The organism is Acinetobacter sp. YT-02 (genome assembly GCF_002412355.1).
In the GTDB taxonomy this organism is placed as follows: Bacteria; Pseudomonadota; Gammaproteobacteria; order Pseudomonadales; family Moraxellaceae; genus Acinetobacter; species Acinetobacter towneri.
In genome coordinates, this window is record NZ_NOZT01000004.1 from 1 (window position 1) to 57,671 (window position 57,671).

Annotated in this window: 59 protein-coding genes and 1 pseudogene (1 of these 60 running past the window's edge); 18 read left to right on the forward strand and 42 right to left on the reverse strand. The window is 41.1% G+C overall.

Translation table 11 applies throughout. The annotated features are described in order from the left end of the window. Positions 1 to 71 precede the first annotated feature (71 nt). A pseudogene (locus CF596_RS02755) lies at positions 72 to 386 on the reverse strand (transposase); the annotation flags it as partial. Between the two features lie 409 nt (positions 387 to 795). On the opposite strand from CF596_RS02755, the gene CF596_RS02765 reads away from it, so the two are divergent. From CF596_RS02765 to CF596_RS02805, 9 genes are all read left to right on the forward strand, one after another. Further along, positions 796 to 1,686, forward strand: coding sequence for an ELM1/GtrOC1 family putative glycosyltransferase (locus CF596_RS02765; protein WP_096901150.1), 891 nt, complete (start codon positions 796 to 798; stop codon positions 1,684 to 1,686). Between the two features lie 13 nt (positions 1,687 to 1,699). Beyond that, a complete protein-coding gene (locus CF596_RS02770) occupies positions 1,700 to 2,509 on the forward strand; it encodes a polysaccharide deacetylase family protein (protein WP_096901151.1) in 810 nt (269 codons plus the stop codon). A 3-nt stretch (positions 2,510 to 2,512) separates the two neighbouring features. Continuing rightward, a complete protein-coding gene (locus CF596_RS02775; RefSeq protein WP_143228672.1) occupies positions 2,513 to 3,502 on the forward strand; it encodes a glycosyltransferase in 990 nt (329 codons plus the stop codon). Beyond that, on the forward strand, positions 3,492 to 4,517 hold the full coding sequence (locus CF596_RS02780) for an ELM1/GtrOC1 family putative glycosyltransferase (RefSeq protein ID WP_096901153.1): 1,026 nt from the start codon (positions 3,492 to 3,494) through the stop codon (positions 4,515 to 4,517). Before CF596_RS02775 ends, CF596_RS02780 begins: the two co-directional genes overlap by 11 nt. A gap of 90 nt (positions 4,518 to 4,607) precedes the next feature. After that, positions 4,608 to 5,675, forward strand: a complete 1,068-nt coding sequence (gene rfbB / locus CF596_RS02785) for a dTDP-glucose 4,6-dehydratase (RefSeq protein WP_096901154.1) — start codon at positions 4,608 to 4,610, stop codon at positions 5,673 to 5,675. 2 nt (positions 5,676 to 5,677) lie between these two features. After that, positions 5,678 to 6,571, forward strand: a complete 894-nt coding sequence (gene rfbD / locus CF596_RS02790; protein WP_096901155.1) for a dTDP-4-dehydrorhamnose reductase — start codon at positions 5,678 to 5,680, stop codon at positions 6,569 to 6,571. After that, positions 6,568 to 7,452 carry a glucose-1-phosphate thymidylyltransferase RfbA gene (rfbA, locus tag CF596_RS02795; RefSeq protein WP_096901156.1) on the forward strand — a complete coding sequence of 295 codons (885 nt, stop codon included), beginning with the start codon at positions 6,568 to 6,570 and terminating at the stop codon, positions 7,450 to 7,452. The genes rfbD and rfbA overlap by 4 nt, the downstream gene beginning before the upstream one ends. Then, a complete protein-coding gene (gene rfbC / locus CF596_RS02800) occupies positions 7,449 to 7,997 on the forward strand; it encodes a dTDP-4-dehydrorhamnose 3,5-epimerase (RefSeq protein ID WP_096901157.1) in 549 nt (182 codons plus the stop codon). The genes rfbA and rfbC overlap by 4 nt, the downstream gene beginning before the upstream one ends. 113 nt (positions 7,998 to 8,110) lie before the next feature. Next, a complete protein-coding gene (locus CF596_RS02805) occupies positions 8,111 to 9,262 on the forward strand; it encodes an IS4-like element ISAbe18 family transposase (RefSeq protein ID WP_096901158.1) in 1,152 nt (383 codons plus the stop codon). A 59-nt stretch (positions 9,263 to 9,321) separates the two neighbouring features. Here CF596_RS02805 and pyrF read toward each other — a convergent pair whose 3' ends face one another. From pyrF to CF596_RS02945, 28 genes are all read right to left on the reverse strand, one after another. Further along, complete coding sequence (pyrF, locus tag CF596_RS02810; protein ID WP_096901159.1) at positions 9,322 to 10,002, reverse strand: orotidine-5'-phosphate decarboxylase; 681 nt, start codon at positions 10,000 to 10,002, stop codon at positions 9,322 to 9,324. Between the two features lie 181 nt (positions 10,003 to 10,183). Next, a complete protein-coding gene (locus CF596_RS02815; RefSeq protein ID WP_004976771.1) occupies positions 10,184 to 10,549 on the reverse strand; it encodes a lipopolysaccharide assembly protein LapA domain-containing protein in 366 nt (121 codons plus the stop codon). A 17-nt stretch (positions 10,550 to 10,566) separates the two neighbouring features. Next, positions 10,567 to 10,872, reverse strand: a complete 306-nt coding sequence (locus CF596_RS02820; RefSeq protein ID WP_004976773.1) for an integration host factor subunit beta — start codon at positions 10,870 to 10,872, stop codon at positions 10,567 to 10,569. Positions 10,873 to 11,031: 159 nt separating this feature from the next. After that, positions 11,032 to 12,708: a 30S ribosomal protein S1 gene (rpsA, locus tag CF596_RS02825; protein ID WP_004976774.1), complete on the reverse strand. Its 1,677-nt coding sequence runs from the start codon at positions 12,706 to 12,708 to the stop codon at positions 11,032 to 11,034. A gap of 119 nt (positions 12,709 to 12,827) precedes the next feature. After that, positions 12,828 to 13,520 (reverse strand): (d)CMP kinase, encoded by a 693-nt coding sequence (cmk, locus tag CF596_RS02830; RefSeq protein ID WP_096901160.1) that lies wholly within the window; start codon positions 13,518 to 13,520, stop codon positions 12,828 to 12,830. Between the two features lie 16 nt (positions 13,521 to 13,536). Next, positions 13,537 to 13,968 carry an SRPBCC family protein gene (locus tag CF596_RS02835; RefSeq protein WP_096901161.1) on the reverse strand — a complete coding sequence of 144 codons (432 nt, stop codon included), beginning with the start codon at positions 13,966 to 13,968 and terminating at the stop codon, positions 13,537 to 13,539. Positions 13,969 to 14,069: 101 nt separating this feature from the next. After that, positions 14,070 to 14,561: a tRNA adenosine(34) deaminase TadA gene (gene tadA, locus CF596_RS02840; RefSeq protein ID WP_096901162.1), complete on the reverse strand. Its 492-nt coding sequence runs from the start codon at positions 14,559 to 14,561 to the stop codon at positions 14,070 to 14,072. 27 nt (positions 14,562 to 14,588) lie between these two features. Beyond that, positions 14,589 to 15,710 (reverse strand): enoyl-CoA hydratase/isomerase family protein, encoded by a 1,122-nt coding sequence (locus CF596_RS02845; protein ID WP_096901163.1) that lies wholly within the window; start codon positions 15,708 to 15,710, stop codon positions 14,589 to 14,591. After that, positions 15,707 to 16,420, reverse strand: coding sequence for a uracil-DNA glycosylase (gene ung, locus CF596_RS02850; protein WP_096901164.1), 714 nt, complete (start codon positions 16,418 to 16,420; stop codon positions 15,707 to 15,709). Before ung ends, CF596_RS02845 begins: the two co-directional genes overlap by 4 nt. 37 nt (positions 16,421 to 16,457) lie before the next feature. Then, entirely contained in the window at positions 16,458 to 17,054 is a 597-nt protein-coding gene (locus CF596_RS02855) for a 6-carboxytetrahydropterin synthase (protein ID WP_096901165.1), read from the reverse strand. A 175-nt stretch (positions 17,055 to 17,229) separates the two neighbouring features. Next, a complete protein-coding gene (gene gspK, locus CF596_RS02860; protein ID WP_096901166.1) occupies positions 17,230 to 18,213 on the reverse strand; it encodes a type II secretion system minor pseudopilin GspK in 984 nt (327 codons plus the stop codon). A gap of 12 nt (positions 18,214 to 18,225) precedes the next feature. Next, positions 18,226 to 18,849: a type II secretion system minor pseudopilin GspJ gene (gene gspJ / locus CF596_RS02865; protein WP_004976791.1), complete on the reverse strand. Its 624-nt coding sequence runs from the start codon at positions 18,847 to 18,849 to the stop codon at positions 18,226 to 18,228. After that, complete coding sequence (gspI, locus tag CF596_RS02870) at positions 18,846 to 19,226, reverse strand: type II secretion system minor pseudopilin GspI (protein WP_004976793.1); 381 nt, start codon at positions 19,224 to 19,226, stop codon at positions 18,846 to 18,848. The genes gspJ and gspI overlap by 4 nt, the downstream gene beginning before the upstream one ends. Continuing rightward, entirely contained in the window at positions 19,216 to 19,767 is a 552-nt protein-coding gene (locus tag CF596_RS02875; RefSeq protein ID WP_096901167.1) for a prepilin-type N-terminal cleavage/methylation domain-containing protein, read from the reverse strand. The genes gspI and CF596_RS02875 overlap by 11 nt, the downstream gene beginning before the upstream one ends. 6 nt (positions 19,768 to 19,773) lie before the next feature. Beyond that, positions 19,774 to 20,388 (reverse strand): TetR/AcrR family transcriptional regulator, encoded by a 615-nt coding sequence (locus CF596_RS02880; protein WP_096901168.1) that lies wholly within the window; start codon positions 20,386 to 20,388, stop codon positions 19,774 to 19,776. Positions 20,389 to 20,483: 95 nt separating this feature from the next. Continuing rightward, positions 20,484 to 21,257: a TatD family hydrolase gene (locus CF596_RS02885; RefSeq protein ID WP_004976800.1), complete on the reverse strand. Its 774-nt coding sequence runs from the start codon at positions 21,255 to 21,257 to the stop codon at positions 20,484 to 20,486. Between the two features lie 24 nt (positions 21,258 to 21,281). After that, on the reverse strand, positions 21,282 to 21,623 hold the full coding sequence (locus tag CF596_RS02890; protein WP_026438361.1) for a PilZ domain-containing protein: 342 nt from the start codon (positions 21,621 to 21,623) through the stop codon (positions 21,282 to 21,284). A gap of 10 nt (positions 21,624 to 21,633) precedes the next feature. Then, a complete protein-coding gene (locus CF596_RS02895; protein ID WP_096901169.1) occupies positions 21,634 to 22,623 on the reverse strand; it encodes a DNA polymerase III subunit delta' C-terminal domain-containing protein in 990 nt (329 codons plus the stop codon). Between the two features lie 14 nt (positions 22,624 to 22,637). After that, a complete protein-coding gene (kdsB, locus tag CF596_RS02900; RefSeq protein WP_004976805.1) occupies positions 22,638 to 23,399 on the reverse strand; it encodes a 3-deoxy-manno-octulosonate cytidylyltransferase in 762 nt (253 codons plus the stop codon). 11 nt (positions 23,400 to 23,410) lie between these two features. Then, positions 23,411 to 24,424 carry a tetraacyldisaccharide 4'-kinase gene (lpxK, locus tag CF596_RS02905; protein ID WP_096901170.1) on the reverse strand — a complete coding sequence of 338 codons (1,014 nt, stop codon included), beginning with the start codon at positions 24,422 to 24,424 and terminating at the stop codon, positions 23,411 to 23,413. Between the two features lie 3 nt (positions 24,425 to 24,427). Next, positions 24,428 to 26,155: a lipid A export permease/ATP-binding protein MsbA gene (gene msbA, locus CF596_RS02910; RefSeq protein WP_096901171.1), complete on the reverse strand. Its 1,728-nt coding sequence runs from the start codon at positions 26,153 to 26,155 to the stop codon at positions 24,428 to 24,430. Further along, a complete protein-coding gene (locus CF596_RS02915) occupies positions 26,155 to 26,577 on the reverse strand; it encodes a biopolymer transporter ExbD (RefSeq protein WP_096901172.1) in 423 nt (140 codons plus the stop codon). Before CF596_RS02915 ends, msbA begins: the two co-directional genes overlap by 1 nt. Positions 26,578 to 26,586: 9 nt before the next feature. Further along, positions 26,587 to 27,234, reverse strand: coding sequence for a MotA/TolQ/ExbB proton channel family protein (locus CF596_RS02920; RefSeq protein ID WP_096901173.1), 648 nt, complete (start codon positions 27,232 to 27,234; stop codon positions 26,587 to 26,589). A gap of 31 nt (positions 27,235 to 27,265) precedes the next feature. After that, complete coding sequence (locus CF596_RS02925; protein WP_096901174.1) at positions 27,266 to 28,153, reverse strand: ParB/RepB/Spo0J family partition protein; 888 nt, start codon at positions 28,151 to 28,153, stop codon at positions 27,266 to 27,268. Then, on the reverse strand, positions 28,150 to 28,932 hold the full coding sequence (locus tag CF596_RS02930) for a ParA family protein (protein WP_096901175.1): 783 nt from the start codon (positions 28,930 to 28,932) through the stop codon (positions 28,150 to 28,152). The genes CF596_RS02925 and CF596_RS02930 overlap by 4 nt, the downstream gene beginning before the upstream one ends. A 22-nt stretch (positions 28,933 to 28,954) precedes the next feature. Then, positions 28,955 to 29,587 carry a 16S rRNA (guanine(527)-N(7))-methyltransferase RsmG gene (gene rsmG, locus CF596_RS02935; protein WP_096901176.1) on the reverse strand — a complete coding sequence of 211 codons (633 nt, stop codon included), beginning with the start codon at positions 29,585 to 29,587 and terminating at the stop codon, positions 28,955 to 28,957. A gap of 84 nt (positions 29,588 to 29,671) precedes the next feature. Next, complete coding sequence (gene murU, locus CF596_RS02940; RefSeq protein ID WP_096901177.1) at positions 29,672 to 30,361, reverse strand: N-acetylmuramate alpha-1-phosphate uridylyltransferase MurU; 690 nt, start codon at positions 30,359 to 30,361, stop codon at positions 29,672 to 29,674. Then, positions 30,362 to 31,375 carry a phosphotransferase gene (locus tag CF596_RS02945; protein ID WP_096901178.1) on the reverse strand — a complete coding sequence of 338 codons (1,014 nt, stop codon included), beginning with the start codon at positions 31,373 to 31,375 and terminating at the stop codon, positions 30,362 to 30,364. Positions 31,376 to 31,495: 120 nt separating this feature from the next. Here CF596_RS02945 and CF596_RS02950 point away from each other — a divergent pair, with 120 nt between their 5' ends. Both CF596_RS02950 and CF596_RS02955 read left to right on the forward strand, forming a co-directional pair. After that, on the forward strand, positions 31,496 to 33,949 hold the full coding sequence (locus CF596_RS02950) for an LPS-assembly protein LptD (protein WP_096901179.1): 2,454 nt from the start codon (positions 31,496 to 31,498) through the stop codon (positions 33,947 to 33,949). After that, positions 33,949 to 35,247, forward strand: a complete 1,299-nt coding sequence (locus CF596_RS02955) for a peptidylprolyl isomerase (protein WP_096901180.1) — start codon at positions 33,949 to 33,951, stop codon at positions 35,245 to 35,247. The genes CF596_RS02950 and CF596_RS02955 overlap by 1 nt, the downstream gene beginning before the upstream one ends. Before the next feature lie 166 nt (positions 35,248 to 35,413). Here the strand turns inward: CF596_RS02955 and hfq are convergent, their stop codons facing one another. The 4 genes from hfq to tsaE all read right to left on the reverse strand — a co-directional run bounded on the left by hfq (position 35,414) and on the right by tsaE (position 39,427). Further along, positions 35,414 to 35,932 (reverse strand): RNA chaperone Hfq, encoded by a 519-nt coding sequence (gene hfq / locus CF596_RS02960; RefSeq protein WP_096901181.1) that lies wholly within the window; start codon positions 35,930 to 35,932, stop codon positions 35,414 to 35,416. Positions 35,933 to 36,024: 92 nt separating this feature from the next. Next, the gene (gene miaA / locus CF596_RS02965; RefSeq protein WP_096901182.1) at positions 36,025 to 36,969 is read right to left on the reverse strand and encodes a tRNA (adenosine(37)-N6)-dimethylallyltransferase MiaA; all 945 of its coding nucleotides are present in this window, start codon (positions 36,967 to 36,969) and stop codon (positions 36,025 to 36,027) included. Between the two features lie 6 nt (positions 36,970 to 36,975). Then, on the reverse strand, positions 36,976 to 38,958 hold the full coding sequence (gene mutL / locus CF596_RS02970; protein ID WP_096901183.1) for a DNA mismatch repair endonuclease MutL: 1,983 nt from the start codon (positions 38,956 to 38,958) through the stop codon (positions 36,976 to 36,978). Then, a complete protein-coding gene (gene tsaE, locus CF596_RS02975; RefSeq protein ID WP_096901184.1) occupies positions 38,951 to 39,427 on the reverse strand; it encodes a tRNA (adenosine(37)-N6)-threonylcarbamoyltransferase complex ATPase subunit type 1 TsaE in 477 nt (158 codons plus the stop codon). Before tsaE ends, mutL begins: the two co-directional genes overlap by 8 nt. A 216-nt stretch (positions 39,428 to 39,643) precedes the next feature. Here tsaE and CF596_RS02980 point away from each other — a divergent pair, with 216 nt between their 5' ends. The 3 genes from CF596_RS02980 (at position 39,644) to CF596_RS02990 (ending at position 41,562) form a co-directional block, all read left to right on the forward strand. Next, a complete protein-coding gene (locus CF596_RS02980) occupies positions 39,644 to 40,558 on the forward strand; it encodes a pseudouridine synthase (RefSeq protein ID WP_096901185.1) in 915 nt (304 codons plus the stop codon). Positions 40,559 to 40,668: 110 nt separating this feature from the next. Beyond that, entirely contained in the window at positions 40,669 to 41,025 is a 357-nt protein-coding gene (locus tag CF596_RS02985) for a type II toxin-antitoxin system RelB/DinJ family antitoxin (protein WP_096901186.1), read from the forward strand. A gap of 93 nt (positions 41,026 to 41,118) precedes the next feature. Further along, a complete protein-coding gene (locus tag CF596_RS02990; protein ID WP_096901187.1) occupies positions 41,119 to 41,562 on the forward strand; it encodes a GNAT family N-acetyltransferase in 444 nt (147 codons plus the stop codon). 101 nt (positions 41,563 to 41,663) lie between these two features. Here CF596_RS02990 and CF596_RS02995 read toward each other — a convergent pair whose 3' ends face one another. After that, positions 41,664 to 42,386: a 16S rRNA pseudouridine(516) synthase gene (locus tag CF596_RS02995; RefSeq protein WP_096901188.1), complete on the reverse strand. Its 723-nt coding sequence runs from the start codon at positions 42,384 to 42,386 to the stop codon at positions 41,664 to 41,666. A gap of 159 nt (positions 42,387 to 42,545) precedes the next feature. Between CF596_RS02995 and CF596_RS03000 the strand changes: the two genes are divergently transcribed. Next, positions 42,546 to 43,001: a DUF441 domain-containing protein gene (locus tag CF596_RS03000; RefSeq protein WP_004976854.1), complete on the forward strand. Its 456-nt coding sequence runs from the start codon at positions 42,546 to 42,548 to the stop codon at positions 42,999 to 43,001. A gap of 85 nt (positions 43,002 to 43,086) precedes the next feature. Here the strand turns inward: CF596_RS03000 and CF596_RS03005 are convergent, their stop codons facing one another. The 5 genes from CF596_RS03005 to CF596_RS03025 all read right to left on the reverse strand — a co-directional run bounded on the left by CF596_RS03005 (position 43,087) and on the right by CF596_RS03025 (position 50,540). Continuing rightward, positions 43,087 to 44,262, reverse strand: a complete 1,176-nt coding sequence (locus CF596_RS03005) for an MFS transporter (protein WP_096901189.1) — start codon at positions 44,260 to 44,262, stop codon at positions 43,087 to 43,089. Positions 44,263 to 44,392: 130 nt separating this feature from the next. After that, positions 44,393 to 45,313 carry a LysR family transcriptional regulator gene (locus CF596_RS03010; RefSeq protein ID WP_004976859.1) on the reverse strand — a complete coding sequence of 307 codons (921 nt, stop codon included), beginning with the start codon at positions 45,311 to 45,313 and terminating at the stop codon, positions 44,393 to 44,395. Positions 45,314 to 45,596: 283 nt separating this feature from the next. Further along, positions 45,597 to 46,580 (reverse strand): ion transporter, encoded by a 984-nt coding sequence (locus CF596_RS03015; protein WP_096901190.1) that lies wholly within the window; start codon positions 46,578 to 46,580, stop codon positions 45,597 to 45,599. A 140-nt stretch (positions 46,581 to 46,720) separates the two neighbouring features. Further along, positions 46,721 to 48,433 carry an AAA family ATPase gene (locus tag CF596_RS03020; protein WP_019837405.1) on the reverse strand — a complete coding sequence of 571 codons (1,713 nt, stop codon included), beginning with the start codon at positions 48,431 to 48,433 and terminating at the stop codon, positions 46,721 to 46,723. Positions 48,434 to 48,536: 103 nt separating this feature from the next. Continuing rightward, a complete protein-coding gene (locus tag CF596_RS03025; RefSeq protein WP_096901191.1) occupies positions 48,537 to 50,540 on the reverse strand; it encodes a hypothetical protein in 2,004 nt (667 codons plus the stop codon). A gap of 454 nt (positions 50,541 to 50,994) precedes the next feature. Between CF596_RS03025 and CF596_RS03030 the strand changes: the two genes are divergently transcribed. Both CF596_RS03030 and CF596_RS03035 read left to right on the forward strand, forming a co-directional pair. After that, positions 50,995 to 52,167 (forward strand): iron-containing alcohol dehydrogenase, encoded by a 1,173-nt coding sequence (locus CF596_RS03030; protein WP_019837403.1) that lies wholly within the window; start codon positions 50,995 to 50,997, stop codon positions 52,165 to 52,167. A 245-nt stretch (positions 52,168 to 52,412) separates the two neighbouring features. Then, positions 52,413 to 53,408 (forward strand): alpha/beta hydrolase, encoded by a 996-nt coding sequence (locus CF596_RS03035; protein WP_004976869.1) that lies wholly within the window; start codon positions 52,413 to 52,415, stop codon positions 53,406 to 53,408. Between the two features lie 57 nt (positions 53,409 to 53,465). Here the strand turns inward: CF596_RS03035 and CF596_RS03040 are convergent, their stop codons facing one another. Further along, positions 53,466 to 54,647, reverse strand: coding sequence for a transcriptional regulator (locus CF596_RS03040; protein ID WP_096901192.1), 1,182 nt, complete (start codon positions 54,645 to 54,647; stop codon positions 53,466 to 53,468). Positions 54,648 to 54,892: 245 nt separating this feature from the next. On the opposite strand from CF596_RS03040, the gene CF596_RS03045 reads away from it, so the two are divergent. Further along, on the forward strand, positions 54,893 to 56,404 hold the full coding sequence (locus CF596_RS03045) for an aldehyde dehydrogenase family protein (protein ID WP_096901193.1): 1,512 nt from the start codon (positions 54,893 to 54,895) through the stop codon (positions 56,402 to 56,404). A 230-nt stretch (positions 56,405 to 56,634) separates the two neighbouring features. Here CF596_RS03045 and CF596_RS03050 read toward each other — a convergent pair whose 3' ends face one another. Beyond that, a complete protein-coding gene (locus CF596_RS03050) occupies positions 56,635 to 57,219 on the reverse strand; it encodes a YceI family protein (protein ID WP_096901194.1) in 585 nt (194 codons plus the stop codon). A 136-nt stretch (positions 57,220 to 57,355) separates the two neighbouring features. After that, positions 57,356 to 57,671 carry the 3' portion of a GNAT family N-acetyltransferase gene (locus CF596_RS03055; RefSeq protein WP_096901195.1) on the reverse strand. The gene runs 170 nt beyond the window's last position, so only the last 316 of its 486 coding nucleotides appear in the window; the start codon falls outside the window, past its right edge; its stop codon occupies positions 57,356 to 57,358.

The following is a 57,671-nucleotide window of genomic DNA, read 5'->3' on the forward strand; positions in this document are numbered from 1 at the left end:
TCTAGATTCACCCGGTGACACGGGTGGTTCCCGCAGGGGGAACAACTTCATTAAGCGACTTCGTGTCGCACCTCTACCCAATTATTGCAAATCGGTAGATTGCCATCATCCAAATAGCGGATTAAAGCTGGCCAACGCTTCAGAGTGTAATTGATGACCTTGGCGGTGGGAGAATTCGATGGCACCGTCAGATGATGTTGGTTGAGCCATTCATATAGTTGTTGCATCACCGGTTGGCTATGCTGTTGTCGGTATTCGCGGCGGTCTTCCGCTGTACCATTGGTCTTTTTCCTGAGTTCTGCTTCTATGGCATACAGTTTCTGAATCAGCACTAATGCCTGTTCAGCGACCTGACTTTTCCCGGTCACATGCAGTTCATGGAATTTACTGTTAGCGGCAATGTAAAAATGACCCCCCAACAGCATTTGAAAATTGACCACCTTGGTTAATATAGTGGTCTTTTTGGACTGCTCAACATGTTAACTTTGGAGCAAGCAGTGACAATCCAAATACTTCATCAACAAGGTCAATCTATTAAGGCAATTTGAACCGTACCGGGTTTGTCGGAGACTCAATATTCTGAGAGACTATTCCGATGAAAAAACCAAACTATACCCCCGAAATTAGAGAAAGAGCGGTTCAATTACTCATTGAATCTGAAAAGGCGGATTCAAGCCCTGTGACAGTTCAATGAAGTTTATATTTCGAGTCATTGAGGATATGTAGCTTTGCTTACTTTAAATGCTTTGATCTAGTAAAATGATGCTATTCGTGCTTTAGATCTGGTGGGTGAATATGCATATTTTATATGTGAGCGATGGTAAGGCAGGTCATCGCTCTCAAGCATTGGGTCTTTTTAAGGCAATGCAAAAGCAAACAAATATTGATCTGACTTTTGAAGAAATTTCAATTGATCATTTACCACTGTTGAGTTTATTGACCGCATATAAAAAACAAAAACATGCTGCAGTATCGCAGCCACCTGATTATATTTTTGGAGTAGGTAGTCATACGCAATTACGTGTTTTATTGATGGGCAAAGTTTTTCCATGTGCGAAAACTGTCATTTTAATGAAACCAAATTTTCCATTATCTTGGTTTGATCATGTGGTTATTCCTGAACATGATGGTGTGCTAGAGCGGGAAAATGTGATTGTTACACAAGGTGCGTTGAATCCCATTGAAAATGAGCAGCGACACATAGCAAACCGTATTTTGATTGCGTTAGGTGGTTCATCTAAACGGCATATTTGGAATGCAGATAAGGTGATGTCTGCGATTCAGCAGATTGTGCAGCAGAACATGCAGTGTGAGATTATTTTGACGAGTTCTAGGCGTACACCTGCTGATTTTTTACCTGCAGTGGCCCAGCAAAGTTTTGCTTCACAATTGCAAATTTTCCCAGTTGAAGAAACGCCGCAGGGTTGGATTTTTGAAGAGATGCAAAAAGCGGAAGCAGTATGGGTGACTGAAGATAGTGTGTCTATGATATACGAGGCACTCACCGCAGGTTGTAAAGTAGGGCTTATTCAGATAGATCGAGTGAAAGAGGATCGAATTACGCGTTCGGTAGAGCATTTGGTTGATCAGAAACTTGTATCGAATGCTAGACAAATTGCTGAATTATATTATACGACTGCTTTTAAAGAAGCAGAGCGTGTGGCAACATATCTTTTAATCAAGTAGCTGTGATTGAATCGTGATTTATATTCTGATTGTTTTATTTATATTGTTGTTCGCATTCAGTTATAAGTACGCATGGTGGAAGCCAGCAGTAGATTGGAATCGACCACGGATATTAATGTATCACATGGTTCGTGAGCATATTGATGGTGCCAAGTTTAATAAATTACGGGTTAAGCCTATTGAGTTTGAAAAGCAAATAGCATGGCTTAAAGCAGAGGGTTTTAACTTTGTAACTATGCAGGAATTGCAGGATAATTGGGGGAATCACCCAGAAAAAACAGTTGCGATTACCTTTGATGATGGCTATTTAGATAACTTGGAAAATGCTTTTCCCATTTTAGAAAAATATCAAAGTAAAGCGACGATTTATGTAGTGGTAGACCGACATGATCGAGATTGGTCAACCTATAAAAAAGCGCACCATAACAGTGGTGAGTTGGCGCGTGAACCAAAGCTGAATGATGAGCAAGTCTGGTTTTTAGCAAATTCTGGTTTGGTGGAAATAGGTTCTCATACGCTAACACATGCCAATTTGGATAAGCTGAATGATGAAGAATGTTTACATGAGTTGGTTGATTCGAAAATTCAGCTAGGGCATTTAACACAACAATCTGTAAATAGTTTTGCCTATCCTTTCGGCATTTATTCTGAGCGCGATGTGCGTTTAGCAGAGCAAGCAGGATATAGCAATGCCGTAACAACACAAGAAGGCATAGATGGAAAAATGCCTGATTTTATGCAGTTGCAACGTATTAAAATCAGCGGAAAAGATTCATTATTTGCTTTTAAATTGCGAATGAAATTGGGGAAGCGGGAAGGTTAGGTGATGAAAGTAACATTGGTCATGGCAGGTGATGAAGAAGGAGGGTTAGAAAAACATGTTGTTGAATTGGCTAACTGTCTAATGAAACATCACCAAGTCACAGTTGTTGCACATGAAAAGTACCGTAGTCGATTAAAAACAGAATTTATCGCAATTGATCTGTCGAAGAGCAGAAGAAATATTATTGTTCTGTTTCAACTTTATAGAGCATTGAAAGCACTTCAATCTGATATTGTACATGTACATGGAAATAAAGCTGCTGCAATGGTGGGTAGTATTTTAAAATTTCTACCGACTAAAAGTGTTGCCACTTTACATAGCCGTAAAAAAAATACCAAAATGTTTAAGGGTTTTGATGCGGTGATTGCAGTGAGTCCCAATGCCGCAGAAACTTTAGAACATCCTAATAAGTACATTATTCTAAATGGAATTGAACCGCCTGAGCTTAATTCCGATATTAATAAAATAACTCCACCTGTCGTTTTGGCTGTAGGAAGATTAGTGCCCGTTAAGGGTTTTGATCTTTTAATTCAAGCATGGCAAGACATACCAAATGCACAGCTTTGGATTGTAGGAGAAGGTTTTGAAAAGCAAAAGTTGGCAACACTTATTAATGAGCTTGCTCTGGAAAAGAGTATAAAGTTACTGGGTTTTCGTAATGATATTACTGATTTGATGCAGCAAGCTTCTCTTTATGTGATGTCATCTCATTATGAAGGATGTCCATATACCATGATAGAGGCTTTGCTTTGTAAAACACCTATGGTATCAACAGCTGTAGGGGCAATGGCTCAAATTTTACCTAAGCAATATCTCTGTGCTGAAAATGATGCAAATGCATTGCATCATCTGATCGCATATGCTTTAGAAAATTTAAAGCAAGTAGAGCGGGATTTCATTCCAGTATTTGCTGATGCAGAAAAAAACCTAGTTTTAGATGGAATGGTCAATAATATTGAAATGGTCTATCGTGAGGTGTTAGATGGAAAATAGTCACCTGATGATTTTAGCTTTAACGGATGGTAAAGCAGGACATGAAACACAAACTAAAGGGATAGTCACCTTACTGAATAACGGCAACCAATATGAAGTGCAGTGGCTTAAGATATACAAAGTCAGTAAATTAACTAAGCATATACTCAAAGCTTTTTTGGCTATTGTAAGCCCGAAATGGGCATTAGGTTTTTATTTGGATACTGTTCAATTACAAGCTTTTCAGTCAGATAATATTCTCCTGGTTTCAGCTGGTGGGGAGACACTTCTGCCAAATGCCTTGCTTAAAAAGTATTTTCAGCAGCAGGGGAAAGCTACCAAGAATGTGATTGCAACCTCATTAAGAGGGATTCCAGCTTGTTATTTTGATGCTGTATTTACTATTGATGATAAATACAAAAATCAAAAACCTTTTATTTATTACCCAATTGCACCAAATAAACAACTTACTTTTCAATTGGAACATAGAGTTCAGCAAGCAAAGCAAAATCTGGATTGTATGGAACAGAAAGTACTGATTATTTTAATTGGTGCAGATACTAAAACATCCAAAATTGGGACTTCTTATGAATGGATTGAGTGGATTAAGTACCTGGCGCGGAACTATCCAAATTGGAAAATTCTGATCAGTACATCCAGGCGTACACCCGAAGATTTTGAGAAGGATCTACAGCAGGCCTTCACTAGAAATCCACAGATAGCTTTAACACTAGTCAATCATGGTCAGCAATGTGATATTGCTGATTATATTTATGCAGCGGACTTAATCATTTGTTCACCTGAATCAACCTCGATGATCAGTGAGGCGTTGGTGAGTGAAAAGAAAGTGTTGATTCCTGTATTCAAATCCAGTGTATTTGATAAGGAACTTGAAAATTATCTAGCTAAGTTTGAGCAAGAGCGATGGCTTAGTAAGGTTTATATAGATAAAATGGCAGACCTAATTGGAGTTGTTGAGAAGATTACACCACAGAAACATAGAATGAATTTGCTCGATCAATTCAAAAATATTTAACTCTCACCATAGAAGTTAACTATTTATGTCGATGTTCTAAAAATTCTTCTTTGATATGATTTGTGTGCTCTAGATTTTTTTGGGGGGAAAATGAGATTTTTAATTACAGGTGGTGCAGGCTTTATTGGATCTGCAGTGATTCGCCATATTATTCAGAATACAGAACATGAAGTCTTAAATGTTGATAAACTAACCTATGCTGGTAATCTAGAATCGTTAAGTTCCATTTCTAATTACTCTCGTTATCAATTCTCCCAAACCGATATTTGTAATCGTGCCGCACTAGATCAATTATTTACAGATTTCCAACCTGATGCAGTGATGCACTTGGCTGCAGAATCCCACGTAGACCGTTCGATTTCTGGGCCTTATGCTTTTATTGAAACCAATATCATCGGCACTTATCAAATGTTGGAAGCAAGCCGCGCTTACTGGTTAGGCTTAAATGAAAAAAAGAAGGCTACATTCCGTTTTCACCATATTTCAACAGATGAGGTCTATGGTGATTTAGAAGGAACAACGGATTTATTTACAGAAAAAACCCCTTATTCTCCTAGTTCACCTTATTCAGCAAGTAAAGCGAGTTCAGACCATCTGGTTCGTGCTTGGAATCGGACCTATGGATTACCGATTTTAGTGACCAACTGTTCCAATAACTATGGTCCTTACCATTTTCCAGAAAAACTCATTCCATTAATGATCTTAAATGCTTTGCAAGGAAAAGCACTTCCAGTCTATGGTAATGGCCAGCAAATTCGTGACTGGTTATTTGTGGAAGATCATGCCCGTGCACTTTATACTGTCGTGACTCAGGGGCAAGTAGGTGAAACCTATAACATTGGTGGTCACAATGAAAAAGCCAATATTGATGTAGTTCTTACCATTTGTTCTTTACTCGAAGAACTGGCTCCTAATAAACCACAAGGTGTTGAACGTTATCGAGACTTAATTACGTATGTAAAAGACCGCCCAGGCCATGATGTACGTTATGCGATTGATGCTTCAAAAATTGAACATGAATTGGGTTGGACACCGAAAGAATCATTTGAAACGGGATTACGTAAAACGGTTGAATGGTACTTAAACAATAATGAATGGGTTGAACACGTTCAAAGTGGTGAATATCAATCCTGGTTAAATAAGCAATACCAAGGATAAGCATGAAGATTTTATTGCTTGGAAAAAATGGTCAGGTTGGGTGGGAACTACAACGTGCTCTAGCTCCTTTGGGTGATGTTATTGCATTAGACCGGCATGGTCTAGCGGGACTGTCCGGTGATATGACCCAGCCACGGGCGATTTATAACACGATCATGACGGTAAAACCTGATGTGGTCGTGAATGCTGCTGCCTATACAGCCGTGGATTTAGCTGAAACAGAGCAGGATCAAGCCGATTTAGTGAATCATCAAACGGTAAAAGCTGCAGCTGAAGCGTGCCAACAAGTCAATGCACTGTTTGTGCATTACTCGACAGACTATGTTTTTGATGGCTTAGGTCAGACTTCATTTCTTGAAACGGATCGCATTGCACCCTTAAATGTTTATGGTCAAACCAAAGTGCAAGGTGAGCAGGCAATTATTGCAAGTGGTTGTGATTACCTAATTTTCAGAACCTCATGGGTCTATGCTGCTCGAGGAAAAAATTTCTTGAAAACTATGCTGAATTTGGCTCAGCAGCGAGAAGAACTCTCTATCATTGATGATCAAGTGGGTGCCCCTACCTCGGCTGAGTTGATTGCGGATATTACGGCACAGGCCATTCCACAAACAGCGGCTGACAGCATGAAAACAGGGGTTTATCACCTTGTAGCAAGTGGTGAAACTTCATGGTTTGGGTATGCCAATTATGTTTTTGAGCAGGCACGAGTCTTTGGATTGGAATTGGCTGTACAAAAGGTCAATCCCATTCCTACCATGGCGTATCCAACTCCAGCCACACGACCACATAATTCACGATTAAACAATCAAAAGTTACAGCAAACCTTCAGATTGAATTTGCCGCATTGGCAAGAAGGTGTAAAACGAATACTAGCGGAGCTATTAAGCAAATGAGTATAAAACGTAAGGGTATTATTTTAGCAGGCGGTTCCGGTACACGCTTACATCCGATTACCAAAGGTGTGTCCAAGCAACTTCTACCAATTTACGATAAGCCAATGATTTACTATCCGCTTTCTGTATTGATGCTGGCGGGTATTCGTGAAGTTTTAATTATTTCAACACCTGAAGACCTTCCAAACTTTGAAAAATTATTGGGCGATGGTTCCCAATTTGGTATTGAATTGAGCTATAAGGTGCAACCTTCTCCTGATGGTTTGGCACAAGCATTCCTGATCGGTGAAGAATTTATTGGTCAAGACAATGTCTGTCTAATTTTGGGTGATAATATTTACTACGGTCAGCACTTCAGTGAGCAACTTGAGACCGCGAATGCACGTGAGCATGGAGCCACAGTCTTTGGCTATCATGTTACAGATCCTGAGCGTTTTGGTGTGGTTGAATTTGACAAAACTGGTAAGGTACTCAGTATTGAAGAAAAACCTGTACAGCCAAAATCTCCTTATGCGGTTACAGGTTTATATTTCTATGACAATCGTGTCGTTGAATTTGCCAAGCAAGTTAAACCTTCAGCTCGTGGCGAACTTGAAATTACCGACATTAATAATGCTTACTTGAAAGATGGTTCACTCAATGTCGAACTACTTGGTCGTGGCTTTGCCTGGCTGGATACAGGTACGCATGAATCTTTGCTTGAAGCAGGGCAGTTTGTTTATACCATTGAAAAACGTCAATCGTTGAAAGTGGCTTGTCTTGAAGAGATTGGTTTTAACCAAGGTTGGATTAGTAAAATTCAATTACTAGACAGTGCTAGTGCTTTAAAGAAAACAGAATACGGTCAATATCTGTATAAAATTGCGGATGAAGCACAATGAAAATTGAACAAACCAAAATTGAAGGCTTGCTGATTATACATCCACAAGTGTTTGGTGATGATCGTGGCTGGTTTATGGAAAGTTTTAATCATCAACGTTTTGTTCAAGCACTTGAAGAGTTAAATTTACCCGTACCAACATTTGTTCAGGATAATCACTCACTGTCGCAAAAGGGAGTGCTACGCGGTTTACACTTCCAAAAAACTCCATATGCTCAGGGCAAATTGGTTCGAGTTGTGCAAGGCCGGGTATGGGATGTGGCTGTGGATATTCGCCCTGAATCTAAAACTTATGGTGAATGGGTCGGTCTAGAACTTAGCGCTGAGAATAAAACCATGTTCTGGATTCCGGAAGGATTTGCCCATGGTTTTATTGCATTAGAGGATAATACCCAGTTCTTGTATAAAACTACTAATTACTATAATAAAGAAAGTGAAGATGCCATTATCTGGAATGATCCCACACTCGCAATTGATTGGCCTTTAAATCAGGTTGATAAAGTGTTGGTGAGTGAGAAAGATCAGCAAGCAAATCAATTCAAATAAAAAGAGGAGCAGTAGCCACTGCTGTCCCATAGTTTGCTTTAAATAAAAAAACCTGAGTCCTAACAGTTAAAATATGAGTGCAAACAAACACTTTAACGACCAGGATTCAGGTTTTGTCACATCAGAATACCGTATTTCATGAGCTAATTAAACCTGTTGTGCGACAGGATTTTGAACAACTTGCTAAAGTACACCATGTTGGACAGAAATTTAGAGCGGCTTCCCGGTGGGATCAGTTTATTGCCATATTGATGTCTCAATTCTCTTGTAGGCAAAGTCTGAGAGATATTCAATCCAATTTGGAGTGCCAACAGGAAAAGCTAAGTCATCTCGGAGCAAAGTCTATTCCCCGAAGCACGCTGGCACGAATCAATGAGCAGCAGCCTGCTACCTTGTATCAACAGCTATTTTACAAGTTGCTTAAATACTATGAACACTCAAAAGTAGCTCATAAATTTCGCTTTAAGAATCCCTTGTATTCCTTGGATGCCAGTCATATTGACCTGTCGCTTTCCTTATGTGAATGGGCCAAAGTTCACGACTCAAAAGCCAGCATGAAACTCAGTATAGGATTGAATCACAGCAATGATATTCCTGAGTTTGTTGCAGTTGAAAATGGCAAAGAAAATGACATGGTACAAGGCCGCAAATTCCAGTTTCCTGCTGGCAGCATTGTAGTTTTTGATAAAGGCTATGTCGATTACCAATGGTATGCAAATCTGACTGCTCAAAACATTGGATTTGTCACACGTTTTAGGCCTAAATCTGTGTATCAGGTGATCCAGCAACATCCAGTGCTTGAATCCAAAGGTATTCTAAAAGATGAAACCATTCAGCTGAATAGCGCACATGCCCTAAAAAGAAAAGCCCCAGTGTTAAGAAGAATTGAATATAGAGATCAGCAAAGTGGCAAGCACTTTAGCTTTCTCAGCAATAACTTTCATTTAGCCGCCTCCACCATTGCGGCGATTTATAAAGATCGTTGGAAAGTTGAGCTGTTCTTTAAGGCGATTAAGCAGAATCTCAAATTAAAAGCGTTTCTAGGCCGCAGCAGGAACGCAATTCAGACACAAATCTGGATTGCGATGATCGCCTATTTATTGGTGAGTTTCGCTCGACATTTAGGAAAAACAGGTTGGACAGTTCAACGTTTACTCAGAATAATTCAAGTGAATTTGTTTGAAAGAAGAACTTTAAAAGCTTTATTTTCACCCGATAAAATACCCATAAAACAAGAGGAAGCTCAAATGAGCTTCCTCTTGTGAAAAATTGTGGGACAGCAATGAGGGCTTATCTCCCTTTTAGAGAGTCAGCGATAGTAAAATTAAAGCGTCGCTAAAATATCTTTCAAAGTCTGACGTGGATTTTCAGATTTTGTAATTGGACGACCAATCACCAAATGCGTAGAACCATCCAGCATAGCTTGTTTGGGAGTCACAATACGTTTTTGATCATCGGCATTTGAGCCCTCAGGACGAATCCCTGGAGTTACTAAGGCAAAATCCTGCCCTAAGATTTCACGCAACATTTTGGCTTCTTGCGCAGAACACACCACACCATCTAAACCACTTTCTTGAGTGAGTTTAGCTAAACGCTGAACTTGCTCAAAAGGCTCAATATCTAAACCTAAATCTTTTAAATCTTCACGCGCCATAGAGGTTAGTACAGTCACTGCAATCAGTTGAGTCTGATAATTCCCTGCTTTTAAACGCTCCACACAGGTTTCCATCATTTTACGACCACCTGAGGCATGCACGTTGACCATCCATACGCCTAAATCTGCTGCAGCACATACAGCCTGAGCCGTTGTATTTGGAATATCGTGAAATTTCAAATCTAGAAAAACCTCAAAACCTTTGTCATGCAAGGCTTTCACGACTGCAGGACCTTCATGGGTAAATAACTCTTTACCAACTTTTACTCGACATAATGCAGGGTCTAATTGTTCTGCAATGGTTAAGGCGTCATATTGGCTTTTAGCATCGAGGGCAACAATGATACTCAAGAGAATTACCTATGGATTTGACAAAGAGTCGCTATTATAAAGTGATTCGTGCCAAGCAGATAGTCAAAAAGACAGCTTATCCCCCATCGCAGCGATAATCAGCCATTCGTCAAAGGCACACATAAAAAACACCCCAAGATAACCTTGAGGTGTTGATGATCAATTCGCTCAACAGAGCAAATTAAAGTGCATTAGAAGAACGATCTTCAGTATGCACATCTAATACCGTTTTTTCATGACGAGTATGCGCAGCAGCTTCAGCAGCAGCCAGTTGAGCTGCATGAATTTGCTCTTTGCGTAGGTATTCAATATCTTTACGTAGTCGCTTAATTTCCCAACTATTTTGGAATACACGGAAAACCTGCACGCCCAACAATAACCCTAGCACCAAACCAAGTGCCAATGTAATCAGTAGCAATAGACCCAAACGCATTGCAGGCACTTGAGTAAATAACAGGTCAACTGAAAGTTCAGTGCCGTTTTGCAAAACCAATGCCAGAGAATATCCAAATAGAATAACTAAAATAGCGACTAGAACGTAACGCATAAACACCCCTAGGAATTTTATTTATTTACAGACTCGTTTACTGCATCACGTAGTGCTTTACCCGGTTTAAAGTGCGGTACAGCTTTAGCCGCAACTTCTACAGACTTACCTGTTTTTGGGTTACGACCTACACGTGGTTCACGGTGATGCAATGCAAAACTACCGAATCCACGAATTTCAATTCGGTTATCTGCCGATAGTGATGCAATCATTTGATCAATCATGATCTTCACAGCTTCTTCCACCAATGGCTCAGCCAAATGTGGATTTTTCAAAGCAATTCGTTCTATCAAGTCAGACTTATTAAGTGCTTCAGTAGTCATCTGCGACCTCTTTAATTATCAAGCTACTTTTACCTAAACTGATAATAACCTGTTTAAATACAAAACGGTAGCGTAATAATTGAATACTACGCTACCGTTTACAGTATTTGTGTAAAAAGTATGTGCTAATTTACATTAACCATACAGTTTACCCGCAACTTAGTTGCCCATTTGAGCTTTGATCAAGTCACCAATTGTCTTAGGACCATTGTCTTGACCGCTAGTTGCAGTTTTCAAGTTAGCAACAGCTTCTTTCTCTTCAGCTTCGTCTTTCGCTTTGATAGACAAGTTGATAGAGCGAGATTTACGGTCTACGTTGATGATTTTCGCTTCAACTTCTTGACCAACTTCCAAGAACTTAGTTGCATCTTCAACGCGATCACGGTTGATTTCAGATGCTTTAAGTGTTGCTTCAACTTCGTCAGCTAACTTAACAGTTGCGCCACGAGCATCAACAGCAGTTACAGTACCTTTAACCAAAGCACCACGTTCGTTAGCAGCTAAGAAATCGTTGAATGGATCGCTGTTCAATTGCTTGATACCAAGGCTGATACGGTTGCCTTCAGCGTCTACAGAAAGGATAACCGCTTCAACAGTGTCACCTTTCTTGTAACGACGAATAGCTTCTTCGCCTTGCTCGTTCCAAGAAATGTCAGACAAGTGAACTAGGCCATCGATACCGCCTGGTAAACCGATGAAGATACCGAAGTCAGTGATTGACTTGATTGTACCTGAAACTTTTTCACCTTTATCGTGGTTCTTAGCAAACTCTTCCCATGGGTTAGCACGAGTTTGTTTGATACCAAGAGAAATACGACGACGCTCTTCGTCCACTTCAAGAACCATAACGTCAACTTCGTCACCAATCTGAACAACTTTAGATGGGTGGATGTTTTTGTTAGTGTGGTCCATTTCTGAAACGTGTACTAAACCTTCAACGCCTTCAGCGATTTCTGCGAAACAGCCGTAGTCAGTTAAGTTTGTTACGCGAGCTTTAACGATAGAACCTTTAGGATAACGGCTCATGATCGCTAACCATGGATCTTCGCCTAATTGCTTAAGACCTAGAGATACGCGGTTACGCTCTTTGTCAAATTTAAGTACTTTAACAGTAACTTCTTGACCCACTTCAACCACTTCTGATGGATGCTTGATACGTTTCCAAGCCATGTCAGTGATGTGAAGAAGACCGTCGATACCGCCAAGGTCAACGAATGCACCGTAGTCAGTAAGGTTCTTAATCGTACCAGTAACAGTTTGACCTTCTTCAAGCTGAGCAAGAAGCGCTTCACGGTCAGCTGAAGATTCAGCTTCCATAACTGCACGACGAGATACAACAACGTTGTTACGTTTAGCATCAAGTTTGATAACTTTGAACTCTAACTCTTTACCTTCAAGGTGAGTTGTGTCACGGATAGGACGAGTGTCTACCAAAGAACCTGGTAAGAACGCACGAACTGGACCGATGTCTACAGTGAAACCGCCTTTAACTTTACCAGAGATAACACCAGTAACGATTTCGCCGTCTTCAAAGATTTTTTCAAGTTTAGTCCAAGTTTCAGCACGTTTCGCTTTTTCACGTGATAAAACAGTTTGGCCCATACCGTTGTCAAGTGCTTCAACAACAACATCAACGGTGTCACCAACTTGAACTTCAAGTTCGCGTTGTTCGTTTAAGAATTCAGCGCGGTCAACAACGCCTTCTGATTTAAGGCCAGTATCAACTGTTACCCAGTCAGAGTCGATGCTTACTACAACGCCTTGGATGACAGCACCCTTTTCAACGTTGAGGTTTAATTCGCTTTCTTCAAAGAGGGCTGCAAAAGATTCGGTCATGATATACCTGATAAAGTCAGCGGTCTTGGATCAGACAAGGCCGGTTTAGTTAAGCGTCTACATAGTCCGTATAGAACTGATCAAGCTATGCGTTCGCTGAATAGGTTTATTTCACGCGGTTAAGCGCGGCAAATAGCAAGCTTCTGATCGACATAAGCTGTCATTAATGCAAATACTTCATCAATGTTCAACTCAGAACTATCAATGATGTAAGCATCTTCTGCAGGCTTGAGCGGAGCAACTGTGCGCTCCATGTCTCGTTTGTCGCGAGCCTGTATATTCGCTAAAATGTCGCTTATTTTAGCATCCAGCCCCATACCCTGCAACTGTTTTACACGTCTTTGTGCACGTGACTCTGCCGAAGCAGTTAAATAAATTTTAGCCTGCGCATTTGGGAAAATACTGGTCGCCATATCGCGTCCATCTGCAACCAAGCCCGGTGCTTGGGCAAAGGCATGCTGACGTGCAAGTAATGCTGTGCGCAATTCAGGTACTGCCGCAACTTTTGAGGCATATTCCCCCACACGTTCGGTACGTATGGTTTGCGTGACATCTTCACCATCAAGTAAGACTTGTGTGCCATCTAGCTGGGTCACAAATTGAATATTGAGCTGTGTTGCAATCGCAACGGATTGACTCAATTTAGTATCAAGTTGATCTAGCAGATCCTGCTTATGTAACGCCAAACCCAACAAACGATACAACGCACCAGAGTCGAGCAAATGAAACTGATAATGTGCTGCCAATTTTGCCGCGAGTGTGCCTTTACCTGAACCGCTAGGGCCATCAATGGTTATAATTTGAACCGTCATGCTGTTTCCGAAATGATTAAGGAGATTTTGTGAGTTTGGATAAACCAATTTTAATTGCAGTTTTCAATTGCGCAAGAATAGCTTTACTCACAAATGGAACACGCGCTTGCAGCTCAATGCGATACGTGACCAAGGTTTTGTGATCCGCCACTTGCTGAAATTCAATGGTACCCAAATGATGTTTGATCAATGGATTTTTAATGATTTTATATTCAATCCGCTGATTCGGTTCAAGCACGGTAATTTGCTCTTGCAAAGGTTTAATTGGCCCAATCCCCATACGACGCACCGAACCTACACCATCTGGACGTTCAGGGTCAGCAGAGTCTTTAATGCGCACCACTTGCATTGGTGCAAATGCAATATTATAAGTTGCATGTTTAGAAAGTAATTCAAATACTTGCGCAACTGGCGCATTAAATTCTTTTTTAATTTGAATAGCGTGCATGGTTTGCCCTGATGATGAATGCTATGTTGTGTTTGATTTAGTTTAACGCAAATCAAGCCTAAAACTCAGAACTGGTTTTGATCATGGAGGTCATTTATCAACTATTGCTGCTTTTGTTGTTTCTTTTGCGCACGGCGCATCTTAAAAAAATCACTCAACTGGGCTGAACATTGCTGCTCTAAACAACCTGATTGATACTCAAAAATATGATTGTAATAGCCTGACTCTAAAAGCTTTCTAGCACTGACCAATGAGCCGGCTTTGGGTTCAGTTGCTCCAAATACCACACGTTTGATTCGCGCATGAATGAGCGCACCCACACACATGGTACAAGGCTCCAGTGTGACATAAAGCGTGGCATCTTCAGGTAAACGATAATTTTGAATATGATCACATGCTGCACGGATTGCCACAATTTCGGCATGTGCGGTTGCGTCGTGTAAGGAAATAGGCGCGTTATAACCCGCGCCAATCACTTGATTTTGACTAACGATGACAGCCCCCACAGGAATTTCCCCCTGTGCTGCAGCCAAAGCAGCCTGCGCATAGGCAAGCTTCATCCAGTCTTCATCACTATAGTTCTGTTCTGACATTTAAATATGAGTAAAAATCAATACGAATTAAATAATCTCGTATTGTTTCAATAACTCATTCCAGCTTTCAATGCTCGTCACAGGTGGATTGTCTGCAAAAATGGTTTTGAGCTGCACTGGCCCATTTTGCTGCCAAGCTGGTGCAAGGTCTTTATCGACCAAACGTGCGCGCACACCTTCGACAAAATCTGCGTGGCGAATTTTCCAGTCTGAAATTTGCGTTTCCAGTTCAAACACTTCATTCCAAGCGTGAACCTTCTTACCCCATTGCCATAGTAACCACGTTAAAGCTGCTGTGGTTGGTGAACCTTTTTGCAAGTTTTCACTGGCTTGACGTAACCAATCGCTACGTGCATCGCTTAGACCAATGATGGATTCATAATCACTTTCAAAACTCACACCACGGCACACGCTTTGAATCACATCCAAAGAATTCTGTAGCGGCCCAGGCCCTACAGGACGGTGCATGCTGTTCAAGGTATCATCAATGGCACGGAAGTCACCTGCAGGGTAATGATTCCAGTCAATATTAATGACTTTTTCTAATACAGAAGCGCGTTGTGCATCACAAATATGGGTTGCCCAACCAATACCATACGCACCTGCAGCAGTCATAATTGAACCCGTTAAACCTGTGAACAAGCCAATCGCACCACGGTCAGCCAAGAAACGAGTTGCCCCTACATCTGGGTATAAACCAATGTTAATTTCTGGCATAGCTAAACGTGAATACGGTGTCACCAAACGGAATGGTGCAGCCATAAATAGACCTAAGCCACCACCCATGACATAACCTTCACCCCACACTAAAACAGGCTTGGCATAGTTATGTAGCAACAAGTCCAACGCATATTCTTGCTCAAAGAATTTATTGGCAGTTGCAACCTCATCATTAATGACAAGCTGACGTAATTTACGCACATCACCGCCTGCACAAAATGCTTTTGGTGTGGTCGAATCTAGCCAAATTGCTTTTACGCTATCATCGGTATGAAAGTCTTCAAATACTGCCAATAATGCAGAAACAATAGATTCATCTAAAGCATGCAAAGATTTTGGGCGATTCAAACGTACAATGCGCCAACCGTTATTTGCTTCTTCGACAATTAAATCCAGATGATATTCTTTAGAAATGGGAGAATGTGTCATGCGTCCAGCTGCCAGTCTATAGGCTCAATGCCATTTTGTTTAAGATAATTATTTGATTTTGAAAATACTTTACATCCAAAAAAACCACCGCGGTTTGCTGCCAATGGGGATGGATGCGCTGCCTTCAAAATCAGATGTTTATTTGGATCTATACGTTGTCCTTTACGTTGTGCATACGCGCCCCACAAAATAAACACAATATGCTCACGTTGTTGATTTAACACATCAATCACATGATCTGTAAAATCTTCCCAACCCTGCTTTTGGTGCGAGGTTGGTTGTCCTGCTTCTACCGTTAACACGCTGTTGAGCAGCAATACCCCTTGCTCTGCCCAATGCGTTAAATCACCGTGTCTTGGAATAGGCACACCTAAATCTGTATGTAACTCATGGAAAATATTACGCAAAGATGGTGGCAATGCAACCCCTCTTTGTACAGAAAAACTAAGTCCATGTGCCTGATTAGGTCCATGATAAGGGTCTTGCCCAATAATCACGACTTTCACCTGATCTAAAGGCGTGGTATTTAGAGCATTAAATATCAGTGAACTTGGTGGATAAATCACCTTATTCTGTTGTTTTTCCTGCAACAAAAAATCGCGTAGCGCATCCATTTGTGGACTCAATAAAAATTCAGCTAGATTGTATTTCCAACTCTCATCTAACTGAACTTTATTTAAGCTCGCATATTGCTGCTCAGTAAAAGACATACCGCTATCAATCCTTGTTGATGTCTAATGATGTGATTTAAAGTTTAACTTGTAACTCGACATTCGGGTTTTGGAATGTCATCCCCTGTTTTAATTTTTCATACATTTGTGGGTCTGACCACTCTGTCTGTACTTGCTCAGAGAAATGAATTTGATCCAGACTCAGCAATCCCATCTGCGCATTTTCAATATCTTCCAAAAAGCTTTGTGCATAGCCAGTATCGGTTTCATGCACAATTACAGAATAGACCTCTACATCACCCTCCCCATTTTGTGTGATGGTCGATGCCAAAACTTGCTGTGCCAAATAAAAGAAAATACGTGAAAACTGCTCTGCCGATGGCGATACTGGTAAAGAAACCCAACGTGCGCTGAACGTTTTGCAGGCTTGAATATATGCAGGATCGTCCTGCTCCCAAAAACAAATGGCATGATCAAAAGCATCAAATAATTCTTTGATTACATCTTTAAGCAAACCAAAGTCATACACCATTTGTCCATGATCGAGTTTTGAAGCTTTCAGTAACAATTCTACTTTATAGCTATGACCATGAATCGAGCGCTTACAGCGGTCTGAAGTGCAATTACGCACAATATGCGCATTTTCAAACTTAAATAACTTTCGAATTAACATGGGTCTTAACGTCATCAAAATATTTGGGGGATATTCTTTTTAAGTATAATGCAAAACGTGAACAATAAGCCAATTTTAGCCCACAGATTGCCAGACAAAAATCGTAATGATCAGTTTCAGCACAGACATGCAATGCATTTACATCTAAATAGCAGCACAAGGTTAATGATGATACTTAAAATGGCGTCAGACTTCGCCCACTAACATTGACAGATTTTTCACTACGCACCAAATCACTGCTAAATTGACGTTTGCGCTCGCCCAATACCACTTCAATTTTGGCTTTAAAATAATGTGATTGTACACCCAATAAACCTGTAAATTCATTGCGTATCGCGCTATCGACAGCTTGAAAGCCATCTAACTCCCACAAAGCGTTTACATTGCTAAAGTGTTCCAAATTGGCATTACGACGATCAAGTAGATTTTGCACTACAACCACATCCAGTTTTTCATCTAAGCTCGCCAAAACCAAAGCAGGTGCGGTATTAATATTGATAGTGGTATCCCGTTTTGGCAAGGCACTCACATAAGGCGCAATTTGCTGATACTTCGTACCTTCAAAACCACGGACTTGTTTTAATTCTTCTGCGCTGTGAAATAAGCTATTGGGCGGTAAATAAGGAATTGCTAAACCTTGGTAATAACTCGACTCTGCACCCATTGCACCACTCGGCTCATCATCTGCATCTTGCCAGTCAATCACGGCTTCACTTAATTGAGCAGGTAGCCCAACACGCTGCAACAGCTTTTCAAAATATTTTTTTGCTTTTTCGTTCACTTGATCTTCGGTTGTCAGCAAACTATTTAAATTAAATTTCCCCGACTCATCTTGCAATACGCCCGATACATAACCATCTTCGACTGGAAATGGCGGCATCGGTTTTGCCCAGTTCTCTTGTAAATGATCAACTTGACCAGCATTTTCAGCATCATCTTGCAGTAATTCTGCAAAAAATACTTCGGCACTTTTGGCATATAACAATGCCTGATTTTGACGCATCAAATAGGCGGTATTTTCACTGGTGTACATTTGCCGCTTGGCAATGGTCGCTGCCAAAATCGTGGCTAAAGCAACCAACATCAAAATCGTAATCAAGGCGATGCCTTGTTGTGATTTGATGATGCTACCTAAGCGCTGAGTCGATTTCGAATACATGCCATTGTGCCTTTAATTGTCTTTCTTCTTTAAAAAATCAGTCTGCAATAAGCTAAATATCCATTCATATTGCACGTCACGCACGGTTAAATTTATTTTTATTCCTTTCGGAAGCAGTCTTAATTGTTCAGTTTGTTGCGAATCGACACTACTTTCAGGCCAACTACTTAATTCATTTGGATTCAATACCATAATCTCAAAGGCTTCAACTTCATCCAACATCACGCTCGACTCAGGCTGATCATTGCCCGTTTGATGCAAATTACGATATTTTAAACGATACAATTTTTTTTCATCGGCACGATATTGATATTCAACACGCTCATGGGGTGAAATACCCTGCTGCAAAGGATCGGTCACCCCTGTTTTACTGAAATTAAAGCGTCCATTTTGTAAAACTAAAGCAGGTTGTTGCTGCCCTTTAACATTGGCTGTTAATGGAACAGCCTGCATCGTGTCACGTAAAATTTGTTGATAGCTTTCTTGCAACTGCTCTAAATTGGCTTCATGCATCGCATTGCGATCTTTGACTTTGGCGAGATAATCAAATACTTTCCAACCCAAAGCAGACAGCACTGCAAAAATTGCAATAGCGACTAGCAACTCAACTAAAGTGAAGCCTTTCTTTGTACTCATGATTGCTGCTCACGGGCATTAAAAAACACCAAAGAAGTCACTCCTGCTTCAACTTGTCCTGTGTCTTGATTATATAAACTGATTTGAAGATCGACACGTTGCACATTCGGACTAATGGTTGGCTGTGTGGACTTGTCAATTTGCCATGTTTCGCCCTGTTGTGTCACTTGCTTTGACTCTGTTCCACTTAACCATTGCCGATTCATTTCCATCAATGCCACTTCATTCAAAGCCACAAATTGTGCTTTGGTTCTTAAAATTGCATTGGCGGTGGATTGGGTATATTGCATCGCCACTTTGGTCATTGCCATAGCTGCTGTTGCAAAAATTGCCAAAGCCACCATAACTTCAAGTAGTGTAAATCCTTTAGCTTTCATGGATTTTTCCTAAATGATCGACCTCTATTTCCGCACCCACAGGACGCTGTTCTAAATAGAACTGAATACGCACAGGTTTGGCTTCACCATTGCCCAGCCAAATCAGTGCAGGCACATTACCTTGCAACAACTCACTGTTGTTAGCATTTGGATAGCTTTGTTCTAAAGATAAAATTTGGATAGAAACTTGTTCAGGTAAAGTTCTTCTTTTAAATTCGCTATAGCTTTGCCATTTTTGATTATTTTGTAGGCTTAATTGTTGTTCTGTGGCATAAGGCTGATATTCCAACACATCATAACGCGCAGCTGAAACATCGGTTGCTTGATGCAAATTGAGTGCAAAAATACGCGCTTGATCATTGGCTTCACGATTCAGCTTACGCAAATCCAATAAAAACACTTCCCGCGCCTGCATAGCTTTACGCTGATCGACACCGCCAATATTCATTAAAACCAGCGATGCCATAATCGCCATAATGACTATCACCACCATCAATTCAATGAGCGTAAAACCGCGAACCGAAGACAGTGGTGTGTTCATAGCGTATTAATTCAATTGCTCGAAAGATTGTGCTTGTTTGGGCATCGCCAACGCTTGATCGATATAGGCCACACGTAAAGTATCCCGCGAACCTAAATAACGCTGATAGAAACTTGAGTTTAAAATGGCTGCCGCACCATGCGTAAGTGCCCAAATTGAAGCCAGATAATCACGCACTTCCATCTGACTATTAATAGATTCCAAATATTGTTCAGTCATACGGATAATGATGCGTAATCGGCTTTTACGAACCTGATATAGTTCACTAAACAACAAGCCAATGCCAACACCCGTTGTAGAAAGGCGTTCTTCAATTTGATGAAAAAGCACAGTACGTTCAGGATGATGTAAGTGATGCAGCATAAAAAATGCTAGATGTTCAGGAAACTGTTTTTCCGCATCTTTAATCATTTCTAGCAACATGCGCTCATTACGAATAATGAGCAACATATATAGTTCATCTTTACTTTGAAAGTGTTTATATAGAGTACCTTTGGCCAAATCCAGTTCTGCTGCCAAAGCATCAAGGGTCATTCCTGCTTCACCATTTTCCAAAAGCAACTGCTCTGCCACTTGGAAAATTAACGTTTCTCTTGCTCGAAACTGAGCCTGACGATCCATCTTCACCCGATAAACTCTCTTTTCACTATTCAATCAATTGAAATTTTTAATATATCACCAGAACATTAAATTTTTGCATCATTCCACCATGCAAATTAATGTCCTTTGAGCAGGTTTTCAAAGTTTTGTGTTGTTATGAAAGCCATTTCCTCTAAGGACTTATCATATACATCACTTAGGGCTTTGGCTACATACGGAACGTATTTTGGCTCATTTGTCTTACCGCGATATGGCACAGGTGCCAAATATGGACTATCAGTTTCAATTAAGACACGGTCTAAAGGTACTTGCTTAGCCACATCACGTAAATCTTGTGCATTTTTAAAGGAAACAATGCCTGAAAACGACACATAATAACCGCAATCTAACACCGCTTTGGCGGTTGCCCAGTCTTCAGTAAAGCAATGTAATACACCATGTGTCGATTTTTCTGCACGGATAATATCTACTGTATCTTGCTTGGCAGCACGGGTATGTACCACCACAGGTTTTTTTACAGCTTGTGACGCATGAATATGCCGTGCAAAACAGGCTTTTTGCTCTGCGACAAAATCGGTACTGTGAAAATAATCTAGACCTGTTTCGCCCAAAGCCCAGACTTTGTCTGCTTGTGCCAAAGCAATCAGTTGCTCGGTGGTGGCACGCGCCATATTTTCAGCATTTTCACAAGGATGCACACCCACGCTATAACCGACATCGGCATGGCGTGCTGCAATTTTTGACAATGCAATATGATCGTCTAAATCGACAGAGATACCCATAATTTTAGACACCCCCGCTAGGCGTGCCTGTGCAATTGCTGCATCTAAGTCACCATCATAAGGGCTTAAATCCAACATCGTTAAATGACAATGTGTATCTACAAACACGATTTTTTCCTAAAAGCAAACAACCTACATAGTGTAACTGTTACGGTTGTCAGACTTAAGCCCCGCAAGGATTCTTTCGGCTTCAGATTTGTAATAAACGCCTTTTTCACCGCTCAGTTGAATGCCAAAGCCCTGCAATTTGATGCCGTTTTGCTTTTGCGAAATCCAGATGACTTTTCCTGTAAGTGGAATTTTTTGTGATTGTTCAGGCAAAGTTGCAAGCACGAAGATTTCTTCACCCATTTTTACAGGTTGTTTTGAGGGTACAAATAAGCCACCGCCCACAACGTATGGCATATAACTTAAATATAGCGTTTCGACATCAGGAATATTGGCCTGAATAATACCGCCCATACGTGGTTGCATCATGTTCCCCTTAAATATTCATCAACTTAATACATAATTGATCAAGCACTAGATTACTTTGCACGTTTTGCTCAAGCATTGGCTTGGCTTGCTGTAATTCTGCATATAAACCAAACAGACTTTCTAAGTCATATTGTTCAGCCAAATGCTGCAAAGCGGTGCTTAAATCCAAATTTTTAATGCTTTGATTTAGCTTGACACAAATTAAATCACACAACAAGTATTCAAACATCTGACTAAAATCAGTAAAGCTCAGCGCCTTGTTCCACTTGGTTGCGATTGCCATCGGCATATTTTTTTGCGTTACCAGTTTAGACCAGTCTTTGAGAAAATCTGTACGCTGTTCTAGCCATTCTGTCTGTGCCAACTGCAAAGCCTGCAACGGCATTTGATTAGACAAATTCATCAACAATTGTTGTTTGTCTGCATCTAAATCGGGCAAATGCTGCTGCAAATATGCCGTAGCCTGTGCAGCATCAATACGGTCTAATGCAAAGTGCTGCAAACGGCTACGAATGGTTGCAGGTAATTTAAGATAATGATCTGCCAGCAAAATAATCACGATGCGATCTCCCGGTTCTTCGAGGGTTTTCAGCAACGCATTGGAAGATGCAATATTTAAGGCTTCAGCAGGTTCAATCACAATCACCCGCCAGCCATCTACCGTTTGCTGGACAAAAGGTAATAAATCACGGATCTTCTCGATCTTAATTTTCGCGTTTTGCTTTTTATTCTCTTCATCGGTGCTGATATAGACATAATTCGGATGTGTATCTGATTTTAACCACTGACAACTGCTACATTCACCACAAGGCTGTGACTGCACATCACGCTGTTGGCATAAAATCCAAGCCACAAATTGCTGTGCAAAGGCTTCTTTACCACAACCCTGTTTGCCAAAAAACAATAAACCATGCCCCATTTTGGGAAATCGCCCTGTCAGGTTTTCCCAAACTTGTTGCTGCCAAGGATATACTTGTCCAATTACATCACATTGCATGGTCGGTGATTCACTTACTCAAAATGGGCAATATCCATTGCATTTAAACGGTCTAAGTCTGCTTGGGTATCTACACCCGGTGGTAAATTGGCTTCTGCAACTGCAATGGCAATACGATGTCCATTTTCCAAGACACGCAATTGCTCTAGGCTTTCCAGCTTTTCCAATGTTCCCATTTCCCAAGTCACATATTCTTGCAGCAATTCCACACGGTACGCATACAAACCTAAATGGCGATACGCATGTGCATGCAATTGTGGTGTCGCTGCTTTCGCACCATCACGGTCATAAGGAATCGTGGCACGGCTAAAATACAAAGCCTGATTGTGTTTAGACATGACCACTTTAACAATGCTGTCGCGAGTAAATTCATCTAGTTGCTGAATCGGCTCACATAGCGTAGACATCGAGCATTCAGGTTGAGCTTCTAACAACTGCGCCACTTGTTGCACCAATTGCGCAGGCAAAAGTGGCTCATCGCCCTGCACATTGACGATAATATCGTTTTTATCCCAACCTTTAATGCGCGCCACTTCACTTAAACGATCTGTACCTGATGGATGGTCTGCCGAAGTCAGCACTACATCTACACCTTCGGCACGGCATAATTCTGCAATACGAGCATCATCGGTCGCCACACACAAGTCATCAAAACCTGCCACTTTTTTTGCCTGATCAACCACACGTAAAATCATGGCACGACCATGAATTTCCAGTAAAGGTTTGCCTGGCAGGCGTGAACTGGCATAACGTGCAGGGATAACAATGTGCTTCATAATTTTCCTTATCATGGTCTTTCAGGCAGGTTTAAACCCAATTGTTTCAATTGTTGATGTAAGGTGACATAGCAGGCCGATGACAATACTGCATCTACAGGTACAACCCAAATTTCGCGCTGAAAATCTGGATATTGCTTTAACAGGGGCAATAACTTGACCGCATCTTTTTCTGTGGTAATCATCGGTTGCGAGTCTTCAAACTGCAAATCGGTAATTTCATAGTCATGATGGTCTGGAAACTCATGACATTGAAATTGGGTCACACCCATCGACTCTAAAGTTTTATAAAACCGCTCAGGAAAGCCAATGCCCACGACAGCATAAAAATTTTGGGTCGGATCAAAAATTAATTCTTGTGCGGGATGCAATAAGTATGGCGCTGCAACGGCCAAATGCATATTTAATTCAGAACTCGGTTGCGCTGCATGTTCAATCACCGTGGCATGCTCTAATCGAGATTTTGGTTCACGCAAATAACCTTCGGGCAATATTTTCTCGTTACCCAAACCACGATTATTATCTAAAACAATCCATTCCAATTGACGGTTTAAAGCCAAATGCTGCAAACCATCATCACTAATAATTAAATCCAATTCATGCTGTGCAAGTAACAATTCAATACTTTTTTGACGATTTGGCCCCACAGCCATCGGTACGCCTGTAGATTGCACAATCAAAGTCGGTTCATCGCCCACTACGTCAACATTAGCGTCAATGCTGACATAGGCTGGAAATGGGCCTTTTCCGCCATAACCACGGCTAATCACGCCAACACAAACATCTAAACTTTGTAGATATTTGACCAAGTGAATCAGCAAAGGGGTTTTGCCGCTGCCACCCACAGTAATATTGCCAATCACCATCACAGGTACGGGCGCGGTATAAGCGGTTTTAATACCTGAACGATATAAGTTTTGATTGAGCAAACTCAAACCACGGTACAATAAAGACAAGGGTCTAAGCACAACCAGCCATTTGGCCTGTTGCTGCCAAGCGTCCTGAATAAATTGTGCCAAAGCCATGAGTTAATGTTCCTCGAAGTTACGTTGATGCAACTGGAAGTACGCGCCTTTTTGCGCTATGAGTTCCTGATGAGTTCCTTGTTCTAAAATACGCCCCTGATCCATCACCACAATACGGTCAGCATTTTCAATGGTAGATAAACGGTGTGCAATGACAATGGTGGTACGGTCTTGCATGGCCGCATCAAATGCACGTTGAATAAAGTATTCAGATTCATTGTCTAAAGCACTGGTGGCTTCATCTAAAATTAAAATTGGTGCGTTTTTCAAGATTGCACGTGCAATGGCAATACGTTGTCGCTGACCACCAGACAAATTCAAGCCTTGCGCACCTAATGCTGTGTCGTAGCCTTGCGGTAAAGCCATAATAAAGTCATGTGCATAAGCCGCTTTGGCTGCAGCAATCACTGCTTCATCACTCGCACCTTCAAGCTGACCATAGGCAATATTTTCACGCACCGTACGGTTAAACAATACCACTTGCTGATTGACCATAGCAATTTGTGAACGCAGGCTATTCAGCTCAATGTCACGAATATCATGCTGATCAAACAAAATTTTCCCTGAAGATACTTCCTGAAAACGTACCAACAGATTGACCAATGAGGTTTTACCCGCACCTGAACGCCCAACTAAAGCCACAGTTTCACCTGCTTTGACATCCAGATTAAAATCATGAATGGCATGATGCCCATCGGAATACACCAAATTCACATTCTTAAATTGCAAATTACCTTTTAAGTCTGGTGTAAGCGTCCCGTGATTATCTTCTTCAGGCATATCGAGCAATTCAAAAACCGAATGCGCTGCTGCCAAACCGCGTTGTAATTTTTCATTAATATCGGTAAGGGCTTTAATTGGTTTGCTCAACATACCTGCGGCAGTAATGTAGGCTACAAACTCGCCTGCTGAAATATCACGTAGAATTTCTGGGCGTAAGGCAATCCAGATAATAATTGCCAAAGCAATGGACATAATGAACTGCACCACAGGGCTGTTCAATTGCTGCACTGCCACCATCTTTAAACCACGACGCAGGTTTTCTAAAGAGTTTTCTTTAAATCGGCTTTGTTCATAGGTCTGACCACCAAAACCTTTGACGACCAAATTACCATTCACCGTTTCTTGCACCACGTGGTTTACATCCCCCATGGTGTCTTGTACTTGAATAGATAAACGACGCATGCGTTTTGCAGCTTTACGAATCAGCAAGCCAATTAATGGGCCAAATACCAAAATACAGAGGGTCAAACGCCAGTTGGTATACAGCAAATAGCCGAGCAAGCCGAGTGTAATCAAACCCTGTTGTACCAATGTACGCAGCGACTCTGTAGATGCAGCGGTCAATTGTTCTACGTTATACATAATTTTGGCGGTAATGTGCCCGCTGGTATTGTCTAAGTAATACTGTGCAGGTAAACGCAGCAATTTAGCAAAGACTTCCTGACGGATATTAAATACCAAATTACGTGAAATCACCGCGGTATAGTAACCGCCAATAAAAGTTCCCAAACCACGGAAAAACATTAACGCAATGACTAATAGCGGAAATAGTGTAGTGAAAGATTGGTCACGCTCTTGAATGGCATTAATAATTTTTTCCAAGAGTTTTGCCACAGATACTTCTGTGGCTGCATTAATGGCGAAACCGATAATCACCAAGATTGCCAAGCCCCAAAATGGGAGCAAATATCTCAGAAGACGGCGATAGACCTGTAAATCCTTCTTCACTAATAACCTCGAGTTGGGACTTTCGTACTGATATTGATGTTGACGAAACCAAGTTGTCCTGCGACATCCATCACTCGAATCACATCTTGATGAGTGGCTTTGGCATCTGCAGCAATGATAAACATTAAATCGTGTCGATCTTGAGAAATTTGTTTAATTGCTGTGCTTAAATCTGCCACTTCCTTAGTCGAAAGTGCCTGACCATTGACAGAATAATGCCCTGAAGAATCTACCACGACTTCAATTTTATGTTCATAAGATTTTGGTGGTACGCCTTGCGCATCTGGCAAAGTTAAATTCATACGGCTAAATTGGTTAAATGTGGTCGAAAGCAACAAAAACACCAAGATGAACAGTAAACAGTCAATCATTGGAGTCAGGTTAATATAAATATCTTCAACTTGCGAGCGTTTGAATTTCATAAACTCACCTTAGCTTACTTTTTTCACATCTTGCACATCCGCATCAAGCTGATTAGGTTGACTCTGATGAAATAATCCTGCGTGAAACAAAGTCGCTTGCTGCTCTAACTCAGCAGTATATTCTTGCACCAAACGCTGAAAATAACGATAGGCAAATAAGGCTGGAATTGCAATTAACATACCTGCAGCAGTGGTAATTAAGGCTTTAGAAATCCCTGGAATCATTAAGGTTGGATTACTTGCACCCACATCAATCACTAAAAATGATTCAATAATCCCAAGCACTGTACCCAATAAACCCAATAATGGCGCAACTGCACTGAGCGTACCCAAGAAGTTGATATTTTTTTCTAAATAACCAATTTCTTGTGAAGCTGTCGCTTCCATTTGTGCACGCGCATAGTGTTCTGATTGTTGTTTGTTACGCGCACCCGCCTCAAAAATACGGCCTAATGTACTGTTTTTTAAGTTGGCACTTTGATTCAGTTGTTGCAACACAGTCGCTAAACTTTGCCCGCGGTTGAGCAACAACGCATTGGGCAAAATACCTGCTCTCTTTAAACGCATAAAACGCTCAATGGTAATTGCAACGGTAAATACCGAGCACAATACCAACGGCAGCATCAGCCAGCCACCTGCTTTTACCAATTCCCACATTCGCTTTTCCCCAATAAAATACGAATTAAAATTAATCGGACAGGCAAATATTTAAAATACCATCCAGCTCTTCCAGAGAGTGATAACTGATGGTCAATTTGCCCTTACCTTGCTTGTTATAATCAATTTTAACATCTGCACTAAAACGCTCAGAAAGACGTTGCGTGAGTTGTTGAATATCAGGCGCTATAGCCGTTTTCGGCTTTTCTTGTTTTGGCGCATTAAAGTCACGTACCAACTGTTCGGTTTGACGTACCGATAAATTCTTTTCAATTACATGCTGCGCGACTTTGAGCTGATCTTTAGCTTTCAAAGTTAAAATAGCACGTGCATGACCCATATCTAGCAAGCCTTGCTGCATCAACTCTTTAACAGGCTCAGCCAAAGTGAGTAAACGCAATAAATTACTGACCGTGGTACGTGCTTTACCTACTGTTTCGGCAATTTCCTGATGACTCAAGCCAAACTCATCGTGAAAGCGTTGTAACGCCATTGCCTGATCAATTGGGTTGAGATCTTGACGCTGAATGTTTTCAATTAATGCCAAAGCAATCGCGACCTGATCGGTCAAATCACGCACAATTGCAGGAATTTCAGTTAAACCTGCCAACTGTGCAGCACGCCAGCGACGCTCACCTGCAATAATTTCATAAGGATGTTGTTCGTCATCTATCGGACGAATCACAATTGGCTGCATTACACCATGTTTTTCAATAGATGCCGCCAATTCCTGTAAATCTTGCTCTTGAATAAAGCGACGCGGTTGATATTCACCACGTTTTAATAAACTGACATCAATTTGTTTTAGCTGACCATGATCTAAAGATTGCACTTCAAGTTGTAATTTTTCTTTCTGGATTGACCCCAATAAGGCATCCAAACCACGACCTTTGGCTAATCCGCGTTTTTTTGTGGTCATGCTTTACTTCCTTTTTTCACTTTGCTTTTTTTCAACATTTCAGCTGCTAAATTCAGGTAGGCAACTGCACCCTTCGAGCTTTTTTCAAAATAAATGACGGGTAAACCGTGTGCAGGTGCTTCTGCCAAGCGTACATTACGCGGAATCACGGTATCGTATAATTTTTTACCAAAATAGTGCGATAATTCTTCAGACACGTCACGGGTTAAGGCATTGCGCGCATCATACATGGTGCGTAATACACCAATAATTTCTAAATCAGGATTGAGTGCTTGTTGAATACGGTCAATGGTTTGCGTCAGGTCAGCCAAACCTTCAAGTGCGTAATATTCACACTGCATTGGAATGATCACACTTTGCACTGCTGCTAAAGCGTTTACTGTAATTAAGCTTAAACTTGGTGCACAGTCGACAATAATATAATCAAAGTCTTTGGCAACTTCTTGCAAGGCATTGCGCAAAATAAACTCGCGCCCTTCTTGCTCAGCAATCACCAATTCAACCCCTGCCAAATCACGATTGGCACCCAAGACTTTATAACCAACTTCTGCCTTGCTAATTGCGGTTTCAATCGGCACTTCGCCCAACAATACATCGGTCACTGAATACAGCAAATCATTTTTTTGAATGCCTGAACCCATGGTGGCATTGCCTTGTGAGTCCATATCGACCAATAAAATGCGCTTTTTCAAAACAGCCAAAGATGCTGCCAAATTTACTGCGGTTGTGGTTTTTCCGACACCACCTTTTTGGTTCGCAATCGCAATAATTTGTGCCATGATCACCCCAGTCCTTTGAAAATTAGATACGTTTTAATAAAAGTAAATGACGTTGTTCGTCTAAGCGCGGAACTTTAAGCTCGATAATTTCACAGCTAAACTGATCTTTCAATGCCTCTACTTCATCGGCAGGAATCAAACCTTTCATAGATGCAATAATACTTTGCTCATGCATAAATGGTTTTGACGCGGCTACAAAGTCAGTTAAAGATGCAAAAGCACGACTGGTAATTACATCAAACTGACCTAACTCGCGGATGCTGTCTTCATTTTCAACACGGGTCTGAACTGCCACGACGTTTTTCAGTTTTAAATCGGCAATAAACTGTTTTAAGAAACGAATCTTTTTACCATTCGAGTCCAATAACACGCAATCGCGCTCAGGCTGACACAAGGCAATAATCATGCCTGGCATACCGCCGCCTGTCCCAATATCCAATAAACGACCTGCAGGTAAATCTTTGAGGATGCTCAGACTATCTAGCAAATGCTTAACTAGCATTTCTTTCGGGTCACGAATTGCAGTGAGGTTGTACGCTTTATTCCATAGCACCAGAGCATCTTGGTATTTGAGTAATAAATTTAAAGCCTCATCACTGAGTTCTAAACCTAAAGCCTGACTACCTTGCTTGAGTTCCTGAAAAAACGAATGCATCACAATTCACATCTCGAAAAAGTTAATGGAAGTATACCGATTTATAGTTACAGTCATAGGGGCGAATGCTTAGTGAATATTCACTTAAGCGTACACCCCCTGCTGAATTTGTTGATCTAAAGCATTTAATCGTTCAGGAGTACCAACATCCACCCAAACACCCTGTAATTTATGTGCTGAAATTTTTTCTTGCTGCATGGCTTGTTTAAGCAATGGTGCAAGCGGACGCTTACCAGATTCTAAACCGACGAACATTTGCGGATGCATCACCGCTACGCCACTATAAGTCAGATTTTCACCCGAGCGTGCTTGCTCAAAAGTATAGGCTTTGTTTGAAGCCAGAGTGAAATCACCTTGAGGATGCTGTACTGGATTTTCCACCAAAACCAAATGTCCCAAGTCGTTTTCAAGCTGCACATTTAATAGTGGCGCAAAATCCATGGTGGTCCAAACATCGCCATTCACCAATATAAAAGGTTCATTGCCCAATAATGGCAACGCATTGATGATGCCACCTGCAGTTTCTAAGCCTTCGCCTTCATGCGACCACAAAATTTTCACACCAAATTGCGAACCATCACCCAAAGCATCTGCAAGTTTTTCACCCAACCATGCCGTATTGATGATAATTTCCTGCACACCCATCTTTTGTAATTTTTCGATGTGCCACACAATTAAAGGCTTACCACCGACTTCCAATAATGGCTTAGGTGTATGCAACGTTAAAGGACGCATACGATTACCCATGCCTGCAGCAAGAATCATGGCTTTCATTTAGGCAACCACCTCATACTGACCATATTTGGCTGTAAATTTTGGCATTACTGTCGTGTGAATAAAGTGCATAAATGGTTGTAATTCTGGATAAGGTTTACTTTCTTCAAGTAAATACCACATCACGCGCGGTAAATCTTTGAGATAACCCGATTTGCCATCACGTTCAAACAGGCGCACAAAAATACCTAAAATTTTGATATGACGCTGAATCGCCATCATATCGGCATCTTTTTTAAATTGTTCAAAATTACGATCTTGCTTAGATGCTTCTGGCAACAAGTCATAGAACATTTTAAACCAACGATACACATGCTCAGCATTCCACTGCACATAAGCATCACGGGTAATCGAAATTAAGTCGTATGTATCTGCACCAATGACCGCATCCTGAAAATCAATCACACCAAGTTCCGTGTCATCGCCTACTTTCATTAAGTTACGACTATGAAAATCACGATGCACAATCACTTGCGGCTGTGCCACAGCTGCATTGGCTAAAATAGCAAAAGTACGTTTAATTAAGGCACTTTCTTCTGCGCTTGGCTGAATCTGTAAGGCAGGCAATAACCAATCGGTGAGCAATTCCATTTCACTGATGAGTTTGTCATAGGAATACTCAGGGAAATGTGCAGTGCCATCAATATCTTGTAATTGAATTAACTGCTTAAAGCACTGCGCATAGTAGTCATCTACAGTCTGATCATTCAGCAAGGTGGATAACAAGACATCACCAAAATCTTCAAGCAACAAAAAGCCTTGTGTCAGGTCTTTGGCTACAATTTTTGGCACGCGCACGCCATGGGCAGCAAAAAATTCATCAATCGACACAAAAGGACCACAATCTTCTTTTTCTGGTGGTGCATCCATGAGCATAAATGTTTTATTATTCAACTTGATTCGTGCGTAACGACGAAAACTTGCATCGCCTGCTAAAAAATGAGTTTCAAATTGATCTGAACCAAGTACAGATGTTATCCATGTTTGTATCAATTGTTCGCGTTGTGTATTCATTTGCAATAAATTCTAATACAGGCTGAGTTTTTAAAGTGCTAAGTGTAGCTACTTCTGCGCTTTTTCTCTATGATGCGACAATAATTAATTGCGATTAAGCATTCTTGGTTGATGAGATAAATGAAGCATCAGTTTAAATTTAATCCTTTAGCGACTGCGGTCTTAACTCTGTTATGTGGTCACTCTGTTTCCAGCTATGCGCAGACCACAGATCAGACTTCATCTGTCACAAATCTCAATAACCAGCAGCTTAAACACACCATTCAGGAAGCTTATCCTGGGCAGCAGTTCTTTGAGCAATATTATGTTGATAAAGCTGCACCTGAAGCACAACAACAATTTGGGCACACTCAAAGTTCTGCCTATTGTGAAGGTGCATGGCTAACGCCTATCAGCTCAAGCACCGTTGCCGTAGATGCTGCAGAAGCGACCTCTACCGTTACTGCCGATTATGGTCACTATGACCCAAATGGCGATTCCGTCTTGGAAGGCAATGTCCTGATTGACCAGCAAGGCCGTCAAATTCGCGCCGATAAAATTACCATTGATCAAACCCAAACCTTTGCCAAAGCCGAAGGTCGTGTACAAATGGCACAAGCTGGTTTACTTGCGCAAAGTGATGAAATTAACTACAACCTTAAAACTCAGCAAGGCGATTTAAATAACAGTTTTTATATTGCTGAAGAACAGCATGCGCATGGCATGGCAGAAAAAATTGCACGTACCTCAACCAATACCATGGTACTCAATAACGCCACCTACAGCACCTGCCCACCCGAGCAAGCGCCAACCTGGAAAATTCAAGCCAACGAAATTAAGCTCAATCAGGAAACTGGACGCGGTGAAACACGCGGTACAAAACTATATGTAAAAAATGTACCGGTCATGGCTGTGCCTTATTTTAACTTTCCGATTGACGACCGCCGCACGACAGGTATTTTGACCCCAAGTTTTGGTTTTACCAATGATGGTGGTGTCGAACTTTCTGTACCTGTGTATTTGAACCTAGCACCTAATTACGATGCAACCGTTAGCCCGCGTTATATTGGCGATCGTGGTGCAATGCTAGAGGGAGAATTCCGTTATTTAACCGAAAATTTTGGTTCAGGCCAAATCTGGGGTGGTTATTTAGCTTCAGATGCCAAATATTATGACCAAGACCGTAAAGACTTGCACTTTTTACACAACTGGCAAATTAACAATCAGTTTTCAACCAATCTTGAATATAACTATGCTTCGGACAAAGATTACTTTGCCGATTTAAATAATAATCCTAACTCCAAAACCGATCTTAATTTACGTCGTGCTTGGGAACTTAACTATCGTAACGGCATTCCGGGTTTAAAAGCACAGCTCAAAGTTGAAGATTTCCAAACCCTTGATCCATCTATTGAATATGAAAAACGTCCTTATGCACGTTTACCCCAATTCTTATTGAACTATAAAACGGGCAATCCTCAAGGCTTCCAAGTCGAATTTAATAACGACACGGCTTACTTCAAAAAAGATATTGGCGCATTGGATGTAGGCGAACCTAGTGGTACACGTATTTATAATGAGTTTGCAGTACGTTACAACTACCGTAACCCGTGGTCATTTGTAATTCCTGAAGTATCGTTACGTAACATCAACACCTTCTACGACAAAGACACTCGAAACGCGCTAGATCAATATAATTCTTCAAGTGAAAGTGAGTCGGTTACTGTTCCGCAATTCACTTTAGATACAGGGATTACCTTTGAAAAAGATGGTCGCTTCTTGCAAACCATCACCCCGCGCGCGTTCTATGCCTATGCACCGTACCGCAATCAAAACGACCACCCGAATTTTGACTCTGCAACCGCTTCTATTAATTATGACCAGTTGTTCAGTCCAAACCGTTTCTATGGTCATGACCGTTTAGAAGACAACAACTTTTTGTCTTTGGGTTTAAGCTATAGCCTGTTTGATGAAATTGGTTTAGAACGCCTTAGAGCAGGAATTGGTCAAAGTTTTTACTTTGAAGATCGTCGTGTCACGTTGGATAATACCGAAGACGAATTTAATACGGAAAACCGTACTGGGCCAATTGTGAGCTTAACCAGTCAGCTAAGTCAAAACCTCAGTGTGGGTGCCAATGCTGCATGGATGTCAAATGGCGACAATGCACAGCGCAGTGTCAATATGCTTTACACGGGTGATCAAGGCAACTTATATAGCTTTGGTTATATTAACCGTCGTGTTATTCCAAACCGTCAAGATCATTATGATCAAGTTGTGGCATCGTTTATTCAGCCGATTCACAACAACTGGCGTATTTTAGGTCATGCGCAATACGACCTAGACCATAGCGTCGCCCGTGAATATTTGCTAGGGGTGAATTATGAATCTTGCTGTTGGGGCATTTCAGTCTATGGACGCTCTTACTATAACGACTTGGATGATGTGACGGATGCGGGCGTTAAACCCAAACGTGCCATTATGGCAGAGTTAAATTTAAAAGGTTTAGGCAGTTTCAATAATAAACTTGCATCTTTACTTGAAAACCGTATTTTAGGTTTTAATAAAATTAATCAATCTTGGACACAACGTTAATGAAAACAGAACAGTTAAAACGATTTTTAAAAGCATCTACCTTGGCACTTTGCATGACAGCAGCGCTGCCTGCATTTGCTGCGAATGATCAAATTGTGGCTGTAGTTGACAATAGTGTCATTTTAAAAAGTGATTTAGCGCAAAGCGTGGTTGAACTCAAACAACAACTTGAAATGCAAAAGCGCCCTGTTCCGCCACAACACATTTTAGAACAACAAGCTTTAGAACAACTGATTGTACGCCAAGCGCAATTAGAACAAGTCAAACGCTATAACATTAAAGCTGATGAAAAATCCCTGAATGAAGCTGTGTTAAAAGTTGCACAGCAAAATGGAAGCAATAGCTTAGAGGCTTTTCAGCAAAAGTTAGATAAATCATCTCCTGGCAGTTATGCGTTTTTACGTAATCGTATTGCCGAAGATTTAGCTATGAATCGTTTGCGTCAGCAAGTGGTGATGTCACGTATTCAAATTAGCGATCAAGACGTTGATAACTTTCTGAAAACCCCACAAGGTCAGGCTGCCTTAGGCAACCAAGTCCATATTTTGCATGTGCGTGTTTCTGGAGCAGAAAATGCCGCACAAGTTGCGCAACAAGTCAAAGCTGAATTGGCGCAGAACAATGACATTCAAGCCATTAGTAAAAAATATACAGGCAATGGTGTAACCGTTCAGTCTGCAGACATGGGTTTACGTAACTTGACCGATATTCCCGCGGAACTTGCTGCACGTATTACGCCATTAGATGTGGGGCAAACCAGTGAACTGATTGAAGTCCGTGATGGTATTCATGTCGTAAAATTACTGGAGCGCAAAAGTACTGAGCAACGTGCACTAGTTCCACAATATCAAACTCGACATATCTTGATTCAGCCAAGTGAAGTCGTAAGCCCTGAAAATGCGAAACACATGATTGACAGTATTCACAACCGTTTAAAAGCGGGTGAAGACTTTGCAACCTTAGCAGCGACGTTCTCTAATGACGCTGGCTCTGCACGTGATGGCGGCAGTCTAGGCTGGGTGAATCCTGGCGTGATGGTGCCAGAATTTGAAAATCAAATGAAAAATACTGCAAAAGGTGAAATTAGCGCACCATTCCAAACCCAGTTTGGTTGGCATGTACTGCAAGTGACCGATACACGCCAGCAAGATATGACTCGTGAATACCAAGAACGTATGGCACGTCAAATACTAGGTGAACGCCAGTTTGATACTGAATTGGATAGCTGGTTACGTGAAACACGTAACAATGCTTTTGTAGAAATTAAAGACCCAAGCTTAGACCGCAAGAAAAACTAAGCTTAAGTTTTCTGCTATTTCCAAAATTAAAACCAGTGTAGCAACACTGGTTTTTTATGCTTTTTTACCATATGCACTTCATCTTAGCCACTACCAAAATACGACTTTGATAAAACCATAGACATAAAAAAACCTCTCATTTCGAGAGGTTTTTTAAGAAGATCAATTAACGGTTGTTATCGTCTTCTGAAGATTCTTCAAATTTAGAATCGTTGTCAAAACCGCCAGTTGCTTGACCGCCACCGAAGCCACCTTGACCACCGAAGCCACCTTGACCACCGAAGCCGCCGCCTTGACCACCGAAACCACCTTGACTACCGAAGCCACCACCTTGACCACCGAAGCCACCTTGACCGCCAAAGCCACCACCTTGAGCACCGAAGCCGCCTTGACCACCGAAGCCACCACCTTGACCACCGAAGCCACCGCCTTGACCGCCAAAGCCTGTGCCTTGACCACCAGCAGGTGCACCAGCAGGACGTGGATTACGTGCAGGAACAACTGTAGAAATTGCATGTTTGTAAACCATTTGGCTTACCGTATTTTTTAATAAAACAACATATTGGTCAAAAGATTCAATATGGCCTTGTAGCTTAATACCGTTCACAAGGAAGATAGAAACAGGAATACGTTCTTTACGGAGAGAATTCAAGAACGGATCTTGTAAAGTTTGACCTTTAGACATGTTATAACTCCAAAAATAATTAAAAATCAGCGCAAAAACTATCTTTATTTTTCAATTAAAAATTATAAAAAAGACAGTGTGTAAATTTTGCTTTATCCGTAGCAGTTTCGCAAGTCTTCTTGAGCCTGCTTTATCGTAAAATATGTGTGAAATTTATGCGATTCTTGCAACGATCTGAGCCAAGTATATTGACGTTTCGCAAGTTGTCGTGTTGCGAATAGCGCCTTATCCTCCATTTCCTGCATTTTTCCGCGACTTTCATCACCTTTTTGTAAAAACTCTAAAGCTTGACGATAACCGACAGAGCGCATGGAAGGTAAATTTGCATCTAAATCGTATTTTTCAATAAGATGACGCACCTCATTTAAAAAACCCATTTCCCACATGATCTCTAAGCGTTTTTCAATACGCTGATGTAATTCTACCCGATCAGGCACTAAGGCGTGGTTATGAAAAGTGTAACGATATGGTACATTTTTAGGTTGTTCTGCTTGCAGTTGGGTAATTGGTGTGCCTGTTAATTTATAAACTTCCAAAGCACGAATAATACGTTGCTTATCGGACACTTTAAACTTTTGTCCCGCCAATGCATCTACCGCACATAATTCTGCATATACAACCTCCCAACCTTCACGCGCGGCTTTATCTTCAATTTCAGCACGTACTTGGTAATTGGCACTGGGTAAATTTGAAGATAAACCTTCAAGCAATGCCTTAAAATACAGCATGGTTCCGCCCACTAAAATTGGGGTTTTGCCACGCGCATGCATATCGTCAATCAAGGCGCAGGCATCTTCGACAAATTGTGCAGCAGAATACACTTCAAGCGGGCTGATAATATCAATCAAATGATGCGGATAACGCGCCTGTTCCGCTTTAGTTGGTTTGGCTGTACCAATGTCCATATCTCGATAAACCAGCGCAGAATCGACTGAAATTAGCTCAAAATGACCTAGTTCATAGAGTTCACATGCCAAAGCAGTTTTACCACTTGCAGTTGGTCCCATTAAATTGATGACCGGCAATTGTTTTGACATGTAACACTACTCTCCTCGAGCAAAAAGTTTATCTAATTGAACCAATGGAAAAGCACGCCATGTTGGACGACCATGATTACATTGGCTGGCAAATTCAGTTTGTTCCATTTGACGTAACAAGGCATTCATTTCAGAAAGGCTCAGCATTCGGTGTGCACGTACTGCGCTATGGCATGCCATTCCTGCCAAAATATGATCACGCTTTTGCAACAAGGCTTGCGCTTCATCATTCGGATCTAAATCATCCAGTAATTCAGGAATTAACTCAGCAAAATCTGCCTTATGCAAAATCGCGGGCACACCGCGCACAATGACCTGTTCATCACCATATTGGTCTATTTCCAAGCCCAATCGTGCCAATTGTTCTTTTAAATCATCCACCCGCATGGCTTGCATACGGCTAATGCTGATGACTTTGGGGATCAACAATTGCTGCGAAGTCCAAAATTCAGGTTTATCCCAAGCGGCTTTCATCTGTTGTAAAACGATACGTTCATGTGCTGCATGCATATCGACAATAATCAAACCTTCGCTATTTTGCGCCAGAATATAAATACCGTGCAATTGTGCAATCGCAATCCCTAGCGGGTGTTCATCTACAGCTGTCGTCGATTCATACGCTACGCTAGTTGAATCTTGAGGGTCGACATCACGTAAAGGTGCGAGATAGCTTTTTAAGGCATTATTCAGTTGTTGTGAGCCTTGATAACTGCCTTGCATCGCTTGGCCGTATTGCACAGTTTGCGGATGGCTACGATCAAACTCGGTAAGTAAATCAGTACCCGATGCTGCTGGATTGGATACGTGATCTGCATCTACCGTTTGTTCATATGAATTTAAAGGGTTGGTCTGCGCAGATTTGTGCAGCTGAAATTGTTCTTGGTAACGTGGTTGTACGACATAAGGTGCTGCCTGCTCTACTGGGTCGGCTTTCATTGCGGTCGCAAGATCAGCTGTTGCAGTTTGAAATTGAGCTAAGGTTTCTTTGGCGTAATGTCTTACAAACTCATGAACTTCTCGCTGATTTAAAAAGCGAATTTCATGCTTGGTCGGATGCACATTGACATCAATATTTTCAGGTTCTACTTCTAAAAATAGCAAATATGCAGCATGTTGATGTCCATGCAAAATACCTTCGTATGCCATACGCAAAGCATGGGAGATGGTCTTGTCTTTTACAATACGTCCATTCACATACACATATTGCAGATCGGCTTGTGAACGTGCATCGGAAGGATGCCCCAACCAACCTGATAAGTGCATGGTGACACTGTCAGCATCTATCCAATAGGCATTTTCGACAAAGTTTCGTCCTAAAAGTTGCTGCACGCGCTGAAAACGCAATTCGCCACTGTCTGCAATGGGTAAATTCAGTTTGATGCTGTCGTTGTGTTCCAAAACAAAACGAATATCGAAATGTGTGAGTGCCAAACGACGCACAATTTCTTCAATATGTCCGAATTCTGTACCCGCTTTTTTCAGGAATTTACGTCGTGCAGGCACATTAAAAAATAAATCCTGTACCCGAATATGTGTGCCTTTTTGTGCAGCAACGGCCTGAATATCTTGATGGTCAAAGGCAGTGCCATTGACTTCGACCTGATAACCGACACCATCTTCAGTTTGGCTACTGACCAAAGTCAAACGCGATACTGCTGCAATTGATGCCAGTGCTTCACCACGAAAGCCTAAACTGACAATAGCATGTAAATCATCAGCCGTTTGAATTTTACTGGTCGCGTGACGAGTCACCGCCAAAGGCAAATCTTCAGCATGAATGCCACGACCATTATCAATAATTTCAATGAGTGTACTGCCGCCTTGTGCCACCCGAATAATTAGCTCGGTTGCACCTGCATCAATGGAGTTTTCTAGTAGTTCTTTGACCACAGAGGCAGGACGTTCAATCACCTCACCTGCAGCAATTTGGTTGGCTAAGGCAGGTTCAAGCGTGTGGATCCGACGTAGATTTAACACATCATTAGGCATGATTAAATTGTTGCTCCAAAGCTTGTTGTAATGCAACCGAAGACGAACTTAGCGTTGCAGTACGGCTTAATTCATCTTCCGATTTTTTAATTTCAATGATCAGGTCTGCGGGCGGAATTTCATCGCCACCTTTTGATGGCCATTCAAATAAAAACAAGGCATTTGGGGTTTCTAAATAATCACGAATGCCCATCAGCTCTAATTCATAAGGATCATTTAAACGATATAAATCAAAATGAAAAATATCTTGTCCTTGTATTTGATAAGGTTCCACCAAGGTGTAAGTCGGGCTTTTAACCGCGCCCTGATGCCCCAAATGCTGTAGAAAATAACGCGATAAAGTGGTTTTTCCTGCGCCTAAATCACCAATTAAATAAATCACACCCGACCGAAAATGCGTTGCCAAAACCTGCGCCAGATTTTGGGTATCTTGCTCATTATTTAAAGCCAAATTAAATGAATACTGCATAACGCTCACGACATGATTCAAAAGACCAATTATGATAGCATCGCACTGCTTTAAAGCCTATGTACTGATGGATAAAACTGTGTAAATGTGGACAATTTATAACAAGTTTAGACAAGGCAATGAATCAAGATTGTTAAGCTTAGCACCCAAACTGCTTAGGCTATTTTCAATATGATGAAAAAGAAACTCTCCCACCTGAATATGAGTAATTTGCAGATGAAGTCGACTCATCCCAACACCTTTGTTCCACCCATGCTAGATGGTGTGAGCGCCAGCAAATTGCATTTACCCAAATTAAGCACACAGCCTGAATCAATTTTTCGTTATTTATGTGCCCAGTTTGCCCATATTTCTGCACAGGAATGGCTGCAACGCTTTGAGGATGGTCTGGTTTATGATGCCGAAGGCAAGCGTTTAAGTTTAGATACACCTTATAGCGCGCATCAGGATATTTTTTATTATCGTTTTTTAGCACATGAAGTTGCTGTGCCTTTTCAACATCAAATTTTATTTGAAAATGAACACTTATTGGTTGTAGATAAACCGCATTTTTTGACTATGAGTCCTACAGGACAATATGTGCAAGAAACCCTGTTAGTACGCTTAAAAAAACAAACACAGAATGAGCAGCTCACGCCTATTCATCGTTTAGACCGCGAAACTGCGGGTGTGGTGCTGTTTTCCAAACAACCAGAAACTCGGGCGGTGTATCAGCAATTATTTGCAGAACGTCAGGTGCAAAAAACCTACCATGCCATTGCGCCTTATCAAGCTAATTTGTCACTACCATGTACTGTGCAATTACGCATGGAAAAAGGTGAACCTTTTTATTTGATGCACGTCGTGGCAGGCACACCTAACAGCGAAACAGAAATTCGTTTGCTTGAATATAATCAAACATGGGCAAAATATGAATTAAAGCCTACAACAGGCAAGCAGCACCAACTGCGTGTGCATTTAAATAGCTTAGGTATTGCGATTAAGAACGACCCGTTTTATCCCATTTTACAGCACAAACAAGCAGATGATTTTTCTGCACCGCTACAATTGCTTGCCAAGCATTTAAGTTTTTTTGACCCGATTAGCCAGCAACAATTCCACTTTAGCGCACAGCAAGAATTGACATTGTAATATGTTTGTCATTACAAAATAGTGGATTTTCGTTGTAGTCATATTGAAATTACAAATGAATTGTTTACAATATTGCTAAAATTTAAATCTATTTCCTTCTATTAAAAATTATGAGAAAAACTGAAGTCTATCAAGTACGCTTGGACTCTCAAGAGAAAAAACAAGCCTTTGCTGTGTTTAAACAGTTGGGGATTACGCCTGCGCAAGCGGTACGTTTGTTTTTTAAGCAAGTCGTGCTGACTAAATCAATTCCCTTTTCAATTGAAAATCAGAATATTAATCTGGAACAATTGATTAAGTTACGCAAATTAAAACAAGAGCAAAAAGCAACGCTAGTGGATGCAACCCCAAGCAATGAAGCATCTGTAACTGGCAATAATAGTGTTGAAGATTTTGAACCGGATGATGAACATCTAGACTTGTTTGATGAACTCAATGCAATTTTGGGTGAAACTGACAAAAATTAACAGTGTTGCATTTTTAAACAATTCTTTAAAAATTTACTTTAAAAACTTAGCTATGCTTCATGCAAGGACAATAAAAAAGCATGGAGTATCGTAATGATTGTAAGACGTGCCACTTTAGAAGACTTAGACCAGCTTGCTGTATTGTTCGATGAGTATCGTCAGTTTTATGGTGCATCCTCGAATTTAAGCCTTTCAGCAGCATTCTTAAAACAGCGTTTTGAAAATCAGGAAAGTGTGATTTTCATTCATATCAAAGATCAAAAAATCACTGGATTTGTATTACTTTATTTAGGCTTTTCTTCGGTTTCCTGCTCGACCTACTATATTTTAGATGACGTTTATGTCACCCCTGTTTTTAGACGACAAGGTTCGGCCAAACAGCTCATTGATACTGCAATTTTATTTGCACGACATGAAAATGCGCTACGGATTAGCCTTGAAACACAAAAAAGTAATTACCAATCCCACCAATTGTATGAAAAGATGGGCTTTGTCAAAGATGATGAATTCCAGACTTATCACTGCTTTTTAAAATAGTCACCTGATCTGACGATTACGGCTTTAGGCAAAGGGTTTAAATTTAATCTGACGTAAGCCATTGATCATAAGCTATTGATGAAAGTTCAGCAGAACCTCATTTATTCCATACGGTTTTTTGCCAATTCGACTTGTTCAGGGCTTAAATACATCCATTCACCCACATCTAAAGCCAAATCAGTCAAGTTTAATGCACCAACTTGCTGACGATGTAATTGTTCTACTTTATTGTCCACTGCTGCCAGCATACGTTTAACTTGGTGATAAACACCTTGATGAATGGTCATCTGCAATTCATGTTCAGCAAGCTGTTGTACCTCTGTTGCAGCAAATGTCCCTGATTCATTGCGCAATGCGACACCCTGCTCAAGTTGCTGGATTTGTGTTGCATTAATCGGGTCTGCGGTGTGCATAGCATACACTTTTGCCACATGCTTTTTAGGATGGGTCAATGCTTGTAAAAACTGTCCATCATCCGTCAGCAATAACAGCCCTGTGGTGTCCTGATCTAAGCGTCCAACACACTGCAAACCACGATTCAGCAATACATCATCAAACAAGTCAAACACACTAAAATGATGAGTCGCCTGATGCGAACACTCATAGCCTTGTGGTTTATGTAAGGCGATATAGACCTTTTCACGATATTGATAATTTTCCCCATACACCGAAAATTGCAAAACCGTTTCAGGCGCAATTTTTATCGCGAATTTAGGATTGGTCTGGGTTTCGCCCATAATGGTGACTGCACCATTTTTAATGAGTTGTTGGCAATGTTTACGTGATCCAAAGCCTTGTGATTGCAACATTTTTTCCAACAACATGATGAGCGACCTAATGATAAAAAGTATAAATATATTTGCTGCTATTCTAAACCAAATACACCGTAAATTCTGAACACATTGCGTACCTTGCCCGCTAGTAGTTCAAAACAGTTACAATAACTGCACTTTTCCAATTTATTTCCCCTTTTATGGATCACCATGCTCTCTCAATTAGACCTTAACCTGATGGTGCTGATCGTTCTACTCGCATGCGGTATTTTTAGCCAAAATACGGCTGTGACCATTGCCGCAGCAGTACTGATTGTTTTTAGAATTACGCCGCTAAGTGAATTTTTCCCACTATTGCAGCAGCATGGCTTAAATCTGGGCATTATCATTCTCACCATTGGCGTACTGACACCCATTGCCAGTGGCAAACTTCCAGGCGAAGCAATTCTAAAATCTTTCCTGAGTTGGAAATCTTTACTTGCGATTGCAATTGGTGTTTTTGTGGCATGGTTAGGCGGGCGTGGTGTCAAGCTCATGACCAATCAGCCTGATGTGGTCGCAGGCTTATTGATTGGTACAGTCGCAGGTGTTGCTGTGCTACGTGGCGTGCCTGTGGGACCACTGATTGCAGCAGGAATTCTCACCTTGTTTATTGGCTATTCTTAACATAGATTTAGGGACGCTTGGTTTAGATGGTTTTGCTTGAATTCATCGTCTTGTATCAACCAATTTCAATAAAAACCATCCAAATCTAAGCCACTTTGCGAAACAAGATAGATGTTAATATCATTCCCATTGCAGATAAAACGGCCATTAAAATACCAACCCAAAGCCATGTTCCTGTGGCAGATACGATAGCTGCGACCACAGGCGGCAATAAAAATTGTGAAATTGCCGAGCACTGCAACACCAAACCTACGGTGGTACTAATCGCAATCGGTTGTGGTGCAAAATTAAGTACTTGCGCAAATACCACAGCTGCGACTAAACCACCAAATAAAGAGAAATGGATGACCAATAAAAACTGCACAATGAATGGTAAAACATCACGCAAAATATAAAAACTCAGTGCGCATAGCATCAATACCGCAAAACCCATTTGCATCAACACTTGCGCTCTCAGCCCACGCTGTAATAACAACCCACATACAAATGTACCCACCGCATTTGCCATTGCAACCATAGCTGTGAGCACACCTGCGGTTTGTAAAGATATTTGATATTGCTGATAAATGGTCGGCAAAAAACCCACCAAACTGAACCACTGCCCTGCATAAACACCAAAAACCAAAGCCAATATCCATGCGGGTGGATGGCTCAAAGTGCTTTTAATCAGTTCAAAGATGGCAATGGCTTGCGTGCTGATCTGCACACTCGGTACGGCTTTATAAATGATGATTGCGAGCGCAAAGGATAACAATCCAAAACACATCCACACGCCTTGCCAATCCAAGATGGTCAGTAAAAACGGCGTACTTAGTAAACCAATACCCATCCCGCCGCCCATATAGGCACTCCACAGCCCCATTTTGGCAGGCAACTGCTCCACTGCAACCAGTTGACGAATAAATGCAGGGCCGCTGAGTGTAATCAGTAAAAAGCCAAAACCTTCAATTACACGCAGACTTAATAGTGCGGAAAAGCTATGTACAAAACCACCGACAAAACTTGCACCTGCCAATAAAGACAAACCCAAAAGTACACAGCGTTTTAAGCCAATTTTTGCGGTATAACTGCCTAGCAACAACGCCAAAGTCATGCCTGCAGCTTGTACTAAAGACAGCAAAAAGCCTGCCTGAACCAGACTAATTCCGAGTTCAGCTTGAAGGATAGGCACAGTCGGTGGCAACTTGCCAATATGCATTGCTGCCATAAAACCCGCAGCAACAATCCATAAATCCTTGGTCAGCCAACGTACCGAACTCACAGCGCTCTCCCTTAATTTTCGCAAGGCAAGCTTAGCAAGAACATCTCACTGTTTTTAGTGGAGATTTAGATGAGCTTAGTGTTTTTAGCAATTAATCAGCATCCTCTTTAAAATGCTGATTGTGCAATTTTTAACTCGAATAATATTGTGTGCGTTTTTGGGAAAATTTCTCTAATTGCTTCAAAAAGCCTTCAAAATAGCTCTTTTCTTTTTCTTCGCTACGATAACCCGCATACAAGGTACGGCGTAATCCTCCCGCAGCAACGCAGTCTAAACGACGTGAAGTTACCCAGCCTTTTTGCTCATATTCATTCACCACCCAATCTGGCAATGCGCCAATCCCTCGCCCACTCGCCACCAGTTGAATCAACATTTGGGTTAAATCTGTAGTACGAATAGCTTTTGGCTGAATATTGGCTGGAATGAATAGCTTAGACATAATATCTAAACGGTGTTTATCGACAGGATAGGTAATCAGGGTTTCTTCTGCCAACTCCTGTACGGTAATGCGCTCGGCACGTACTAAAGGATGAGTATTTGACAACACCAAACGCGATTCATATTCAAAAATTGGAAAATATTCGATACCTTTTAAGGCAATCGGGTCTGCAGTAATCAATAGGTCAAATTCTGCGTTTTGCAATAATTCATGCGGATTGGCTTCAAAACCTGAAGCAAAATCTAAATCTACATCAGGGTATTGCTGACGATATTGATTCAGCAGCGGCATCAACCAGTCAAAGCAACTATGACATTCCGAAGAAAAAATAATTCGCCCCGTTTGACCATGCACAATGCGGGTAATATCAGTTTGGGTGATTTGAATTTGTGGCAGGACATCATCCGCCAGTTTCAATAAACGCTGTCCGACATTGGAAAATGTCACAGGGCGACTACGACGGTTCACCACTTCTACGCCATACCAATGATCTAGTTCTTTGAGTTGATGAGAAATGGCAGATGGCGTCAGACATAAATCATTGGCGGCAGCAACCAAAGAACCATGTTCACGCAGGGCTGATAGCGTTTTTAAGTGGCGAATTTCAAGCATTGCTTGTTCCTAGTTTTTCAAGTTATTGACTGCATGTTTAGACCTAGGTCGCATTTTTATTTTGCAAAATAAGAAACAAAGCCAAACATGATTCAATTTAATAATGAATTAATTTAATCTTAGCATGTAAATAATGAGTTTTCTTCATCTTGGTTTTTATTCGATGATATTTACTACGAAATCAATACAATTCCATAAAAATAATATGGCTTTCAGCAAGCATGTTTTAGGCTTCCAACGTGCAGAGCCAAACTAGAATTGAAATTCTTAACCCAAGCCTCGCTTACTCCGACAACTTCTCTCCACAATGTGGGCAGTATTTATAAGGCTCCTGTTCTAAACGCAGCTCTTCTTCACGACGCTCACGAATTAACTGCAATAAAATATCTTGGGTTTGCTCAGTGGTTAAACCAACTTGTTTGCGTAAATCTTCAATTTTTTCTTGATCATTTAACAGATCAATCTCACTATTTTGCAATAGCTCTCTAAATTTCAACCCTAAATGCTGCTTACGTTGTTCAAGTTCGTTGGCTAAACCTGTGGCTAAAATACCTGCAGGCAATGCTGCCAAGCCGACACCCAATACCGTAATTAACGCACCTAAAATTCTGCCCCAAGGGGTAATTGGTGTGACATCGCCATAACCGACTGTGGTTAAAGTCACCACTGCCCACCACATCGAAGCGGGAATTGAGCTAAAGGCTTCAGGCTGTGCCTTGCTTTCCACCACATACACACCTGCGGCAGACATCACAATCATAATAGAGAGAATAAAAATGACTGCCTGAAATGATCCTTTTTCCCGTTCGATCACTCTTAATAAAATTTGCAATGATACAAAGTAACGTGTCAGTTTTAACAAACGCAGCAAACGTAAAATTCTTAGGAACCGTAAATCTAGATGCACAAAGAAGTTAATATAAGCAGGTAGAATCGCCAACAAATCTATAATTGCCCCACCGCTGGTAAGCCATTTTACACGCTGTTTCCACGGCGAAATAAACGGGTCTTTTTCGGCAATACTCCAAATCCGCAGCAAATATTCAAGCGTAAACACTGCGATGGAAAAGTTTTCAAAATGGTCAAAAAATACCTGATAGGCAAGATAGACATCATTCACCGACTCTAAAATAACCGCACTGGCATTGCCTAAAATCAGTAAAATTAAAAAATAGTTAATGCAACGACTAAACCATGTTTCATAGTCATCGTCGTGTAAGTTGTTATAGACAAATTTTCGAAATGTGTACCACGGTGTAAATGCCATACCGAATATTATATTTTAAGGCTTACAGTGATTGCAGTTTAACCGAAGTTTTTCTCAAAACGATAGTATTTTATGTGACGTTAAGCGGGCATTTTTAATGCAGAATTGCAGTATAAGTCATCATTATCCAAATGACTAAACTACTGAATAAACAGCAATGCTAAACGCACCTGATCATAGCCCATGCGTGGACTAGTCGCTTCAACAATCGGGCGCAGTTTAATTGCGCCATCATCGCTGAAGTGCTCTGCATTTTGACGCTTCATTAATCGCTTATAAATTTTACGGACCTCTTCCACCACTTCTTCACCTGGATGTGCCACTGAAATATCCAGATTTTGTTCTTTTTGCAAACGTGCCAAATGGTTGATAATAGTTGCAGGAGTTAAACCTCGCTCTACTGCAATATCCTGAATATCATAACCTTCTTCAAATAAAGCGCGGGTTTCATCTAACGTGGCAGTCGCATAATTGGTTTTTCCACCTTTGGCAATTTTCTTTTCATTGCGCAAAATTTCGGTTTCGTTCAACGTGCCACCACAGTGACGAATAAATGCATTATGTTGTGGTGTTAAATCCATCAGCTCATAGTGCGTTTCAGCTTCTTCAGACAATTCCTGAAAACGGCGGTCAGCCTTAATCGCTAAACTGTCGAGTTCCAAAGCTTGGCTATTAAATCCCAATAAACGCAAACCGCTTAACGATTTTAATCGTGACAACGCCACATAACCCTGCCCTTTTTCAAAAGTATGGCTAAGATTGATTTCTGCCGCTTCTAAGGTCATACCTTGTGATTTGTGGATGGTAATTGCCCATGCCAAACGCAGCGGAATTTGCTGGAAACTGGCAATGGTTTTGCCTGCATCATTATCCACCGACCAAGTTTCAGGCTCGACCAGTAATACTGTGCCATCGGTCAATTTTACTTTAGGCAAAATACCGTGATCGTCATCTTCTTCAAAGCCAATCACTTCGCCCAAACTGCCGTTGATATAGCCCATATCGAAGTTGTTTTTAACAAACATCACTTTGGCATGTTTTTTTAGATTTAAAATTTCAGGCGCACGTACGGATGATTTCAGCGTTTCAATCAACTTTTCATTGCCATCACACACGGCATCAAACTGCTTGCTCTCAGTTTCAATTTCATTCAGATGCTTAAAGTTGATATTGTCCACGTCCATATTGTGCGTATATAAACGTGTGAAAGTGTCGCCAATATCTTGATGGCGGGTGTGCTCCAAAGCCTGAATATGTTGATGATCAATACTTTGTGCACGAATTGCATTGAGAATGTCATTTAAATAATCGTCGCCCTGACGGTGCTGCTCAGTTAAATAACAGACTCGAAATTTAGCTTCGACCCACGCCTCTGACATAAAACAGAACTTGTCACGATTGCGCTCATCGTTTTTTCCTACAGGCGGTAACTGGAAAAAATCTCCTGCGACAATCACTTGAATGCCGCCAAAAGCGTCATCACTGTCTTTAAAATATTTTAAAACTTGATTGACCAAATTCAGTTGTTTGGCATGCAACATCGAAATTTCATCAATAATCAGCACTTGCGCATTTTCTAAATGTTCTTTGAGATATTTGCGCTCTTTCATATTTTTCAGGTCGGCATCGGACAAAAAATCTTTAATGCCTATGCCTGCCCATGTATGAATGGTCATGCCATTCATGTGCGTTGCTGCAATGCCTGTAGATGCCGTAATTGCCACGGGCACTTTACGCGCTTTTAAATAATTGATGTATTGATTCAGGGTATAGGTTTTACCCGCACCAGCCGAGCCTGTTAAAAAGACATTTTCGCCTGCTTTTAAAAGTTTAAGTGCAGTTTCCTGTTTCATAAGACCTATACCATGATTGAACGGCTATAGCCTAACGAGTTTTGAGCCAAAAGTTAAGGCTCAAGTCCGTGAATACGACAACAGTTGTCTTATGACTTGTAACTTATGACTTTGATGGTAATTGTGGATTCAGCCATGCAATAAACTGCGCTGCGATAGTAACCAACAATTGTTCCGCTTTTTGATTATTTGGATATTCCAATTGATCAAACTCAAGTTGCCCATTCCTAAAGTGACAGCCCAAGGTCAATTGCTGCACATAATGTGGTGATGCCATGTGAAACGCCACATATTGTCCTTCACTCATGGCTTTGGCATAGCTCAGTGCCAAACAGTGTTTAAAGTTTTTCGATTCTTCAATAATACGGTCTAAATCGGTCAGTTCTTCAAAACACCAACCTGAAAAGTACAATATTTGCTGCGGGCTTTTCGCCTGCCATGTGCTACACGGAATTTCTTTTTTCAGTTTGGCAAATAGCTCTGCTTTATACACTTGTTGATGCCAATGTACCGCTTGATGAAACAACCCCAACCAACTCAAACTTTTTGGAATATGTGTATGCGCTACGAAATATTCCAGTAAATAGTCGCGCACATAACTGTCAAATACCGAAACACGTGTATTGTGTGCACGTAAATAAAAACGCTGCCGAAAATCATCAGGCTGAATCTGATAACGCTGCAATACCGTATAAAAATCACGTTGCTGCTGACTTTCTGACTGAATATAGTCCAACAAAGCTGTCGGTAAATCTTGAGTGATTTGCTGTAAATACAACATATAGCTTTGCATGACACGACTTAAACGCCGAAATACATGCTTGACCAAATGCTCATCATGTTGTGCCACGGTTTTCAGCAAAGTCATCCACTCATCCAAATACAAAATAGAAGGACTAATGGCAACTCGCGGATCATCCAACGATTGTTTTTCGCCATGCGGCATTAAACTGACATTATGCGCATGTGCGAACCACGCTTGCTGTGTTGCATACACATTACAACTTTGAATGAACATACGCGCGGCTGAGTATTGAAAGTATTGCAAAGTTGCCAAAATAATCCGTGGATGTGCCTGACTACAATCGACAAAACTGAGCGCAGTCACTGCGACCCGCACACTGGTATGCTGCATATTTAAACTGAGCCAATCCAACACTGGTGCAGACTGTTTAAACAGCCAGTTCACCGCTCGTGGGTAATCAAATAACGGCAGTTTGGCAACCTTCTTTTGCCAAATTAAAGGACAGGATTTTAAGAAATGCGGTTTTGCCAATGCATCGGAACGCTGCCACACTTCTCGGTGCATTAAACGGGCAAAACCCAGTAAATGACCATGTTCTTCGGCATGCCGATACAACAACTGAATATCATCCTGATGGTCAATTAAATCCTGCAAATTAAAACGCTCAGGAAAGGACACCGTCAAAATACGATACATGGCTTTAGGCAAAAACTGTGCAGCACTAAAACAAAAATCATCATAACTGTGCATTAAGGCTTGCACAGGCAAAAAGGTATCACCCTCAATAAATTCTAAAGCACACAATGCAGATAAGGCCGTTAATGTTTCATCTGGAATGACCGCACCATGCTGTACAGCACCTGTAAAAACAGCATGCTGGGCATAATCAGACTGAATCAAGGCTTGATCTAAAATCTGAGACTGTACACCATCTAAATGCAGCAGCAACTGTTGAACACGTGCAGCACCATCCACCCACATATAGGCTTGCTGCATAATCAGATGTCGTAATTGCTGCGCCTGATTACGCAAAAATAAGGAGTGTTGTGGCTTTAAATCACCCGTGTGAAACTGTAAATCATGCAGAAAAAAATCTTCAAACGCTTCTTGATGCTGCCCCGCAAACTCAAACTGCGTCTGAATTAAACTAGGGTTAGATTTAGGCGGATAAAATTCAAGGCTAAATAGACCGTTTAGCAATTCAATCCGATGCTGTAAAGGATCAATACGGAACATATTTTGTGCAGTGAGATGCCCAACTAGCTCCATTTGATCTTGATATATTTCTGCGGCCACACTGGAAATACGTACCAATTGCTGTGCAACGGCATGCAATTGGCTATGCTGGCGACTTGGCTGCATACACACTCCTCATGCTTAAGTACGGTCTATCTAAGTTGCATCTTATTTTTATTTAATTGCAGCGACTAGACCAAACTCGTGATTAATCCCTATTTTTTGTTTTATTTTCCATTTTCATAAAGCACTTGATGCTTGAATTTTCCTTAAATCTGCCTATGCATCAACTTCCACTAGACTGGTTTTATGCACAGTATCAACACATAAAACCGTATATATAAACCACTATAAACAAGATTTCTGGCCTTGCCTATAGCTTTTATAAAGCTTCAGATGAAATATGACTCTTTTAAAATTCCATAAATTACAATAGATTAATTTGCACTATTTCATCACAAAATAGGGTTGGTTTTTGGTAGGTAGGATTTGCATACAAAGCATTGAATACTCAAATCACGGTTCAATACCGCGATAACAACATATTATTCCAATACCCAATGCAAGAAGGAATCTGAGCATGGCTTTTAAAAATATCGCAGATCAAACCAACGGTTTTTATATTCCTTGCGTGTCACTATTTGGCCCTGGTTGTGCCAAAGAAATTGGCGTAAGAGCACAAAACTTGGGCGCAAAAAAAGCCCTAATTGTGACAGATGAAGGACTATTTAAATTTGGCGTGGCCGATACCATTGCAGGCTACTTAACTGAAGCAGGCGTTGCCAGTCATATCTTTGCAGGTGCAGAGCCAAATCCAACCGACATTAACGTACATAACGGTGTCGATGCCTACAATACCAATCAATGCGACTTTATTGTGTCTTTAGGTGGCGGTTCTTCACACGACTGTGCCAAAGGCATTGGCTTAGTTACCGCAGGTGGTGGGCATATTCGTGATTATGAAGGCATTGATAAAAGTACCGTGCCAATGACTCCACTAATTGCCATTAACACCACAGCAGGTACAGCATCGGAAATGACCCGTTTCTGTATCATTACCAATACCGACACGCACGTTAAAATGGCAATTGTCGATTGGCGCTGCACACCACTCATCGCCATTGATGATCCAAAACTCATGATTGCCAAACCTGCAGGTTTAACCGCAGCAACAGGCATGGATGCTTTAACTCACGCTGTAGAAGCCTACGTTTCAACTGCAGCCAATCCTATTACCGATGCCTGTGCGGAAAAAGCTATTCGTATGATTAGCCAGTGGCTCAGCCCTGCTGTGGCAAATGGTGAAAATATTGAAGCACGTGATGCCATGAGCTATGCGCAATATTTGGCAGGTATGGCATTCAACAATGCCTCATTAGGCTATGTGCATGCCATGGCGCATCAACTCGGTGGTTTCTACAACTTGCCGCACGGCGTATGTAATGCAATTTTATTACCGCATGTTTGCGAATTTAACCTGATTGCCTGCCCTGAGCGTTATGCAGATATTGCAGAACTGATGGGGGTAAATACTGATGGATTAACTACCACAGAAGCCGCCTATGCGGCAATTGATGCAATTCGTGAATTATCTAGCTCAATTGGTATTCCAACAGGTTTAGCAGAGTTAGGCGTTAAAGAAGATGACTTGGCGATTATGGCTGAAAATGCACAAAAAGATGCCTGCATGCTCACCAACCCACGTAAAGCCAATCATGCACAAGTGGTCGAAATTTTTAAAGCCGCGATGTAATTTGAATCTCCTGCTGAGTGAATCACGATTTGCTCAGCATTTCCCATCCTTTTTCAATTTTCCTCTGTTGCTGTTTTATTTTTATCCTTCCCTTTGGCAGAACCATCTCAGATGCGTTCTGCTTTTTTTGCTGTTCAGAACAAAATGAACTCGCAGCATAAAACTAAAGCGATTTAGATGCAGAGGGTTTGCATAATTCAATTTGACAAATGCGCACAGCTCATCAAGGATATAGTCAAAATAAAATGGATGACGAACACCTTATGCTGTTAAGTAAAAAACAAAAAACAACACCAAGCTATCAACCCGATATTTTGGGTGCCGATTACCAACAAATGACGCTGGATTTTCCTTCGGATTATGAAGGCAAAGTGATTGCTACCTTGGTACGCAAAAAAGCCGAACAGGAAACCCGTAAAGCCGTACTTTATATTCATGGTTTTATTGACTATTTTTTTCAAACAGAAATGGCAGACCAGTTTAATCAGCATGGTTATGACTTTTATGCCCTAGATTTACGTAAATATGGGCGTTCGCATTTGTCACATCAAAATTGGTACAATGTGCGCAGCTTGTCTGAATATGATGCAGAAATTTCCGCTGCACTTGAGCAAATTGCCACAGAAGAACATGACTCAGTAATTTTGGCAGGGCATTCAACAGGTGGATTAATCACCACGTTATATGTGGCACATCATCCCAATCATCCACTGATTCGTGGTTTATGGTGCAACAGCCCTTTTTATGATTTCAATATGAGCGAGATTGAGAAAAAATTCGGCATTCCTCGTTTAAGCCAATTGGGCAAATTGCTGCCAGAAATGAAATTTCCAAGCCGCCTTAATCCATTTTATGTACCAAGTCTACACAAACAATATCATGGTGAATGGTTATTTAATTTGGAATGGAAGAAACCGCGCTATCCTAAAGTGCGATTAAGTTTTGTACGTGCAATTCATGAAGCACAAAAAGAAATTCATGCCAGTGTGCATTTGGGTGTACCAACCTTAATTATGCATGCGAGTCAAAGTAGTTATCCACGCCAATGGAATGAGATTGCGCAACGTACTGACGTAATTTTAGATGTTGCGGATATGCAAAAATATGGGCATCACATGCATGGTGATATTCAGCTTTGCCAAATTGAAGATGGCGTGCATGATTTGGTGCTTTCTGCGCCAGAAGTCCGTGCGGAAGTGTATCAGTCCTTGTTTGACTGGTTAAACCGCAAGGGGCTATAAAACTAAAAACTAGAACTAAAGGAAGTGAATTAACGGCTAAATGACTTGATGCATCCCTTAAGCTGTGTATTTTAATAAAATTTGATGTGCAGGATGCCCCTTTGGCATCAATTCAATTAAACGCTCCACTGCGTCAATCGCTTCAGGGCTGCGTGCCAAATGTTTTAGTAATACATCGGTATCTTGTGCATTAAAAATGGCATCACTCAGGCGTGATTCTAAACAATCTCGCCATGCGCATAAAAATGGACTTTCAGTTTTCGCCAAAAATACCCCTGCACACGTTTGCAAGGCAGACTGCACATAACCTGCATCTAAAGCCTGCTCAGCTTGTAAAAAATCGGCTTCAATATGCGCCAAAACTCGGTAAGGACGCGAGCCGAGCATCCCCCCTAAAATATCGCGTAATTGCGACATTTCAGCTTTTAGCGTTCCCATGCTGACTTTACGCTCACCATATAGTGCTTGGTGTAAAGTGTCTAAACTCATGCCTTGTGGGCAAAGTGCCAAAATCACCAATATTTCAATTTGACGCGGTGTCATCACCACCACTTTGCCATTAAATAACACCTGTGGCACACGAAACGCGCGAATATAAAGCTGCTGTTTTTGCTGTTCCAGCAACGCATTTTGAATTAAAGAAGCACAGCGCTCTGCTGCCAACAAACCCAAACTGTTATGATTTTTCCAAGTGGTCGATAAATCAATCACGCCCAACACTTGTTTGGAATGTGGGTCTAAAATTGGTGCGGCATAACAAACCCAGTCATGTAACGATGACATATAATGTTCACTGGAAAACACACAACTGGCTTGCTGAGTTTTGAGTGACAAAGCCAAAGCATTGGTACCCACCAACTCTTCACGCCACTGTCCACCCTCTACAAAATGTACTCGTTCCGCCACATTACGCATTTGAGCGCTCGCTGCCGTCCAAATAATCGTACTGCCCACATCGCCCACGGCTGCCACCATGTCGGACTGCTGCGCGATATGTTTTAAATCTTCTGCACAGTTTTGCACAGCACGTTGTAAGGCCGAACCACCATGTGTATGCGTTAGACTATAATTTAATGGGGCTGCCAACCGATCAACAGGAATTTCAGCAATTTGAGAGCGTTGCCATGATTTTAAAATACTCTGTTGAATTTGCTGCGCATGCAGCGGCGATAAACTGCTGCTTTGTCTAAACTGTTCAATATGCTGTCTTTTTTCCAATAGGTCTTGTTTTTTCATCATTATTGATTCTCACAATCCTGTGGGCATTACATCCATTGTACTGCTTACTTTTGTAAGGATTTGTTCGCTGCTTGTAAACCTGCAACTTTCCAACCTTTTTCCAACCTTATATTGGTATGCTAAACAAATAACGTACTAAAGTACCTTATACCTTAGCCGTAAATTTAACCTGATTTTAGACACAGGATTGTGCTAAAAGGTAAAGATGACGGCAGATTATAAAAAACCATCAAAGGAAGAGAATTATGCGTTACGTAGATCCCAATCAACCCGGTTCAAAAGTTCAATTTAAAGCACAATACGAAAACTTTATTGGTGGCGAGTGGGTCGCCCCTGTAAAAGGCGAATACTTTGAAAATATCTCTCCTGTAGATGGCAAAGTATTTACTAAAGTCCCACGTTCATCGGCAGAAGACATTGAACTGGCTTTAGATGCAGCCCATAAAGCCAAAGCACAATGGAACAGCTCATCTCCTACAACACGTTCTAACATTTTGTTAAAAATTGCAGATCGTTTAGAACAAAATCTAGAATTATTGGCAGTGGCAGAAACATGGGATAATGGTAAGCCTGTTCGGGAAACATTGGCTGCCGACATTCCATTGGCGATTGACCATTTCCGTTATTTTGCAGGCTGTATTCGTACCCAAGAAGGCGGAATTTCTGAAATTGATGAAGATACCATCGCCTATCATTTCCATGAGCCATTGGGCGTTGTGGGACAAATTATTCCATGGAACTTCCCAATTTTAATGGCAACATGGAAACTTGCACCTGCTTTGGCTGCGGGTAACTGTATTGTACTTAAACCTGCGGAGCAAACCCCTGCTAGTATTTTAGTTTTGGTCGAGCTGATTCAAGATTTATTGCCTGCAGGCGTACTAAACGTAGTCAATGGTTACGGCGTAGAAGTCGGTCGCCCATTGGCAACTAATCCACGTATTGCCAAAATTGCATTCACAGGTTCGACTCAAGTCGGTCAATTGATCATGCAATATGCCACTGAAAACATCATTCCAGTGACTTTGGAACTTGGTGGTAAATCTCCAAATATTTTCTTTGAAGATATTATGGCGCAAGATGACGACTACCTAGATAAAGCGCTTGAGGGCTTTGCCATGTTCGCGCTGAATCAGGGTGAAATTTGTACTTGTCCATCACGTGCGCTCGTACAGGAAAGTATTGCTGACCGTTTCCTTGAAAAAGCCATCGAACGTGTTAAACGTATTAAAACAGGTCACCCGCTTGATACTGAAACCATGATTGGTGCGCAGGCATCGCAAGAACAACAAGACAAAATCTTGGGTTGTATTGCGACAGGTCGTGCCGAAGGTGCTCAAGTCTTAACAGGTGGTGGTGAACGTCATGAAGTTGGCAGTGGTTTCTATATTGAGCCGACAATTTTCAAAGGCACCAACGACATGAAAATTTTCCAAGAAGAAATTTTCGGCCCAGTGCTGTCTGTGACCACATTTAAAGACTTCGATGAAGCCATTAAAATTGCCAATGACACCATTTACGGTTTAGGTGCAGGTGTTTGGTCACGTTCTGCGCATACTTCTTACCGTGCGGGTCGTGCTATTCAAGCGGGTCGCGTTTGGACGAACTGTTACCACATTTACCCTGCGCATGCAGCTTTCGGTGGTTATAAAAAGTCAGGTATTGGCCGTGAAAACCATAAGATGATGTTAGAACATTATCAACAAACCAAAAACTTGTTGGTAAGTTATTCAACTAAACCTGCAGGCTTCTTCTAAGTTAAGCTTTTAACCTCAACATGATGAATGAAAATGCGAACTTCGGTTCGCATTTTTTTATATTTGGGATGTACAGATGGACAAAAAGAAAAATAGAAAAAGCCATTTATCTACATAGATTTACAAGTCATAGACCTAAAATTACTAACATCAAAGTCATGTAGATGAAATCACAGACATAAAAAAAGCACCATTTAAAAAATGATGCTTTTTGATCAAATCACAACTGCTTATTTTTTTGCAGCTACAGATGCTTCAGTAGTGATGTTAACAGTAATTTTATCACCCACGTTTGGTACATAGCTTGCGATACCAAATGCAGAACGGTTGATTGATGTTGTTGCATTAAAACCAACAGTCGCTGCCTGAGTCATTGGGTGTGGACCTTGTTTGTTCAATACTGCGTCAAGTACCACTGGCTTAGTTACACCTTTAACTGTTAAATCACCTGTGATTTTAAAGTTTTTCTTGTCTTGAGTTTCAACTTTTGTACTTTTAAAAGTAATGGTTGGATATTTTGCTGCATCAAACCAATCTGCTGCCATTAAGTGCTCATCTAAAGCTTTTACGTTGGTGTTGATGCTACTTAATGGAATCGTCACATTCACAGATGAGTTAGCAGGTTTTTTCTCATCAATGTTGATAGTACCTTGAATGTCTGAGAAGTTACCTGATGGCGTAGAAAAACCGAAGTGATCCCAAGTAAATACAGTAGCAGTATGCGTTGGGTCAATTTGATAAGCCACTGGTTTAGCCATTGTCATTGTTGCTGCAGACGCGATAGCCAAACCTAAAGCAATTGATTTCATGTTCATATTGTTCATCTCTAAAAGTGTTGATACGTTTCAATGAGGTTTAGTTTATAGATTTTTGCTGCAAATACAGGATTAAAGATAAAACAGTATGTTGCATGACTGAAACGATAAATTTGTAAAAATATGCATGCGCGTTTTACATCGCTGTTGCAGGGCTGCGATATTGAATAAAACCTGTTCTTTTTGCGACACGATCATACAACTGCCGTGCCTGTAAATTATCTTCATGAGTCAGCCAATATACCCGATCACATTCACGCTGTTGCGCTGTTTGATTCACCTGCTGAATAAGCTGCTGAGCAATTCCCATCCCTCTGTACTCAGGCAAGGTATATAAATCTTGCAAATAGGCATAAGGTTTAAGCGTCCAACAACTGTCATGTTCAATTACATGCACAATTGCCACAACTTGAGTTTGATATACGGCAGCAAAACCATAAATATGCGTACTG

Excerpts from the sequence above, each read along its gene's own strand:
- rfbB (WP_096901154.1), top strand. The coding sequence starts at position 4,608 with ATGAGATTTTTAATTACAGGTGGTGCAGGCTTTATTGGATCTGCAGTG.
- gspJ (WP_004976791.1), bottom strand. The coding sequence starts at position 18,849 with ATGAGTACAAAGAAAGGCTTCACTTTAGTTGAGTTGCTAGTCGCTATT.
- CF596_RS02955 (WP_096901180.1), top strand. The coding sequence starts at position 33,949 with ATGAAAACAGAACAGTTAAAACGATTTTTAAAAGCATCTACCTTGGCA.
- CF596_RS02990 (WP_096901187.1), top strand. The coding sequence starts at position 41,119 with ATGATTGTAAGACGTGCCACTTTAGAAGACTTAGACCAGCTTGCTGTA.
- CF596_RS03015 (WP_096901190.1), bottom strand. The coding sequence starts at position 46,580 with ATGGCATTTACACCGTGGTACACATTTCGAAAATTTGTCTATAACAAC.
- murU (WP_096901177.1), bottom strand. The coding sequence starts at position 30,361 with ATGAAAGCCATGATTCTTGCTGCAGGCATGGGTAATCGTATGCGTCCT.
- CF596_RS03025 (WP_096901191.1), bottom strand. The coding sequence starts at position 50,540 with ATGCAGCCAAGTCGCCAGCATAGCCAATTGCATGCCGTTGCACAGCAA.
- hfq (WP_096901181.1), bottom strand. The coding sequence starts at position 35,932 with ATGTCTAAAGGTCAAACTTTACAAGATCCGTTCTTGAATTCTCTCCGT.
- gspK (WP_096901166.1), bottom strand. The coding sequence starts at position 18,213 with ATGTATTCGAAATCGACTCAGCGCTTAGGTAGCATCATCAAATCACAA.
- ung (WP_096901164.1), bottom strand. The coding sequence starts at position 16,420 with ATGTCTTTTACTGAGCAGCAATATGCGAGCTTAAATAAAGTTCAGTTA.
- CF596_RS03035 (WP_004976869.1), top strand. The coding sequence starts at position 52,413 with ATGGATGACGAACACCTTATGCTGTTAAGTAAAAAACAAAAAACAACA.
- CF596_RS02855 (WP_096901165.1), bottom strand. The coding sequence starts at position 17,054 with ATGTTAATTCGAAAGTTATTTAAGTTTGAAAATGCGCATATTGTGCGT.
- rfbD (WP_096901155.1), top strand. The coding sequence starts at position 5,678 with ATGAAGATTTTATTGCTTGGAAAAAATGGTCAGGTTGGGTGGGAACTA.
- CF596_RS03050 (WP_096901194.1), bottom strand. The coding sequence starts at position 57,219 with ATGAACATGAAATCAATTGCTTTAGGTTTGGCTATCGCGTCTGCAGCA.
- CF596_RS02980 (WP_096901185.1), top strand. The coding sequence starts at position 39,644 with ATGAAGTCGACTCATCCCAACACCTTTGTTCCACCCATGCTAGATGGT.
- CF596_RS02915 (WP_096901172.1), bottom strand. The coding sequence starts at position 26,577 with ATGAAATTCAAACGCTCGCAAGTTGAAGATATTTATATTAACCTGACT.
- mutL (WP_096901183.1), bottom strand. The coding sequence starts at position 38,958 with ATGCCTAATGATGTGTTAAATCTACGTCGGATCCACACGCTTGAACCT.
- CF596_RS02945 (WP_096901178.1), bottom strand. The coding sequence starts at position 31,375 with ATGAATACACAACGCGAACAATTGATACAAACATGGATAACATCTGTA.
- tadA (WP_096901162.1), bottom strand. The coding sequence starts at position 14,561 with ATGTCAGAACAGAACTATAGTGATGAAGACTGGATGAAGCTTGCCTAT.
- rfbA (WP_096901156.1), top strand. The coding sequence starts at position 6,568 with ATGAGTATAAAACGTAAGGGTATTATTTTAGCAGGCGGTTCCGGTACA.
- kdsB (WP_004976805.1), bottom strand. The coding sequence starts at position 23,399 with ATGAAGCACATTGTTATCCCTGCACGTTATGCCAGTTCACGCCTGCCA.
- CF596_RS02985 (WP_096901186.1), top strand. The coding sequence starts at position 40,669 with ATGAGAAAAACTGAAGTCTATCAAGTACGCTTGGACTCTCAAGAGAAA.
- CF596_RS02880 (WP_096901168.1), bottom strand. The coding sequence starts at position 20,388 with ATGGATCGTCAGGCTCAGTTTCGAGCAAGAGAAACGTTAATTTTCCAA.
- CF596_RS02775 (WP_143228672.1), top strand. The coding sequence starts at position 2,513 with ATGAAAGTAACATTGGTCATGGCAGGTGATGAAGAAGGAGGGTTAGAA.
- rfbC (WP_096901157.1), top strand. The coding sequence starts at position 7,449 with ATGAAAATTGAACAAACCAAAATTGAAGGCTTGCTGATTATACATCCA.
- CF596_RS02875 (WP_096901167.1), bottom strand. The coding sequence starts at position 19,767 with ATGAACACACCACTGTCTTCGGTTCGCGGTTTTACGCTCATTGAATTG.
- CF596_RS03000 (WP_004976854.1), top strand. The coding sequence starts at position 42,546 with ATGCTCTCTCAATTAGACCTTAACCTGATGGTGCTGATCGTTCTACTC.
- CF596_RS03010 (WP_004976859.1), bottom strand. The coding sequence starts at position 45,313 with ATGCTTGAAATTCGCCACTTAAAAACGCTATCAGCCCTGCGTGAACAT.
- CF596_RS02950 (WP_096901179.1), top strand. The coding sequence starts at position 31,496 with ATGAAGCATCAGTTTAAATTTAATCCTTTAGCGACTGCGGTCTTAACT.
- CF596_RS02780 (WP_096901153.1), top strand. The coding sequence starts at position 3,492 with ATGGAAAATAGTCACCTGATGATTTTAGCTTTAACGGATGGTAAAGCA.
- CF596_RS03045 (WP_096901193.1), top strand. The coding sequence starts at position 54,893 with ATGCGTTACGTAGATCCCAATCAACCCGGTTCAAAAGTTCAATTTAAA.
- lpxK (WP_096901170.1), bottom strand. The coding sequence starts at position 24,424 with ATGGCTTTGGCACAATTTATTCAGGACGCTTGGCAGCAACAGGCCAAA.
- cmk (WP_096901160.1), bottom strand. The coding sequence starts at position 13,520 with ATGACGGTTCAAATTATAACCATTGATGGCCCTAGCGGTTCAGGTAAA.
- CF596_RS02895 (WP_096901169.1), bottom strand. The coding sequence starts at position 22,623 with ATGCAATGTGATGTAATTGGACAAGTATATCCTTGGCAGCAACAAGTT.
- CF596_RS03020 (WP_019837405.1), bottom strand. The coding sequence starts at position 48,433 with ATGAAACAGGAAACTGCACTTAAACTTTTAAAAGCAGGCGAAAATGTC.
- CF596_RS02765 (WP_096901150.1), top strand. The coding sequence starts at position 796 with ATGCATATTTTATATGTGAGCGATGGTAAGGCAGGTCATCGCTCTCAA.
- rpsA (WP_004976774.1), bottom strand. The coding sequence starts at position 12,708 with ATGACCGAATCTTTTGCAGCCCTCTTTGAAGAAAGCGAATTAAACCTC.
- gspI (WP_004976793.1), bottom strand. The coding sequence starts at position 19,226 with ATGAAAGCTAAAGGATTTACACTACTTGAAGTTATGGTGGCTTTGGCA.
- CF596_RS02995 (WP_096901188.1), bottom strand. The coding sequence starts at position 42,386 with ATGTTGTTGGAAAAAATGTTGCAATCACAAGGCTTTGGATCACGTAAA.
- CF596_RS03040 (WP_096901192.1), bottom strand. The coding sequence starts at position 54,647 with ATGATGAAAAAACAAGACCTATTGGAAAAAAGACAGCATATTGAACAG.
- CF596_RS02835 (WP_096901161.1), bottom strand. The coding sequence starts at position 13,968 with ATGCACGCTATTCAAATTAAAAAAGAATTTAATGCGCCAGTTGCGCAA.
- tsaE (WP_096901184.1), bottom strand. The coding sequence starts at position 39,427 with ATGCAGTATTCATTTAATTTGGCTTTAAATAATGAGCAAGATACCCAA.
- CF596_RS02890 (WP_026438361.1), bottom strand. The coding sequence starts at position 21,623 with ATGCAACCACGTATGGGCGGTATTATTCAGGCCAATATTCCTGATGTC.
- CF596_RS02815 (WP_004976771.1), bottom strand. The coding sequence starts at position 10,549 with ATGCGTTACGTTCTAGTCGCTATTTTAGTTATTCTATTTGGATATTCT.
- CF596_RS02930 (WP_096901175.1), bottom strand. The coding sequence starts at position 28,932 with ATGGCACAAATTATTGCGATTGCGAACCAAAAAGGTGGTGTCGGAAAA.
- rsmG (WP_096901176.1), bottom strand. The coding sequence starts at position 29,587 with ATGCATTCGTTTTTTCAGGAACTCAAGCAAGGTAGTCAGGCTTTAGGT.
- CF596_RS02920 (WP_096901173.1), bottom strand. The coding sequence starts at position 27,234 with ATGTGGGAATTGGTAAAAGCAGGTGGCTGGCTGATGCTGCCGTTGGTA.
- CF596_RS03030 (WP_019837403.1), top strand. The coding sequence starts at position 50,995 with ATGGCTTTTAAAAATATCGCAGATCAAACCAACGGTTTTTATATTCCT.
- CF596_RS02925 (WP_096901174.1), bottom strand. The coding sequence starts at position 28,153 with ATGACCACAAAAAAACGCGGATTAGCCAAAGGTCGTGGTTTGGATGCC.
- CF596_RS02845 (WP_096901163.1), bottom strand. The coding sequence starts at position 15,710 with ATGACACATTCTCCCATTTCTAAAGAATATCATCTGGATTTAATTGTC.
- CF596_RS02820 (WP_004976773.1), bottom strand. The coding sequence starts at position 10,872 with ATGACTACTGAAGCACTTAATAAGTCTGACTTGATAGAACGAATTGCT.
- miaA (WP_096901182.1), bottom strand. The coding sequence starts at position 36,969 with ATGTCAAAACAATTGCCGGTCATCAATTTAATGGGACCAACTGCAAGT.